Raw genomic sequence first — 47,003 nt, 5'->3', positions numbered from 1 at the left:
AGAACTGCACAAAGGCACGGCATGTCGCGACGAACGCAGCTTTGTTGTTCTTGCGGAAGTCGGCGATGGTTTTGAAGTCGGGTTTGAGCCGGTTGATCAGCCACATCACTTCGATGTTGCGCTGGCATTCGGCTTCCAGGCGCCGGGACGAGCGAATGCGCTGGAAATAACCATAAAGGTAGAGCTTTAGCTGATCGGCGGGGTCGTACGCGGGGCGCCCGGTGGCCTTGGGCTGAGTTTTCTCAAAGCCGAGCTGACCCAGATCAAGCTTGGCGACATACAGGTCGATGACCCGTACGAGGTGATCTTCCGGGATCAATTCCTCCAGCGAGACCGGGAACAAGCTGGTCTGGCTGCGGGACTCTCCTTGTATGTAGGCCATAACGAAGAATGCTCCGTATCTTTCGATACGGAGCATTCTCTTAAAGGGCGGGGCAGATTGCTAGGTTTTCACACAGTCTGTTATAGGGCTCTGGCAATCCTGGCTGCCAGCAGCGCCCAGCCCATCAGCAGCACGCAGACGATTGCCAATGGCCACGAGCGCCACTGCAGGTAAGGCGTGAGCTGCTGCATCGGCACCACATCACCATACAGAATCGCCTTCTGGAACTGCGGAATCTGGGTGGTGATCCTGCCGAACGGGTCGATCAGGGCCGTTACACCATTGTTGGTGGCGCGGATCATCCAGCGGCCCGCCTCGAGTGCGCGCATCTGTGCCATCTGCAGGTGCTGTAACGGGCCGATCGAGGTGCCGAACCAGGTGTCGTTGCTGATGGTCAGCAGCAGATCGCTCTGCGCTGCCAGCTCTGCGGCGAATTCCGGGTAGACCACTTCGTAGCAGATGTACGGCGCTATCTGATAGCCCTTGGCCTGCAGCAGAGGCTGGTCTTCCGGCCCGCGGGCGAAGTCGGACATCGGCAGGTTGAAGAACTCGATCAGCCCGCGCAGCACGTCCTGCAGCGGAACGTACTCGCCAAATGGCACCAGCTTCTGCTTGAGGTAGGTGCCGTCGCCTTCGCCGGTCACGGTGATGCCGTTGTAGTAGCGGCGCTGGTGGTGCACCACTTCGCGGATCGGCACCCCGGTGATCAGCGCCGAATGACGGTCAGAGGCGAAGCTGCCCATCATGTCGATGTAGCCCTGGGCCTGGTCCTTGAGCACCGGTACCGCGGTCTCGGGCCAGATCAACAGGTCGACCGGCTTGGAGCTCAGGCTCATGTCGCGGTACAGCGCCAGTTGGGCGTTGACGTGGGCCGGGTCCCATTTCAGATCCTGCTCGACGTTACCCTGCACCGCAGCCACTTTCAGTGGCTCGCCGGCCGGTCGGGTCCAGGCGTGGTCCTTGAGCGCCAGGCCGATGCCCCACGGGGCGACCAGCAGCAGTGCGCCCACGGCGAGGAAGGCCGGGCGTGCCCGCAAACGGTGCAGGTTGCACAGCAGCGCGGCAGACAGTGCCAGGGCGAAGGAAATCAGCCAGACACCCCCCAGTGGCGCAAGCCCCGCCAGCGGACCGTCAAGCTGGCTGTAGCCGGCGTAGAGCCAGGGGAAACCGGTCAGGAACCAGCCGCGGAACGCCTCCTGCAACAGCCACAGGGCGGCGAAGCACAGGGCGTCAGCCAGTGGTGCCTCGTTGCGCCGCAGCCAGCGCGCCCAGAGCCAGGCGGGCAGGGCGAAGAACCAGGCGATGGCGGCGAAGAATGCCAGCAGCAGCAGGGTCGCCAGCAAGGGCGACGCCCCGCCGTAGGTATTGATGCTGACGTAGATCCAGCTGGTGCCAGCGCCATACAGGCCGAACCCATAGCACCAGCCGCGACCCAAAGCCTGGCGCGGGCTGAGCTCGCGCAGTCCGAGGTAGAACAGCATGATCGCCAGCAAGGCGATCGGCCAGATGTCGAAGGGCGCCAGGGCCAGGGAGGTGGAAGCGCCGGCCACCATGGCCAGCAGGTTACCGGGCCAGCCGGGGCGGGTGATCCAGCGCATGTTCGTCCTTAGCGGGTGATCGGGGTCAGGCGCAGCAAGTGTATCCGGCGGCTGTCGGCATTGAGGATGCGGAAGCGATAGGCGCCGATTTCGGTGGTTTCGTTGCGCTTGGGCAGGTGACCAAAGGCGCTCATGACCAGGCCGCCGACAGTGTCGAACTCATCGTCGGAGAACTCGCTGTCGAAGAACTCGTTGAAGTTCTCGATCGGCGTGAGCGCTTTAACCAGGAAGTCGCCACTGGGCAGTGGCTTGATGTAGCTGTCTTCCTCGACGTCGTGCTCGTCCTCGATGTCGCCGACGATCTGCTCCAGCACGTCCTCGATGGTTACCAGGCCCGCGACGCCGCCGTATTCGTCGATGACGATGGCCATGTGATTGTGGTTGGCGCGGAACTCGCGCAGCAGCACGTTCAGGCGCTTGGACTCCGGCACGAAGGTGGCCGGGCGCAGCAGGTCCTTGATGTTGAAGCTGTCGCCGTTCTCCTTGAGGATCAGCGGCAGCAGGTCCTTGGCCAGCAGGATCCCGAGCACATCGTCATGGCTTTCACCAATCACCGGGTAGCGCGAGTGCGCGGCGTCGATCACCGCTGGCAGGAATTCGCGTGGGGACTGGCTGGCCTTGATGCTGATCATCTGCGAGCGCGGGACCATGATGTCGCGTACCTGCAGGTCAGCGACCTGGATGGCACCTTCGACGATGGTCAACGCTTCGCTGTCGAGCAGCTTGTTCTGATGGGCTTCGCGCAGCAGCTCGAGGAGCTCCTGGCGGTTTTTCGGCTCATGGGCAAAAGCCTGGGTCAGTTTACCCAGCCAGGACTTCTGCCCGTTGCTCGATCGATCTTCGCTCATGGCGGTTTACTCGTGTTCCTTTGCAGTGATCAAGGGTTGATTGAATCGGTGTCGTCATCGGCGTACGGGTCAGGATGACCCAGTTCGGCCAGCAATTCGCGTTCCAGGGCTTCCATTTCCTCGGCCTCATCGTCGTCGATGTGGTCGTAGCCGAGTAGGTGCAGGCAGCCGTGAATGACCAGGTGCGCCCAGTGTGCCTCCAGCGCCTTGCCTTGTTCGCTGGCTTCTCGCTCGACCACCGGCACGCAGATGACCAGGTCGCCCAGCAGCGGAATATCCAGCAGTTCGTCGGGCACGTCAGCAGGGAAGGACAATACGTTGGTCGCGTAGTCCTTGTGCCGGTAGGTGTTGTTCAGTTCGCGGCCCTCGGCCTCGTCGACCAGGCGGATGGTCATTTCCGAGTCGGCGCTGCGCTGGCGCAATGCCAGCTCGCACCAGCGGCGGAATGCCGCGTCGTCCGGGGCGGGGGTATCGGTGGCCCGTTGCAGATCGAGTTCAAGCATCTTTGGCGGGCGCCTCGGGCTTGGCCTGACGGGCTTCGAAGCGATCGTAGGCTTCGACGATGCGCTGCACCAGCGGATGGCGTACCACGTCCTTGGGCTGGAAATGGGTGAAACTGATGCCCGGGACGTCCCTGAGCACTTCGATCACGTGGGCCAGCCCCGACTTGGTGCCACGCGGCAGGTCGACCTGAGTGATGTCGCCGGTGATCACAGCAGTCGAGCCGAAGCCGATGCGGGTAAGGAACATCTTCATCTGCTCGAGGGTGGTGTTCTGGCTTTCGTCGAGGATGATGAAACTGTTGTTCAGCGTGCGGCCGCGCATGTAGGCCAGCGGGGCGATCTCGATCACCTGGCGCTCGATCAGCTTGGCCACGTGCTCGAAGCCGAGCATCTCGTAGAGGGCGTCGTACAGCGGGCGCAGGTAAGGGTCGATCTTCTGGGCCAGGTCGCCGGGCAGGAAGCCGAGCTTTTCGCCGGCTTCGACCGCCGGGCGTACCAGCAGGATGCGGCGTACCTGCTCGCGCTCCAGCGCATCGACGGCGCAGGCCACGGCCAGGTATGTCTTGCCGGTGCCGGCCGGGCCGATGCCGAAGTTGATGTCGTTGGCCAGGATTTCCTTGACGTAGCGCTGCTGGTTGACCCCGCGCGGGCGAATGTTGCCCTTGCGCGTGCGCAGCGAGACGCTGACTTCGTTGACGGCGGGGTTGTCGATGTTCTCGACCGCGGACTCCTGGAGATAGAGGTGGACCGTTTCCGGCGACAGGTCGGTGGCCTTGGTCTCGCGATAGAGACGGCGCAGCAGCTGTTCGGCGGCGGAGGTGGTCTTGGGCTCGCCGATCAGTTCGAACTGATTGCCGCGGTTGCGGATCTCGATGGCCAGGCGTTGTTCGATCAGGCGCAGGTGCTCGTCGAACTGGCCACACAAGTTGGCGAAACGGTGGGCCTCGAAGGGCTCGAGGGTGAAGCGATGGGGTTGTATGGGTGCGTTCAAGGTCGGTTCAAGGCGCTCGACGAGGGATATGAACTCAAGAATAACCCTTGAGCGACAGTGGCGAAAGATCTGAAACGATCAAGGGCAAGGCTGACAGTCTGCCAGCACCATTTGACGATTGGATGATCGGATCAGGGCAGCGGCGAGAACGGCGTGCGCCCTTCGGCGCTTTGCAGCTCCAGAAGGTACTTGCGGAAGATCTGCCCGAGCACTTGCGTGGCATGCTCGAGTTCGTCGCGGGGCATCTGCTCGGTGACTTCGTCGGCCATGTCCAGCGCGTCTTCGGCGCCGTTGACCGCAGCGATCTTCAGCAGGATATAGGCCTGGACGTTGTTGGCCTTGACCCCCTCGCCATGGAAGAACATGCCGCCCAGACGATATTGGGCCTGGGCATGACCCTGCAGCGAGGCTTTCTCGAACCAGTTCAGTGCCTTGTTCAGGTCCTTGGGGGCCTGGTTGCCGGTGTAGTAGAACTCGCCCAGTTCATACTGCGCCTGGGCATCGCCGGATTCCGCACTTTGCGCGCAGGCTTTCAGCGCATTCTCCAGGTCTTGCGGCTGGGCATTGAGAGTGCAGCGGCCCGTCGCTGGAATCAGCAACGAGTTACCGCCCTCTGCCAGGGCCAGCAGGGGCTGAAGAAGCAACAGGCAGCCCAGGGTGAGGGCGCGGCCGGTGCGGTTCATGGGGATCGACTTACCTCTGCAAAACTGCGGCCAATGTCTCTGGTGGCACATTATGGGATAAGCAGCGCCAACCTTACAAAGTTTTACTCGAAATTCTGCATCGAGGTGTATTTGTGCGACTTGTGATGGGGCTCACGTTTTGCTCTGAAGCAGCCTCATCGGGGTACAACCCTGCCCCACAGACGATAGCTGTGGGGTGGGCTTCCCCGCGATGAGGCCGTCAGGTGGGTCACTTCAGCTTGGCAAATGCCCGCTCGGCCGCATCCAGGGTGATCTGCAGCTCTTTCTCGCCATGGGCGATGGAGGTGAAGCCCGCCTCGAACGCACTCGGTGCCAGGTACACGCCGCCCTCGAGCATCAGGTGGAAGAAGCGCTTGAAGCGCTCTGCGTCGCTGGCCATCACGTCGTCGAAGGTGACGATATCGTCGGCACCGGTGAAGTACAGGCCGAACATCGCACCTGCCTGGGTGGTGACGAACGGTACGCCTGCAGCATCGGCGCGTTGCTGCAGGCCATCGAGCATGCGGCTGGTGAAGGCGCTCAGCTCGTCGTGGAAGCCCGGGCGGCTGATCAGCTTGAGGGTGGTCAGGCCGGCGGCCATGGCCAGCGGGTTGCCCGACAGGGTGCCTGCCTGGTAGACCGGGCCGAGCGGGGCGATGCAACCCATGATCTCGCGCTTGCCGCCGAAGCAGCCTACCGGCATGCCGCCACCGACGATCTTGCCGAAGGTCGACAGGTCCGGGGTAATGCCGTAGTGGCCCTGGGCGCCACCCAGCGATACGCGGAAACCGGTCATCACTTCATCGAAAATCAGCACCACACCGTGCTTGTCGCACAGCGCGCGCAGGCCTTCGAGGAAGCCTGGCGCCGGCGGTACACAGTTCATGTTGCCGGCTACCGGCTCGACGATGATGCAGGCCACTGTCTGGCCAACGTCGGCGAGGGTCTTCTCGACGGCTGCGATGTCGTTGAACGGCAGGGTCAGTGTGTGCTTGGCGAAGTCGGCCGGCACGCCCGCCGAGCTCGGCACGCCCTGGGTGAGCAGGCCGGAACCGGCTTTGACCAGCAGGCTGTCGGAGTGGCCGTGGTAGCAGCCTTCGAACTTGATGATCGCATCGCGACCGGTGTAGCCACGGGCCAGGCGAATGGCGCTCATGGTGGCTTCGGTGCCTGAGCTGACCATGCGCACCATCTCCATGGACGGCACGATCGAGCAGACCAGGTCGGCCATCTCGGTTTCCATGGCGGTCGGCGCACCGTACGACAGGCCGTGCTCCAGCTGACGGCGTACCGCGTCCAGTACGTCCGGGTGACCGTGGCCGAGGATCATCGGGCCCCAGGAACCGACGTAATCGACGTAGCGCTTGTCGTCTTCATCGACCACATAGGCGCCTTCGGCATGTTTGAAGAACAGCGGGGTGCCGCCGACGCTCTTGAAGGCGCGCACCGGCGAGTTGACGCCGCCGGGAATGTGCTTCTGGGCTTGGGCGAACAGGGTTTCGGAACGGGACATGGGATCTTCTCTCGAAATCAGGAAGCGAACAGGGCGTTGAAGGCGCGGGCGCGGCGGGTGACTTCCTGCGCGCTGTCGGCACCGAACAGGCCGTGGATCACCGCCAGCAGGTCGGCGCCATGGGCGACCAGCGGGGCGGCGTTGTCGAGGGTGATGCCACCGATCACTGCGATCGGCAGCTTGACCTGGGCGCGGGCCTGCTCGATCAGCTCGAGGCTAGCAGCCGGGGCGCCGGGCTTGGTCAGGGAATTGAAGAAGCGGCCGAAGGCCACGTAGCTTGCGCCTTCGCTGGCGGCCTTTGCGGCCAGGTCGAGGCTGGCATGGCAGGTCGAGCCAATGATGGCGTTGCGCCCAAGCAAGGCACGGGCGGGTGTGAGCGGGCCGTCGGTCTGCCCCAGATGCACGCCGACGCCCAGGCGCGCGGCCAGCTCGGCGTCATCGTTGATGATCAGTTGGGTGCCGTAGCGTTCGCAGAGTTGCATCAGCGCTTCGGCCTCGCGCAGGCGTCGCGCCGCATCGTCACCCTTGTCGCGGTACTGCAGCAGGCAGACACCGCCTTCGAGCGCTGCCTCGACATGCGAAAGGAAACGGCCGGCGAGCAGCTGGCTGTCGGTGATCGCGTACAGGCCGCGTAGCTTCATGTGATGGCCTCGTATCAGGAGCAGAAGTCCAGGGGCAGGCGGCGGGGCACGTACTGGCCCTTGCCCAGTTGCTCGGCGTCGCGCAGCGTGCGCCAGGTGTAGTCCAGGGCGCTGCGCACCGCACTTTCGAGCTGCTCGCCCAACGCCAGGCGACCGGCCAGGGCGCTGGCCAGCGTGCAGCCTGAACCATGGTAGCTGCCGGGCAGGCGCTGGCAGGTCCAAGTGTGTTGCTGGCCGCTGCGGCTGTACAGACGGTTGTGAATTTCCACCTCGTCGCCATGGCCGCCGGTAATCAGAAGATGCTCGCAAAACGGCAGAAGTTTCTCTGCGCATTCGTCTGCGCTGCCGTTCGGCAGTTCGGCAAGGATGCGTGCCTCGGGCAGGTTGGGCGTGGCGATGGTGGCCCGCGGCAGCAGACGCTCGCGCAGGGCGTAGCCGACCTCGTCCTTGCCCAGGCGGCCGCCACCACCGGCACGCAGCACCGGATCGCAGACCAGCGGCAGGTGCGGATGCGCGGCGAGGAGCTCGGCGACGGTATCGACCATCTCGGTCGAGCCGAGCATGCCCAGCTTGACCGCTGCCACGCTGGAGTCGGTCAGCACGGCGTTGGCCTGGGCCAGCACCCACTCGCGGTCGAGCACGCGGAAGTCGGAAACGTTGACGGTATCCTGGACGGTCAGTGCGGTCACGGCAGGGGCGGCGTGACAGCCTTGGGCGATCAGGGCTTCGATATCTGCCTGCAGGCCGGCGCCGCCACTGGGGTCGTGGCCGGAGAGACAGAGGACAACGGGGCGGGAGCTGTAGGTATTCATGGTCGGCGAGCTTACCATCAAACCCCTTTGCGCGAATCGGCGAGTGCGGCAATTTAGTTGACCATTTGGTCAACTTGAATCTGTGGTAATGCCTGAAATTACCGTTCTAGAGCGCTTTCTGGCAAATTGACAGTGGCTGCTGGACGGCTCCCAAGGCTATGCTAGAGTGCTCGGATAACTCTATTAACGGCGCTGCCGGGTTTCGTCGTCTCAAAGGGATGGGAGGCAATCACGACGCAACCGCGCAGACCATGCTGGGGCTGTATGCGCTATTTGCTGATTGTGCTCTTGGGCTGCCTGCCCCTGCTCGCCGGAGCGGTCGATTTCGACGATGCTACCCGGCAACTCCCCTTGGGCAAGCTGATGCAGGTCTACGAAGACGTGGATGGCAGCGCCAGCATCGACCAGGTCAGCGCGCCAGCGTTCGCCTCGCGCTTTCGCACGCACACCCAGGACGTACTCAATGCCGGCTACTCGACGTCGGTGTTCTGGCTGAAACTCGACCTGCGTCCTGTCGGTCTGCCAGCAGCCGCGCCCCGCCAATGGTTGCTGGAACTGGCCTACCCTCCGTTGGATCACCTGGAACTCTACCTGCCTGACGGGGAGGGCAAATGGCGCCTGGCGCAACGCACCGGCGATGCCTTGCCCTACGCCAGTCGGCAGATCCGGCAGAACAACTACCTGTTCGAGCTGCCTTTGCCCCGTGAGCAGACCACCACGGTCTACCTGCGCCTGCACAGCCAGGGATCGGTGCAGGCGCCGCTGACCCTCTGGTCGGCCGAGGCCTACATCGAGTCGCAGCCGGGGCGCTTCTACGTACTGGGCATGATCTACGGCGTACTGCTGGTGATGCTGGTCTACAACCTGTTCATCTATCTGAGCGTGCGCGATGTCAGCTATCTCTACTACATCCTTTATATAGGTGCGTTCGGCCTGTATCAGATCTCGGTGAACGGTGCCGGGGTCGCTTACTTCTGGTCTGACAGCCCCTGGTGGACCAACGCCGCCACGCCATTGTTCATCGGTGCGGCCGGTCTGTTCGGCTGCCAGTTCACCCGCCACTTCCTGCAGGTGCGTCGCCTCAGCCCGGGGTTCGACCGTCTGTTGTTGCTGTTGATGGCCTGGGGTGTGCTGGTGATGCTGCTGGCCGTCAGCCTGTCCTATGGCGTGGCGCTGCGCATGGCCACGGCGTTGGCGCTGACCTTCACGGTGAGTGTGTTTGCTGTCGGTGTGATGGCCTGGCGGCGTGGCGTGCGCGTTGCGCGCTGGTTCGTCATCGCCTGGACGGCGTTTCTGCTCGGCGGGCTGGTCAATACGTTGATGGTGCTGGGTTACCTGCCCAACGTGTTCCTGACCATGTACGCCAGCCAGATCGGCGCGGCACTGGAAGTAGCGTTGCTGTCGCTGGCCCTCGCCGATCGCATCAACCGCCTGCGCGAGGAACAGTCGCGGGCGTTGCGTGACAGCGGCCGAAAACTCGAGCAGCTCAATCAGCAACTGGCGCGCAGCAATCGACTCAAGGATGAATTCCTTGCCACCGTCACCCATGAGCTTCGCACACCGATGAACGGCGTGATCGGTTCGCTGGAACTGATGCAGACCCTGCCCATGGGCGCCGAGCAGGCGCAATATCACCGCACGGCCGTGGGTTCGGCACAGGACATGATGGCTATGGTCGACGACATCCTGATCCTCACCGAACTCCAGGCGGGCCGTCTGCGCGCTCACGGCGCACCGTTCAGCCTTCGGCGACTGTTGCAGGAGCTGCGGGCAGGGTATGCCGGGCAGGCCCTGGGCAAGGGGTTGTACCTGAGCCTGGACGTGCCTGCGGACCTGCCCGACAGCCTGGTGTGCGATGCGCAAAAGCTTGCCCGCTGCCTCGCCTGCCTGGTGGACAACGGGTTGAAATTCACCCATCAGGGCGGTGTGATGATCCAGGCCCGCGGTCGCCGGATCGGCCCCGACAGCCTGGCGCTGAGTGTGACGGTCAGCGACAGCGGCATCGGTTTCGACGATCTGGACCAGGCCATCCTGTACCAGCGCTTTTTCCAGGTCGATGGTTCCATGACCCGGCGCTATGGCGGCCTGGGTATCGGCTTGTCTATCTGTCGCCAGTTGGGCGAGCTCATCGGCGCGCGCCTGTCCCATGAGTCGACGCGTGGCCTGGGCAGCCGCTTCGAACTGGCGATGACGGTGGCCGTGGCCCAGGTGCAGTCTCCTGCCGGGCGAATGGCTTCCGGGCCTGGGGCTTAGTAGGTCGGGTCGCCAGAATCGGCGCTTTTGCCACTTTGACTCATGGGGAATGAGTGCTTCACTGGACTTTCCAGGCCAGTTCGGATCCAGGAGCCGCCCATGAACCTGCACCAGTACGCCGAAACCCACGAAGTCACCAACCAGCCGCCGCCGCTCGACGGCGCCAATCTGTACCGCCTCGATGTCCCGTTGCAGGAATGGTCGAGGCGTTTCGGGGCGGGATGGGCCGAGGCGCGGATCGATGCCTATGGTGCCTTGGCGGGCGGGCCGCTGATGGCTGCAGGGTTCCTGGCCAATGCCCACAAACCCGAATTCAGCAGCCACGACCGTTATGGGCACCGCATCGACCTGGTGACCTTCCATCCGGCCTACCACGAGCTGATGCGCACTGCGGTCGAGCATGGCCTGCCCTCGCTGCCGTGGGCCGAGCCGCGTGCTGGCGCCCATGTGGCCCGGGCCTCGATGACCTACCTGCACAGCCAGGCCGAAGCCGGCACCGGCTGCCCCTTGACCATGACCTTTGCCGCCGTGCCGGCGCTGCGCCTGCAGCCGGAGCTGGCCGAATACTGGCTACCCAAGGTACTGGCGCGTGAGTACGATCCGCGCAACATCGGTGACCGGCACAAGGCCGGGGTGACCATCGGCATGGCCATGACCGAGAAGCAGGGCGGCACCGACGTGCGTGCCAACACCACCCGAGCTTATCCGGTCGGCACGCCCGGGCCGGGGCAGGCCTACGAACTGGTGGGGCACAAATGGTTCTGTTCGGCGCCGATGTGCGATGCCTTCCTGACCTTGGCGCAGACCGAAAAAGGCCTGAGTTGCTTCCTGCTGCCGCGCCATCGACCGGACGATCAGCGCAACCAGTTCTACATCCAGCGCTTGAAGAACAAGCTGGGCAACGTCTCGAACGCCTCCAGCGAAGTCGAATTTCGGGGTGCCCTGGCCTGGATGATCGGTGAGGAGGGGCGCGGCGTGCCGACCATCATCGAGATGGTGGCCATGACCCGCTTCGACTGCATGGTCGGCTCCAGTGCCTTGATGCGCCAGGCCCTGACCCAGGCCATCCATCACTGCGCGCACCGCAAGGTTGGCGGCAAGCTGCTCAGCGAGCAGCCCCTGATGCAGAACGTGCTCGCTGATCTGGCGCTGGAAAGCGAAGCAGCGTTGGCCTTGAGCCTGCGCATGGGCCAGGCGCTGGATCAGCTCGACGATCCGCAGCAAGCGCATTTCGCCCGTCTGGTCACGGCGGTGGGCAAGTACTGGATCTGCAAGCGTGCCCCGGCGATGATCAACGAAGCGGCCGAATGCCTGGGCGGCGCCGGTTATGTCGAGGACAGCATCCTGCCACGGCTGTACCGCGAGGCGCCGGTCAACTCCACCTGGGAGGGCTCGGGCAATGTGCAGTGCCTGGATGTGCTGCGTGCGCTGTCCAAGGAGCCGGGCGTGCTCGAGGCCCTGTTCGTCGAGCTGGGGGATGGCCATGGCGATCCGCGGCTGGCTGCGCACATCGGCAACCTCAAGGGGGCCTTCGCCGACACCAGCGACATCCAGTACCGGGCACGCCAGTTGACCGAGGACATCGCCGTGGCGATTCAGGCCAAGCTGCTGCTCGAGGCGGGCAATGCCACGGTGAGCGATGCATTTATCGGCAGTCGGCTGGGCACGGGCGGCCGGGTGTATGGCGCGTTGCCACGTGGCGTCGATGCCCAGGCCCTGATGGAGCGGGCCACTCCGCTTTGATCGCGTTGGCCCCTTCGCGGGCAAGCCCGCTCCCACACGTTCACCGCAGGTTTCAAATACAGCGCAGCACCTGTGGGAGCGGGTGTACCCGCGAAGGGGTCGCCATTTACCAGCGGGGGTGTTTTTAGCGCCGAAGGCAGGCAAGATGGAAACCCTGCATGCACTCCAAGACAGGAAGCCCAGCGTGAGCCAAGCCTTTGTAGTCGTTGATACCCCCGAACAGGCCGTCGATCGTCTGGCGGCCCTGCATGAACAGGCCACCGGGGCCCTCAGCCAGGCCCTCAAGCGTTACCTCAAGGACCGCACCGAGCCGGACGAAGACCAGCGCGCCCAGTTCCGCTATCCGGCCCTGCGCCTCACCTACTACAGCCAGGGCGAAGTTGCCGCCACCACGCGCGCCTATGCCAAGGTGCAGGTCGCCGGGACCTACAGCGTCACCGTCACCCAGCCGGCCGCCTTCCGCGGTTATCTGCTGGAGCAGCTACGCCCGTTGATGAACGACTACACCGTGACGGTGGAAGTGGGTGTCAGCGAGCAGAACATCCCGTATCCCTATGTGGTCGACCAGGGCGACGAACTGGCCGGCAGCGGCATCACCGCCGCGCAGTTGGCGCGGGTGTTCCCCAGCACCGACCTGTCTGCCGCCACCGACAACATCGCCGATGGCCTGTACGACTGGGAAAGCGCCGAGACGCTGCCACTGGCGCTGTTCGACGCCGCCCGTGTGGACTTTTCGCTGCGTCGCCTGGTGCACTACACCGGCAGTGACTGGCGCCACATGCAGCCGTGGATCCTGCTGACCAACTACCACCGTTATGTCGACCAGTTCATCGCCCATGGCCTCGAGCAGTTGCGCCAGGATCCGCGTTTCGTGCGCATGGTGCTGCCGGGCAATGTCGTGATCGAGAAGGGCATGGACAACGGCGAGGCCCAGGCTCTGGTGGCGGGCGTGGTCTGGCATCGCTACCAGATGCCGGCCTACCACCTGATCGCCGCCGACGGTGATGGCATCACCCTGGTCAACATCGGTGTCGGCCCGTCCAACGCCAAGAACATCACCGACCACCTGGCCGTTCTGCGTCCACACTGCTGGCTGATGATCGGCCACTGTGGCGGCCTGCGTCAGTCGCAGACCATCGGCGACTACGTGCTGGCCCACGCCTACATGCGTCGCGACGGCATCCTCGATCGCGTGGTGCCGCCGAACATTCCGATCCCGGCCCTGGCCGAGGTGCAGCTGGCGCTGCAGGAAGCGGCGGCGCAGGTGACCGGGGAGCGCGGCGAGCAACTGAAAAAGCGTCTGCGGACCGGCACCGTGCTTACCTACGATGACCGCAACTGGGAGCTGCGCTGGGCCCAGGAGCGCCCGCTGATCAACCTGTCGCGCGCCGTGGCGGTGGACATGGAGAGCGGCACCATCGCGGCACAGGGTTATCGCCTGCGTGTGCCCTACGGCACCTTGCTGTGCGTTTCCGACAAGCCACTGCACAGCGAGATCAAGCTGCCGGGCTCGGCGAACGCCTTCTACAACCGTGCGGTCAGCCAGCATCTGAAGATCGGCATCGCTGCCCTCGACCTGCTGCGCACCGAGCTCAACTCGCTGCACTCGCGTAAACTGCGCAGCTTCGATGAGCCGCCGTTCCGCTGAGGATCCATGCCCCTGCCACCCCGCTCCAAACCGCGCCGCCCGGCGGCGCGTCCTTCCGGCCCGCGTCGCCCGCCCAAGGCGCCGCCGGCCGAGCCTCGCCTGATCCTGTTCAACAAGCCCTTCGATGTGCTGACCCAGTTCAGCGACGACCAGGGGCGCGCCACGCTCAAGGACTTCATCGATATCCCGGGTATCTACCCCGCGGGGCGTCTGGACCGTGACAGCGAGGGGCTGCTGCTGCTGACCAATGATGGCGGTTTGCAGGCGCGCATTGCCGACCCGAAGCACAAATTGCCCAAGACCTATTGGGTGCAGGTCGAAGGTGAGCCGAGCGAAGAGCAGTTGCAGCGTTTGCGCGATGGAGTCGAACTCAACGACGGCAAGACGCTGCCGGCCGAGGCACGTCTTCTGGAGGAGCCAGCGCTTTGGCCGCGCAACCCGCCGGTACGCTTTCGCAAGAGCATTCCCACCCATTGGCTGGAACTGGTGATCCGCGAAGGGCGCAACCGCCAGGTGCGACGGATGACGGCGGCGGTGGGGCTACCGACCTTGCGTCTGGTGCGGGTCCGGATCGGTGACTGGAGCCTCGATGGGCTGGAGCAGGGCTGCTGGCGCGAGGTGCCGGCACGGCTATAGGGCTGCTCTGGCGCAATCGCGGGCTTGTCCCGCGATTGGGTCTGGCCTGCGCTACACCCCTTCGAGAAACCCCACCACCACGCTCTTGATGATGAAGGCCAGCACCCCCAACCCCAGCACGAAGAATAGGATCAGCGTGCCGAAGCGCCCGGCCTTGGACTTTTTCGCCAGGTCCCAGACGATGAAGCCCATGAACCCGATCAGCACGGTGACCAGGATGATCATCATCCATTCTTCGAAAACGGCGGGATCCATCTTTAAAGCTCCAGGCAGTCTGAAGACCCGATCATACGCCGGGTATCGCAGGTTTTAACGGAGGTGGGTCAATGGCATCTCGGTACTGGCCAGTACCTGGTTGAGCACGAAGCTCGAACGCACGCTGGTGACGCCTTCGATACGGGTCAGGCTGCCGAGCAATAATTTCTGATAGTGGTCCATGTCCGGTACCACCACCTTGAGCTGGTAGTCGGCGTCCATCCCGGTCACCAGGCTGCACTCGAGCACCTGGGGCAGGTTGCGAATGGCGGCTTCGAAGGTTTCGAAACGCTCGGGGGTGTGGCGGTCCATGCCGATCAGCACGTAGGCGGTGAGGCTCAGGCCGAGCTTCTTGCGGTCCAGCAGGGCCACCTGGCGCGAGATATAGCCGTCGTCTTCGAGCTGCTTGACCCGCCGGGAGCAGGGCGAGGGGGACAGGCCGATACGCTCGGCCAGTTCCTGGTTGGAAATGCGTGCATCGCGCTGCAATTCGGCAAGAATGCTCAGGTCGTAGCGGTCGAGCTTGCTCATCAAGAATGCCTTTTCTGTTCAGATTGCGGCGAATTATCAATCCTGAGTGAAAAATTGCGCAAGTGCTATTTATCAGAGCAATCTTCGCAATCCTCTGCCGCACCCATTCCTCTATCTTTATCAACAGAATCACTGCCCGGACTCAAGTCCACGGCGACGCGCCCTAGGCGGGCGGTCGCGGCCAGCCATCCAACCGGATCGCCCTGGCCCCCGGGCTGCACAGCGTCCAGAAGACACTGTGAGGTGAGCCGACGTCACAAGCGTCGAGCACGGACGACAATTCCTGAAGGGAGGCCAATGGCCTCCCTTTTTTATTGCTCGTGTGCCTGGGGGGATTTCATCTGCCTGCCCCTGCCTCAGGTTAGACTGCTGCCATCAAGCGCTGTGGTTATCGAGAGGACGAGCATGAGGTCACGCATCTGGCAGTGGGCGGGTGTTGGTTTGCTGGGCATGGGCATCAGCCTCGGGGCGCTGGCCCAGGGGCCGGGCGACGGGCGTGGCTGGGGTGGCCAGCAGGAGCCCAACGGTCCAGCCCAAGGTAGCTCGCCACTCAACTCCCGTGACGAAGTGCGCCAGACCCAGCCACCGCGCCAGGGCTACTATCAGGATATTCCGCGCCGTAACGGCGATATCCGCCACTGGGAGGCGGGCGGCCCTGGCCAGCGCCCGGGCGGTGATTGGCAGGGCCGACCCGACGGCCATGGCAATGGCTGGGGGCCGGGGCCGCAATACCGCCCTGGCTACACCACGGACCGTTTTCCGGACCGTTACTGGAAAGTGCCTTACCGCGGTCAGGACTACTTCTATTCAGGCGGCTACTGGTATCGCCCGCATAGCGGCGGCTACATCGTGGTGCGCCCGCCTTATGGCGTGCGGGTGAACTACCTGCCTCCCTACGCCCAGGAAGTGTGGTTGAGCGGATTGCTCTACTTCCTGGTAGCCGATACCTACTACCAGTATCAGCCTGACAGCCAGGAGTACGTGGTGGTCAATCCGTCCGCCCCGGCGTATGCACCGCAACCCCAGCCTCAGGCGGACAATGGCTATGACGTCGTCGCCTATCCGGCGAACGGACAGGGCCCGGAGCAGCAGGAGCAGGATCGTTACCAATGCCATCGCTGGGCCGTCAGCCAGTCCGGGTTCGATCCGGCCACGGCCACCTATGCGCCACCGGCGAATGTAGCCAACGGCTATCGCCGCTCGCTGGCAGCGTGCCTGAGCGGTCGGGGGTACAGCGTCAACTGAGGGGCGAGGCTTAGGGGAGGCAGCGCAAATGTGCTCTGGCCGCTAGACAGGGTCGGCGTGCACCATGACATCTGCGCGCGGATAACGCTCGCGGATCGCCTCCGATGCCTTCACGCACAGGGCATGGGCGTCATGCAGCGGCAGTGCGCCGGGCAGTTCCAGGTGCAACTGGACGAACCAATGGCTGCCTGACACCCGGGTACGCAGGTCGTGCACGCCCTTGACGCCGGGAATGGCCAGGGCCAGTTCCTGCATGCGTTCTCCGATGTCGGCGGGGAGCTCCTGGTCCATGAGGATCGAGGTACTCTCGCGGGCAATCTGCAGGGCGCTCCAGAGGATGTACAGCGCGATCCCCAGGCCGAACAGCGCATCCAGTTGTGGCCAGCCAAAGCCGGCCAGCAGCAGGGCGAGCAGGATGCTTCCGTTGAGCAGCAGGTCGGAGCGGTAATGCAGCGAGTCGGCACGTACCGCAGTGGAGCCGGTGATGCGGATGACCTTGCGCTGGAATGCCAGCAGCGCCACGGTCAACGCCAGCGACAGCAGCATCACCGCAATGCCCGCGCCCGTGTCGCCCAGCTGCTGTGGCGTCTGCAGGCGCTCCACCGCCTGGAATCCGATCAATACCGCACTGACCGCAATGAACAATGCCTGGGCCATACCGGCCAGGGCCTCGGCCTTGCCGTGGCCGAAGCGGTGATCGTCGTCGGCCGGGCGCAGGGCGTAATGCACCGCCAGCAGGTTGAGGAAGGAGGCGACGGCATCGAGCGCCGAATCGGTCAGGCCCGCGAGCAGGCTCACCGAGCCGCTCAGCCACCAGGCAATGGCCTTGGCCAGGACGAGAATGCTGGCTACCGTCAGCGAAGCACGGGTGGCCAGGCGCAGCAGGCGTTGATGTTCGGCGGTGGCAGTCATGCGTGGCGTGTCATTCCGGTGTCGCTCAGGCGGCCGGGACCAGGCCGAAGACGGCCAGCTGTTCAACGCTGCCGCGGTGCTGGATCAGCCGCGGATCGTTCAGGGGCAGGCGCTGGCCCAGTTCGCTTTCGAGAATAGCCTGCAGCTTGAGGTTGTCGATCTTGCCATCGGCATCGACCGCAGGCTTGAGCTTGGCCGGGTCGACCTGGGCGGTCTTGCCGCCTGGGTAGTAGATGGCGCCCGTGGCGAAGTCGACACCGAAGGCGATCAGGCCAGGGATGACATAGAAGAGGATGCCGATCGCGTCCATGACGGCGACTACCGGATCGATCTTGCCTTCGATCTGGCCGCGACGGTCGGGATAGAGGATGGTGCCGCAGGCCGTCAGCTGGGTCAGCAGGGCGGCGATGAGGGCGCCACCGATGACACGGGAATGGATGCGCATGTGAATCTCCGGAAAGGTGACTGCAGGAGGTCGGGCAAAAGCGTCCGCACCTGATGCTCAGACCATGACGAAGCGGTCTCGGTTCGCCGTTATACTCGCTCGCCAGCTTGAGGACCACCATGAATTCTTTACCGATCGATGCTGTCTTGCCCGCCCTGCGCAAAGCCTTGGGCCAACGTCACGAAGCCGTGCTCGAGGCGCCGCCCGGTGCCGGCAAGACCACCCGCGTACCCCTGGCCCTGCTCGACGAGCCCTGGCTGGCCGGGCAACGCATCGTCATGCTCGAGCCGCGTCGTCTCGCGGCCCGCGCTGCCGCCGAGCGCATGGCCAGCGAGCTTGGGGAAAAGGTTGGCGAGACGGTCGGCTATCGCATCCGCCTGGACAGCAAGGTCGGGCCGGGCACCCGTATCGAGGTCGTCACCGAAGGTATCCTCACCCGTCGACTGCAGGCCGATCCGGCGCTCGAGGGGGTTGGGTTGCTGATTTTCGATGAATTCCACGTTTTGCCGATTGCACGAAAATCATCATATTCTTGTCAAAAACTTCCGTCCTTCCCTTCACAGCCTCTGAGCTGAACCACCTCTCCACAGAGCCCGTCGTATACTGCCTCCCTGATTTGGGAGCCTCGATGATTTCTCTACCTATTGACCTCGTATTGCCAGACGTACGAGAGGCCTTGGCCAACCGCAACGAAGTGATCCTTGAAGCGCCACCTGGTGCGGGCAAGACCACTCGGGTGCCCCTGGCGCTGCTGAACCAACCTTGGCTTGGTGACCAGAAGATCCTGATGCTCGAACCTCGCCGGCTGGCTGCTCGGGCGGCGGCTGAGCGTTTGGCGAGTGAGCTGGGTGAGAAGGTTGGTGAGACCGTCGGCTACCGCATTCGTCTCGAGAGCAAAGTAGGCCCGCGAACCCAGATCGAGGTGGTCACCGAAGGTATCCTGGCGCGCCGGCTCCAAGATGATCCTGCGCTGGACGGGGTGGGCGTGGTCATCTTCGATGAGTATCACCTTCGAAACCTTGACTCTGACCTTGCACTGGCTCTGTGCCTGAGTGCCCGTGAACTGCTGCGTGATGAGCCACCGCTGAAGCTGCTACTGATGTCTGCAACCCTGGAAGGTGCTCGCCTTTCAAAGGTGCTGAATGATGCGCCTGTGGTCACCAGTGAAGGGCGGATGTATCCGGTCTCGACGGTTTGGGGTAGCCGTTATCAGCCGGGTGAGCGAATCGATGCGCGAGTCACAGACACCTGCTTGGCCGCCATCAATGAACAGTCGGGAAGCGTTCTGGTTTTCCTTCCTGGGCAGGCAGAGATTCGGCGGGTGGCAGAAGACCTCAAGGAGCAGCTGAGCAACCGTCCAGACGTGATTGTGTGCCCCCTGTACGGTGACCTCGATCTGAACGCCCAGCGTGCTGCTATTGACCCGGCACCCAAGGGCTCCCGAAAGATCGTACTGGCCACGAACATCGCCGAGACCAGCTTGACTATCGAAGGCGTCAGGGTCGTGGTGGACAGTGGTCTCGAGCGAGTGCCGAAGTTCGATCCTCGCAGTGGCATGACCCGACTCGACACTCAGCGTATCTCGAAGGCCAGTGCTACCCAGCGTGCGGGTCGGGCAGGGCGCCTGGAGCCAGGCGTCTGCTATCGCCTATGGTCGGAGTCGCAGCACGAGCAAATGGCCGGCTACAGCACTCCAGAGATCCTGCAGGCGGATCTCGCAGCTCTGGCACTCCAGCTGGCTCGGTGGGGAATGAAACCGGAAGAGATGACCTGGCTCGACCAACCTCCATCAGCTCCTTTCGGCCAAGCCAGAGACCTGCTGAAGCGCCTGGGCGCACTCGATGATGCAGGACAGCTCACACCGCACGGCTCGGCCATGAGCGAGCTTCCAGCGCATCCACGGATCGCCCACATGCTCATCAAGGGCAATGCGATGGGCATGGATGATCTGGCGTGCAACATCGCGGCGCTGCTCGGTGAGAAGGACATCCTCCGTGGAGCCGGTGCTGACCTTCACACCAGGCTGAGTGCTTTGTCAGGCGAGCAACATTCACGTCGTAGTGGTGGTTCCCTCCAGCGGGTGAAGCAGTCTGCTCGGCAGTACCGATCCCTGCTGCGCGGGAAGGCCTCCAGCCCTGTCAGCGAGCCCGATCACCCACGGTGGGTAGGGTGCCTCCTGGCGTTTGCCTACCCTGACCGAATCGGCCTGCAGAGGCGTGCAAGTGCATCCGAATACCGTCTCTCCAATGGTCGTGCTGCGGTGTTCTCAGAGCCCGATGCCCTCACCAAGCACGAGTGGCTGGTGGTGGCCGACCTGGGTAGCCGGCAAGGGCAGCGTGAGGAGCGGATCTACCTGGCGAGTGACCTCGATCCGGCCTTATTCGATGACGAACTGGCTGACCTTGTGAGGTCGGTGGATGAGGTCGACTGGGACGAAAGGGAAGGAGTGCTGAAGGCTGAGCGGCAGTTGAAGGTTGGGCAGCTCATCTTGTCGACGAAAGCTCTGCCGAGTCTTGATGAGCAAACCCGTTCGCTTGCCTTGGTCAACCTGGTGAGGCGCAAGGGCATCGAGCTCCTACCGTGGAGCCCCGAGCTACGGCAGTGGCAGGCGCGGGTCGATCTGCTGCGTCAGCTGGATATCCAGAATGGTCAGACAGAGAGCAAATGGCCTGATCTCAGCGATGCCAATCTTCTCGACACCCTCGAAGAGTGGCTCACGCCGTACCTGGGCAAAGTCACGAGGCTCGGCCACTTCAGCCAGCTGGATCTGTCTTCGATAGTCAGAAACCTCCTGCCTTGGCCGCTTCCACAGGAGCTGGAAACCCAGGCGCCTCAAGCGATCCAGGTGCCGTCCGGATCGAATATCCGTATCGACTACTCGCAACATCCGCCAATCCTCGCTGTGAGGCTGCAAGAACTGTTTGGCTTGGCGGAAACTCCACGCATAGCCCAGGGCAAGCAGCCGCTGATTCTGCATCTTCTGTCGCCGGCTCGTAGGCCTGTGCAGGTTACCCAGGATCTCGCCAGCTTCTGGCGCAGCACCTATGTCGAGGTAAAGAAAGATCTCAAAGGTAGATACCCCAAGCATTATTGGCCTGAAGATCCATTAGTTGCTGAAGCGACGGCCAGGGCGAAGCCTAGGAAACCTTGAGGTTTGGGCGTGCCCTGCGGGAGCGGCTGTCGTGAATCGAGCCACTGCGTGTCTCGACCCTTACGGGCTTCCATCCTCACGCCTGGCGCGCTCCGCTTGCTCTTCAGTATGGTGCTTAACACCAGGCCGCTAGCCGTTACGACCTAGCTGCCTGTTTTTCTGCGGTTTCAGGCTAGTTATTCAACTGGCCCGAGATCACGCTCAAGCAGCTTCAGGAAATTTTCGATGAGGCCTGACGCATAACGTGCCTCTGATACAAGCTCCTCTTCATCCGCCCCTTTTCCGAGCATAAACTGAGCATATGATTTAGGCCCGATCAGCTCGTGCCCCTCTGTCTTCAAGGTGCTGCAGAATCTCTCTTTCAGTGCGATCCGACATGCCTTGACGGCCTCTGCATGCAAGCCAGACTTCGCACGCGCAACAAACTGGCCCACTACATCTTCGAGAGTACCGGCATAGCGCATCACATGAATCAGGTCGCCAGAGTCTTTCTTCTCTGCGCGACTGTGAAATGCCAAGGCTTTGAGGATGATGAATGCCGGGACGTCAGCGTAATGTACGGTCTCGATGGTAACGCCTCGATCACCGAGCATTTCCGCCTCAATTTTTCTCGACTCGTACCAGTCATGCACAATTTCCATGTGCTGTACTGAGAGTGCTGAAACATCCTCACCGTCGAGTGCAGCAATCTTGCTTGGTGGGCAGTCATCGGTTGAGCCTCTAAGGAATTCAACCAAAACGACTTGCTTGGCAGAAATCTGATATTCCCACCGCCATGCTGTGTCCCAGCCATTTTTTGGATCAACCCATCGTTTGAATCCGCGAGCCAGCAGTTGCTTGGACAGAGAAGTATAGTTTCCGGATGCGAGCACGGAGAGATTAAGCGCAACGTCGACATCAGATGTACCAAAGTGGGCCGGTACATCTGGGTACTGTTCAGGCGTCAAATACCTCGGCACCAAGCCGCCTACCAGGCGGATAGTATCCTTCAGTGAACCGAAGGCGCTGAGGAGGGTGACGAGGACTTGCTCACAGGTATGTGTATGTGCAGCACTGTATCCATCAGCCGACTGTGGTTTAGCTTCTACTGCCACGTTACACCTTTAAAATATCTTCACGAAATTGGGCCGCAAGCTCTGCGTTTCGTCCACGGCCATTTAGGAGGTCAAGGTATTGTATGAAAGGACTCGCGAACCAAGCTCGTTCAGTGTCTGAATACTCCTGGAAGAGTTCGCTGGCACCTGAGCGCTCGATCAAAACAACGTTCGCACCTTTTTCGGCTGGTTTAAGACCAAGTTTTTCAGCAACTCGCTCAGCTTTTGTCGGTACTATGATTTCTGCAATATCGACATGAGTGAGTAGGGGGGACAGACGATTGGCAGCGATAGCGCCTGTGAATGCTACCGACAAACCATGTCGTTGGTCACGACCATTCCAGCTCATGTTTGAGGACAATTCCTCGACAAGCCTTTTAGGGTTTTGGCAGAAAAAGTACCAGCGTGAAATTTGTTGCCTGCGTTGTGCCCATGCTTCGGCCCAGGCATCCAGTAGCTCTTTAGGTCTGATGAGCCGACGAACTCGATGTCGCCCTTCTCCTTGGGATTCTACCCAACCAAGACGCTCAAGCTCTTGGAGCAAATTAGACACGGTAGCGCCAGAGGTTTGGGAAAGCTCAACTACCTGCTGACCATGAAACCAATCCCTATCCATATGAAGCAGGGTATGGATGATTTTCTCACGTGAACCTTTGAACACATCAACTTCTCGGAGGGTGCCCTTGGTCGCAGACTTACCTTTTTCGATGTTGACTAGCCAGTTTCGGTGTTTGAAGAACAGTGTGCCACTCGAATCAAAGAAGCTCACGCCACGGTTTCTGAGTTCGTCCCGCGCTCCTTTGCTGATGTGTTCGGCAAGGAAAATGGGCACCATGTCAGAGGCATTCCTAGTCCGGCTCTGATGCCCATGCAGATCCCACAGTGCATCCTTGATGTCCCGTGGATACGCTTCTTTCTTGATGGAGAATACTAGACGCCAGTCGCCCTCGGGGGTATTCAGGTGACCCATGGCATCCGGCTCCCAGGGCTCGCCCTCAGGATTGATCTTGATCGCTGACAACGCTGATCCTGTGGCCTCTTCAAATGCCTCAGCGAAGGCGCTCATCAGCGGTTCATGCTTTTCGAAATCGTAATTCATTGCTACCCCTGCACCGAAAGCTTGGACGAGCCTCCGTCCGTTTCTTAGCTCAAAGCTACTCTAGATTTTAAAAAAATCAATGCTTGGTTCGGTGTTTAGCCTATTTTTCCTGATCAGGAAATCAAGCAAAATGAAGCTTTGATTCGGCGTTTGGCCTATTTTTCCTGTGCAGGAAATCAAGCGAAATGAGCCCTAGATTCGGCGTTTTGCCTATTTTTCCTGCTCAGGAAATCAAGAAAACCTAGAACACGACACAGTTAAGCTATGTGCCATGGTTTGGGAGACTGACTGGACGTCTAGAATGGTTGCCAATGGGATTTTGGCGCCATAAGACGAACGTTGAGGGCAACGGCCATTGGTGGCATCATCTAGCCATCAGTACGGAGAGGGATTTCCACATGACATTCGGACGAGCCGAGTGCTGCGCCTTGAGCGATGGGCGCGTTGATGAGTGAGCCAACGCTGAAGTGCCGTCACACGGGGCAGGACGTGCCGTACCAGATCCACCAGGGTCTGGCACCCATGTACGTGTTCCAGCTGAACGAGCAGTGGGACGCCGAGAAGCGCCAGATCCTGAGGCAACTGATGGCGGATGTCCCTGCAGCCGCTGACGACCCCAACGTGCTTTTCGATCAATTGCCGGCGTATGGCCTGACCGATTTCCATTGGAGCTGGCTCGATAAGGCGTTCGCCTTCCGTAGCGATGACTACCACTGGTTCTTCCTGAGTGCCCAGGGTCGGATCCAGGCGACCTGCGTCATCTACCATCCCAAGGAAAGCCGCCTGGATGGGGAGCGCATTTTCTACATCGACTACGTCGCGTCCGCCTACTGGAACCGAGATCGACCGAACTACGTGAAGCAGTTCGGCAATGTAAGCCGAATCCTGATCGCTCATGCCTCCCACTTCGCCATCAACCAGCTGGGCTACCGTCCAGGGTTCTGCTTGCACTCGCTGCCGACTGCGGAGGGGTACTACCGCTACCTCGGCATGATTGAGTACGACGCTGATGCCGACAAAGAGAACCTGCGCTACTTCGAAGCGCCTCCTGACATAGCTGGGAAGCTGGCAGGGGAGGCTCAGCATGTCTGACTCTCCCGAAGGGCTTCCAGGCGACTTCGAGGTTTATCCGTCCTCGCGGGATGCTGCGGTTGAGTTTACGGCGGCGCTGTCCAGCTTGAAGAAAGCGCTGAAGCCGGCAGATGCCAAGGCGCATGCGCGGCCTGGTGAGGCGTATGACGACTTCATCATTCGGCTCGCCCTCAACGCGACCAACAACAAGGCCGTGCTCTATCGCAAGAATGACTCGGCGGAAGAGACCAAGATTCAGGCCTGGTTGTCCCTGATCAACGAGAAGTCCAAGTTCGCCGTGCTGACCCGGAGGATGCCTGATTTCCAGGGGCTGAGCGCTCAACACCTCCGGCAGATCGCGCTCCTGAGCCTCAAGCCTGAAAACATCACCACCCTGGTGGATGTTCTGGCTGAGTCCTATGGCGTGCTTCTGGTGGTGGAGCCGGGCTTCAAGTCGATGAAAATGGATGGGTGCACCTTCAAGTTGTCGCAGGGTACGCCCGTTGTTGGCATAGCGCTTCGATACAACCGCTACGATAACTTCTGGTTCACGCTTATGCATGAGCTTGCCCATATCCACATGCATTACGACTATCTCGATAATCCGATCCTGGATGACCTTGAGGAAGACAACGACTCTGATCGCGAAGTCGAGGCGAACATCATTGCCAAAGATAGCCTGGTCTCTCGGCAATACTGGCGGACGGCTTGGAATGTCAGGGCCAACAAGAAACAACTTTTGGATATTTGCGCTAAGGCTGAAGTGCATCCGTCCATCATGGCGGGGATGATTCGTCACCAAGCCAAGAACTACAAGCTTTACCCTGAATTGCATCACTCTATGGACGTTAAAAGCGCTTTCGGGTTTGCCAATGATTAAATATGTTCCTTTTCTGAAGCTTAAGCAGAATGAGATCCAAAGCGTAGGGGTGTTGGACGGAGGCATTCGCGATCAAATCGCTCCGATGTACGACATTCCCCGAACGCAGAAAGTGATGGATGAAGCTGAGGTCATTGACCGCTTGAGGATTGCAGATAAAGAACTAGGCAATGCTCGTGGGAAGGACATAGATTACAAATTTTTCGTCGACAATTTCGACGTCGATGACAGTGTTGATCTGGGTGGTGTCCCGCAGTACCGGGCTGTGCTGACAATGCTGTCGAATTATCGAGTTATGCCCGTTCTGGCCTTTGATCGGCACCCGGATCATAACGTTGCGGCGCTTGATTTCGTGAAGTCGCGGCCTGGCACTGATGTCGGCATTCGCCTCCAGATGATCGACATCGAAAGCTACAACCTCACGAAGAGCAATCTTCAGGCGCTTTGGGCGGACTTGGCGGTCGCCAAACCTGACAATGTCATCCTTCTGATCGACCTGCGTATCATCGAAGACCCAGCCGATTCCAAGAAGAAAGTGGAAAGGTTCGTAGCCAGCTTCCAGGGTGACTTCCCAGGTGCCAAGGTGGTTGTCTCGGGGTCAGTAGTGCCTGCATCTATCGCAGGGCTAGTCGCGACAAACTCCAAAGTCCATATCCCTCGGGAGGAGTACAGGCTGTGGCGTGCTCTGAACGCAACCCCTGCCTTCAAGGATGTATTGTTTGGAGACTATGGGGTGGTCAGCCCGGAGTATTCGGACTTCGAGATGGAGCCCGAATATATTAGCAGTCGAGCGGCGCCGAAGGTTTTCTACACCTATGGCGATAGCTTCTTCATTGCGCGTGGGCGACGGTTCAAAACGCACAAGTTTACACAGTATTTCGATATTTCTGATGTGCTTGTGGATGAGCCATTTTTTAGACTAAGTACGCCGCACTATTCATTTGGCGAGCAGTATATTCATGACCGGAGCTACAAGGCTCCGGTAAGATCGAAAAAGACAGGTCACCCAGGAACTTGGATTAAAAGCTCAACCGCCGCTCACATCACTTTCGTGGTTAACAACATTTGAGCGCCTTTCGATGAGGGCGCCTTGGATTCCTGCCAGGGCGTCGTCACGGCTCAACTGATAACTGATTTGCTCAGCAATATCGTCACGGTTGAAAGATTTTTTGAAGATCACTTCAGGATGTGCGGTCGCAATGGCCGTCAACTCTGCTTTCCAGAGCATGAGAAGGGCATCTTTCTTGGAGAACATTGGATTGGTGCCGGCCTTGCGGACGTAACGCAACATTGTCCGATCTTTACCAGGTGTGGCGAGCATGATTCCCCAATAGGCAGGGATCTTTTCCATTGCCCAGCGCACATGGTTCTCGGTGGTCACCAAGGTCAGTTTCGGGAATGATCTGGAGTAGAACTCCGACTGCGACAGAATCCTTCGAACGTTATCTGTTTCGCCTTTGATTTCGTAGCAATGCATCTCTCGGTAGCAGGCAACTACGTCGGCAATGGCGTTGCCATTATCGATGGTGAGCTCTTCGAGCACGCGAGCAGGTTTAGGCGACCGCTTCATTAAGTGGTCAACTAAAGCGGTTCGGATTTCTTTATCTCTGAGCACTCAGAGCTCCAGGCGGGCACAAACGCAACATTTTAGCCTATGACGCTCCCCGTTGTGGAGTGCGCTCGCCTCTTCCTGAGCACGTCCCGACCGGCAGCGCCATGGTGCCAGGTCGATTCTGGCTTAGAGCGTTCGGGTGGTAGGCTAGCGGCGCATCTTCGCGACCACCTGCATCACCGGAGCAGTACATGATCATCGACCGCCTTGCCGCTTGGCTGTTCCCCGACCGCCGTCCTGAGTGGGAAAAGCAACGTGAGCGTGAATTCATCGAAGCGGTGAACAGCCTCAAGACACTCAGGGTTACGCCGGAGGGTGGCATGGCCATCGATCCTGAGGAAATTCGCGAGCAGGTCATCGAGTCGCGGGAGCGGCTGAAGCACTTCGTCCGCAAGCCATGACCGGCAGCTCAGTCGGGGTCGGCCAGGTCAGGCACGCCTGTTGTACTTTCCTCTGCCTCCAAAGCGAGCTCCACCTGTTTGCGCACGAAGACGGAGACGGCGCCGCTCAGGTGACTCATGAGTTGGGCCAGATCCTCGGAGGGCGCCACGTAGCCTTCGACTTTCCCGTGAACACTCGCAACCTTGTTTCGTGTGGTGCCGATAGAACTGCACATTTTGACGGCGCCTGCGAGTAATTGTCCTGAATAAGATTTTATGAGGTCTTTCTCATAAAATATTTTATTCAAAACGCCTATTGAATCGGCCATCGAAAAGTCTTCGTGTCCCGTGTGCCCAAGTTTTGTAAGGCACCTTTTGAATGTTGACTCGAGCAGTACGGCACCATGTCCAATTGAGTTTTCTGGCTTTGTTTTGACAGTGTTATGGCACTGCGTCCATAGATCCAATAACACGAGGTCATCAGTCAGCTCGGACTGAATGTCTTCGTCAGTTCTGGCTTTCTGTTCGCTAAGATATCTTGAAAGTCCTTCTGCAACTCTCTTCGTATCCTCTAGGTCATTGAGTACGGAACTTGCCAGATTGGCCGCGATAGAGTGGAGGGTTTCCGGGGTACTGATACGCTTGAGCCAACGTGTAGAGATGTCTTTGAGGAAATGCTTTACAGGCTCTGGATTGTTGTAATCTTCAGGAAAAGTCTGTGAATATAAAACTAGACGCTTGCCGTTGAAGAACAGCGTTCCCTCGATGTGCCCTACTTGCTCATCTTCCTGATCAAGGAGTTCTTCCAGGATGATCATGTCACTTTGGGCGGCGAAGCCAAGCTCACCGGCCTGCTCGATGAGGATTTTCTCGAAAGCCTTCAGGCCGTCCCAAACGCGTGCTCGTTCGATGCGCAGCTGTTCGCTGGCGAGTGCCAGATCCTTCAACGCCTTATTCATGCATTTTCCCTGACTAAAACTGAGCAGCCCTGAGGTTGGGCGTCTGTCTGCGCACTGGAAGGGTTCGCTGAGCAGTACCGCCTATTGGTTGTCCATAGCATGCCACATGCGCCCAACCGTGCTACTCGGCAACCCCAGTTTCTTGCAGACCTCGGCCTGACTTAGGCCGGCTTCCTTCAACTCTCGTATCGCCCTGAGTTTCTCAGCCGCAGCTGCCTGGCGTGGGGGAGGGAGCTTCTGCGGTTCGGCGGGCAGCCTCTCATCCAGAAGGCCCTGGATCTGCAACTCGGCAAGGGTCTCAATCAAGGCGGTGCGCGGCGTTTTGCCTTCATTCGCAGCAGCGAGCAGCGTGAAGAACGACAGCGGCGTGACGCCCAGCGCATCTGCCAGGTCGGAGGTGAGGTCGACGCTGGCCGAGGTCGTGGACGCCTCCAGGCGGCTGATGTGAGCCTGATCAGCCTGTTTCTGAAGGTCGGACTGCGATAGGCCCCTCCGAATTCTGAGCCACTGCAACGTTGCTGCGTATGCCCGACTCGATTGCTTCGAGCTCTTCCTTGCTCAGCCCTTTAGCTTCGCCATTGTCAAACCGCAGAAATGGGCCGCCGTCGGTGCGCTGCTGCATGGCGTACTGTGAGGGCCGCATAGAAGGCATGGTGTTGTCATCCCTGATCAAAAAGTGGTCGCCGAAGGCGTTAGGTCGAGTCTAACGAGCCTCTTGAGCTCCGGAAAGGCGGGCACCAAAATGCTAATTCGCCGGGGCCATCGGCGAGCGCCTGCCAAGGTGTTTACTAAACCAGCAAGGCCGTGATTCAAGGAGAAAGGGATGAGGCCCAATGATGCGATACGAGGCAAGGAAGGGGACATCCGGTGCCTAATCGAGGTCTACGGCTTCGTTCAGCCCAAGCTCTTCGGCTCTGCCGCTCGAGGCGATGATCACGAAGGGAGTGATCTCGATCTGCTCGCCACCATTCCTCCAGCAATGGCCGGCAAGATATCCTTGTTCGACATCGCCGAGCTCGAAGACGAGCTTCAGGCTTTGGTGGGCGTACCGGTCGACTTCCACGTCCGTAACAACATGCCTGAGCACCTCAGGCAATCCATCGAGCGTGAGATGGTTACGCTCTAGCGGTGAACATGCTTGCGATGATCCTGGCGTCCAGCAGGGCGTGATGAGGCAGTTCTTCCCCATCACTCGTCGCGGTCAGGGTCGTGGCATCGGTGGGGAAATTCCTGACGTTCTGGGGCCATTTCCCATCGTCATAGGCGAGCTCGCAGAACAGCTCCCAGTCGTAGGCAGGTGCGTTAGTGGCAATCTCGAGCTCTTCGTCGTAGGTAGCCAAGAACCGGAGGAGCGCCGACCTTGCCTCGAGGATCGGCATGGCGTACTCACCTCCCCAGAGTTGCGGCAGTACGATCTCCTTCACGAAATCACTGCAGCCTTCTTCTCGCCACGCGTCGATCACTTCCACGTAGAATTCCCGGCCATCCTCGGCGACTAACGCCAGGGAGATCAGCTTTGCCTGCGCGGTGAGCTGAGTGAACTCACAATCGAGAAAGAGCCTCATCTGTTGGAACCTCTGCAATGACTAGGGCCCGCCTGAAGTTGTCCCAGGAAGGCTGTCTGTGGGAAATCGCCTTGGCGTATTTCGGCCCCGAAAAGCTGTTGGAAACGATTGTAGATCTGTGGGATGGTGCGAGCCCTCCCGCCAGGCCGACCGTCGAGCACCTGTCGACCGACACGCTACCCGCAGATGTCGTGAATATACTGAAAATTGCCCAGGTGCGAGTCGGGGCCCTCGTTCCAGGTCGCGTGCCTGTACCAGGTGTTGTCACGTTGTGCGCCCGGCATGCCAATGACCTCGCCGATGGGATCCTGGCAAGACTGCCGAGATGCCTCCCATGGCGAAGAAGGTATGTGCCGATAGTCGATTGGGCATGGAAACTTCAGAAGTCGATCTACAATGCTGACGCGTATCCCAGCTTCATCAAGTGTGCGTTGAGGTCGCGGCAATGCTTGCTGTACTCTTCAAATGACCCTGCTAGAACGCTGAGGTCTGTATTGTTTATTCTATGGTTCAGCATGGCCGGAAGCATTGAAAAAAAAGTGCAGTCATCAATTAATGTGATCAAGCTTACCATTCTCGCGTCTAGGAAAGGCAATTGGTCTAGTAGCTTTCTAATACTTGTAGCTGACCTTTCTCTGTAGTTGTTGAAGTATTGAAGCCAATTTGCGTATCGATCTGGAAGTGCGATCAATAGCGGGGCGTTGGAGTAAGGAGAGATCTTGGATAGTGCAGCAGTTAGGTCGGAATTTTCCATGGTTCCGAGTGATAGTGATACTCCTGATGCTTTTGCTATGGCGCCAACTTGACTTGCGCATTCTTTGATTATGCGAGCTGCGTGCTTTTCCACGTAGGGTTGAAGTATGGCTCGATCAGATTGCTCTTTAATATGAACCACCACAATGTAGAATAGGTAGCTGGCTATTATTGACGCCAATATAGCCTCGGCAATCAGCCCAAGCTCATACGCACCGTTGAACAGAGCCGGAAAGCGATTCATTACTAGGATTTTGATAAGTAATGTAAGAGTGGAGCCAATTGCTAGCAGATTTGCTTCGGGAGATGCTGTTTTAAACAGTTTTATAAGTTGCATGGCCAGTCAACGATAGGATTTTGGTGGGGATCCGTCCAACTTGTCAATCTCGATCCAATTCGAGCGACTAAAGGTGGGGTTAATTTCTGGAGCTGCCTGGTCATCTTACCAACACCCGTCAGTGCTTCATATAGTGTTAGGGAGCGTCAGAAGCCTAAGGCCAAATGGGCCGCACGCTAACGAGTGTCGACTGTCAGCGCACCCAGTCAGGTTTACGGGTCACTAGCAACTGGGTGCTTTTCCGCCAGGACATGATATCGGCGATCTCAAATCCCAAAGCACTGATGCTCCATGCAGCCTTCATCCCACCATTCTTGAATGCAACAAATAATAATGTGTATGTGCAGACGGCTGTGATCGCTCTGATTTCTGCGGTAGTTGAGTTCATCGTTGAGTTCCTGGTAGCAAGCGCGGCGCAAAGTGTGCGGCCATGGTTCGCTGGTGTGAGCTAACGCTTCAACGGTTTCTGCGGCGGTCTATTCGTTGCCTTCGGTGTGGTGCTGCCAATCCACTTGTGATTGTTCGCGCCATGGCATACGGGGGTGTTGTCGATCTTCGCGACAAAACCAAGCTGGAAGGCGTGGAGCATGTTTACCTTGATCGCTCTCTATACAGTAAAGCGGAAGTGCTGCTGCTCGCCCTGAGCCATCGAGGGGAGATCACGGGCGATCTGTTCGCGGCCTCAGAGCCGGTGGCGAGTGAAAAACTCATGGGTGCGGAGGTGCTCTGAAAACCCTCGCTGGCTTTATTGGCTTTCCATGCGCATAAGGAAAGGTGTCAATGTTCTGCCGGGAGCAGGAGGGGAGATTGAATTTCGGGGTGTCAATGGTGATGGCTGGCAATGGTGATTTCAGTCAATCAATGGTGCGAGAATTGACAGTCAACCATTGTCACGCTTAGCTGTAGCTAGGCCCTGATTTTCCTCGGGTTGGAGTGTGTCAATCCTCAGAGCGGTCAGTTGATATTGGATATTACTGGCCGGACGATCCGCTGGTGGCCGAAGCCACGGCGCGGACCAAGCCGCGCAGATAAAAGCTCATCCCACGCTGGCCAGCAGTTCGACGCCGCAGGTATCACTGCGCGACGCGTTCAATCAGGAAGGTCAGGGGATTGCCCATCTGGACATTCATGTAACTGAACCGCGCCGAAGCTTCCGGGGCTTCGCTGCGGGCTTTGACCTGATGGCCAAGATGATCTCGCCAGCGGCACAACAGACTGTCCTGGCCCCACTGCAGGGGCTCAAGCTTGAAATAGTCCACGACCGAGGCATAGCGGTAGAACCCCAGGTAGCCATTGCGGCTGACGCCGAGCTTCTTGTCCTGATGCTCGGCGTTGCCCATGATCATGAAGTTCAGGCGGTTGGGCGTTGTGGAATGAAGCAGGAAACGCATTACGCAGGCGGGCTGCTCGTTCCCCGCAACCAGCCAATCGCTTTGTCCGCCGATGTTTGCTCCCTCGGCGTCGGTAAACAGGCTGGGATAGAGGGCTCTACGGCGCCCGGAAGGGTCAATCGCATGAATCCTGCCGAGAAATACCTGTGCGTTCAGGGCCCAGTTGGAGGTTTCGGGGGTGTCTGTCATTGACGTGCTCCGCAATAAGATGGCGCCAGCCTGCGCGTGGTCGGGTCATGGCGCGTTCGAGTCAGATTCGTTGCGGGCATCAGTCTGGATAGCTGGAGCCAAGGGCGGGAGAGCGAAGGCTTTCCCGACCTTGCACGGCTCCAGCCCAGTGGGTGTCACCGACGGCGGGCCGAGGTGTCCGGCCCGCCCATCGTTCAGCGGGTGCTGGCGACCTTGTCGACGGCCTTGATGATCACCTTTGCCACCTCTGCAGGCTGCGATTGCTGGGGTACGTGGCTGGTGCCCAGCTCGGTGGTCTGCGCGCCCAGCTTCTTGGCGAAGGCGCGTTGCAGGCCTGGGTCGATCATGCGGTCCTGACCTGCAACCACGTACCAAGACGGTTTGCTGCTCCAGGCAGCAGCGCTGGTGCGATCCTCGAAGGCCGAGGCGCGGATCGGGCCTTGGGTGGCAGTCATGATGTCAGTCTGGGCCTTGGGCAGGTCCTGGGCGAAATCGGTGGCCATGCCTTGAGGCGTCAGGTACAGGTAGCCGTTGCTGTCGGCCGCGATCTGGCTGATGCCGGGTGGGGTCGGGTAGCCCTGACCCAGGTCCTTGCTGGCCTGGCCGGCATCGGGTGCGAATGCCGCCACATAGACCAGCCCGCGGACGTGGGCGTCGGTACCTGCCTGGCTGATCACCGTGCCGCCCCAGGAGTGGCCGACCAGGACCACGTCCCCTTGCTGGTTGTTCAGCACGCGCCGGGTCGCGGCGACGTCCTCGGCCAGTGAGGTCAGCGGGTTCTGCACCACCGTGACCTTGATGCCCTGGGCCTGCAGCAGCGGCACGACCTTGGCCCAGTCCGAGCCGTCGGCGAAGGCACCGTGGACGATGACCACCGAAGGCTTGGCGGTGTCGGCGAAGCTGCTGCCGAGGGTGAAGATCGAGGCAGTCATTGCTATTGCGGTGGCAAGCGTTTTGAATCGGAACATGGCGCGGTCTCCTGTGAGTGATGGCTGTATTCTCGGTAGGATCTGCCTGTACGGGTATCGGTCGAATGACCGAGCCTCCAACTCACTGAACTGTGGACCGCTCATGCCTGTTGCCGACTACATCCCCCTGGAAGACGCCATCCTCGCCTTGTCGATGGTGGGTGACCTGAGCATGGGCCAGCCTATCGATCAGTCGCGCCGCACGGCGCAGCTGGCGCGCAGGCTCGCGCACGCCTGTATGGGCGAGGGCGACCACCTGCAGGTGGCCGCTGATGTCGCACTGTTGCGCTGGTCGGGGTGCACTGCCAATGCCGAAGATTTCACCCGCCTGCTCGGGGACGACGTGGGTGGCCGTCAAGCCATGCTCGCGCAGACCCTCGACGCCGCCGGGCAGCGGGCGATGCTGCAGACCGGGCCGCTGGCGCGCGTGCACTGCGAGGTGGCTGGCGAGGTTGCAGTTGCTCTTGGACTGGGCGCGCCAGTGGAGCAGGGGCTGCGGCACGTGTTCGAGCATTTCGACGGTAGTGGTCGCCCATCCGGCCTGCGTCATCCACAGGTGCCTGAGGTGGTGTATCAGGTGGTGCTGGCAGGTGACCTGGAGATCCTTTCGCGAGCGCGGGGTCTTGAGGCTGCGCTGGCCTGGATCGATGGGCAGGCCGATCAGCGCTACCCGCGCAGCCTGGTGAGGGAGCTGCAGTGTCAGGCGGCTGACTGGTTGCATGACTTGCAGGAGGCTGAACAAGCGACGGCCTCGAATACAGCTTGCTCCGATGTGCCTTTGACCCTGGTTGCCGATGTCATCGACCTCAAGTTGACCTGGCTTGCGGGCTATTCGCGTGGTGTGGCTGCGCTGGTGCATGACGCCGCCGGGCTGATGGGCATGCCGGAGGCGCTGCAGGGCGTGCTAAGACAGGCGGCGCTGGTGCATGGCATCGGCCGCGCCGCGGTGCCGAACCGGGTATGGAACCTGCCGGGTGCATTGCTTGAGGGCGACCGCGAGCAGATTCGCCTGGTGCCCTACTGGACTCAGCGCGCTTGCGCGCAAGTACCGACATTGCAGCGTGCGGGCAGGCTTGCCGCACACGCCTACGAGCGTCTCGATGGCAGTGGTTATTTTCGTGGCGTGGAGGGTGATGCCCTCGCGCCGGAGCAGCGCTTGCTGGCCGTGGCGCTCGCCTGGCAGGCGCTGCGGGCCGAGCGTCCATGGCGAGCGGCGCTTGGCCAGCAGGAGGCCGAGCAGTTGCTCAGGCAGGAGGCGCAACAGGGGCGCTTCGACCTGCAGTGTTGTGAAGCCGTGTTCGCCGCCGCGCGCGGGGAACGCAAGCTGCCGGCAGCCAAGGGGGGCGGTGGCCTGTTGAGTGAACGCGAAAGCGAGGTGCTGCGCCAGATCAGCCTGGGTCACAGCAACAAGGAGGTCGCGCGGTTGCTGGGCATCAGTCCCAGTACTGTGCGCACCCATGTCGAGAGTACCTTCCGCAAGCTCGAATGCACCACGCGCGCTGCAGCCACCTTGAAAGCCCTGACGCTTGGCTTGATCTGACGCAAGGCAAAACGTGTCTGCTGGAAGCCTTACAGCCTTATGGGCGCGACCGGTTTATCAAGAAAGTGACAGCGCTGAAGACTTCAGCCATCTGTCATTCATGCTTGGGAGAAACCCGGTGAAAAATATCGAAAAAGTGACCAACGACGACCTAATGTCGTTCAGCAATCTGACACTCGTGAACTGTACCCTGGATGTGATCCAAAACGGCGTCACCTACCCTGTCGTGCTGAGTCAGCGGGACGACTATGCCAACCAGAGCGATTCCACGCTGTGGGATTGGCTGGTGCTGGGAAATCGCGGGGCTGTAGTCGATGATGCCCGCAGGATCTTCAAGTTCAAGTTTCACAAACAGGAGCCCAACCGGATTTACTACCACATCTGGGGCACCTCGGACCGAAGCGCGAAGAAGATCGCACGCAGTGACAACGGTTACCTGGGGATGTACGTCAGCGCCGATGCCAAGAACCCCTGGAAGGTGCAACCGCTGGAGTGGGATGGGAAGCGGCTGCGTTGCTTCCTGCGTGACCACGATGGTAACAGGGTCACCGTCGGCGAGTACCCTGAGTCGGCGGGGCGATACATCGGTGCTGCGGGCGGATACGTCGAGCACCTGAACACGTTCGCTGAAGGGGTGAGTGAGTTTTTCGTGACGCCTGTCGGATAAGCATCAGGGCAATCGTGCCGTGGTACGGTGATCAGTGGAGTCGCTGAGGTATGACTCCACGTATCACGGCTGCAGTACCCGCGCCGCCGCAACGCTCAAGGCACTGAACCTCGGGTTGCTGTGAGCGCTGGGGTTCAGGTTGTGGGAACCACGAGGAACTCGGCGTCGTCTCCTTCGTAGGTGTTCAGGAAGTGGTAGGTGAAATTATCGAAATGGGGGGCGTCCTGCCAGGTCTTCACGCCATGCCCTTCGTGATCACGCAAACGGCAGACCCAGCCATTGGGCGCGTGCCGCAACGGTTCGAGTTTCCAGTAGTCGGTCACCTCGCTGACCTGATAGAGCCCGAGATAGCCGTTGACGCTTCGCCCAAGCCTGATCAATCCGCGCGACCTGCTGATCATGTAGTGCAGGCGGTCTTTGGTCTTGGAATGAAGCTCGAAGTCCAGAATCAGAGAGCGTCGGTCACCTCCCGCCTGCAGCCAGTCGTCCTCCGGGACTACTCCCCAGGTGAATTTATCCGTCGTTTTGCTCCGCCTGATCGGGACGAGCACGTCCCCCTTCATCCAGTAGATCCTGGCTTTGAAGTCACGCTGTAGCTCAGTTGCGGAGTCTGTTGTCATACCCATTGCATGTATCTCCTGAGGGTGGCCCGAGACTGTGGGGAGTCATTCAGGAGTGTCGATGCAATACGGCGGGCAGGGCACCGCGAACGCTTTCCAGAGCGTTGCCCATCCCGTGCCGCTTTCAGTTTCCCGCTGAGGCGCCGGCTTCGCTCTCCAGCAGCATGAACAAGCGGTACAGCACCACGCTGCTGAACAGCTGCAGGAAGCCGCTCAGGCTGTCCAGCGCCAGTTGCGCGCCTGGCTGCGGCTCTGGGAGGGCCATCAGCAGCAGGCCATCGAGCAGCCATAGTGGCGCGAGCACCGACAGCACGCAGATCAGGATGCGCATGAAGTGCCCGGTGGTCATGCGTGCGCTCTCGCGCATCGACTGCATGACGGGAAGGCCGCGCAGGACCAGCAGGTACTCGGCGAACACCAGCTTGATCATGATCCATACGCCCGGGAAGATGAACAGCGCCAGGCCCGCCATGATCAGCAGCGAGCTGATCAGGATCAGCAGGGCCAGCGCCGGCCACAACTGCACGGCGCGAGCGAACAGGTTGCGCTTGCTGATCTGCTGGCCGTTGCTGCGGGTATCCAGGTAGAGGATCAGCGCGGCGCTGTACAGCGGGTAGAACAGCAGGCTGACAAGCATGCCGTAGGCCGGCGAGGCGTCGTCACCCAACTGGCGGTACAGCAATTGGCTGAACAGGGCTTCCAGCACCACCAGCGGCAGGCACAACTGCAGGATGCTGGTGAAGTGGCGGCGGAAGAAGTAGAGGGAGTCGCGCAGGATCGTCAGCGGGTTCATCGGTCTATATCGCAGGAAAAAGCAGTGCGTCACTTTAGCCCAGGAGCGGGCGATGCTGAAAAAAGTTTCATCGGCCCTGTAATTGAATCCTGCCCTGGCACCCCCCATCTTTGACCTTGTCCGATGTTCCGCATGGCCCAAGAGGTAGCCCATGAACACTGAAGAGCAAACCCTGATCGACGGTCTGTTCGGCCGCATCAAGCAGGCCGAGGATCCGCAGCAGCCACGCGATGCCCAGGCCCAGGCGCGGATCGAGGAGCACCTGCGCCAGCAGCCGGCGGCGCCGTACTACATGGCCCAGGCGATCTTGGTCCAGGAGGCCGCGATCAAGAAGCTCGACGAGCAGAACAAGCAACTCGAGGCCGAGCTCAGACAAGCCCGCGCCCAGGCCCAGCAAGAGGCGCCAAAGGCCAGTGGTGGCTTCCTGTCGAGCATCTTTGGCAGCAGCGCGCGTAGCCCGGAGCCTCAGCGTCCGGTCGCGCCGCCCCCTGCCTCCGGTTCTGGTGGTTGGCGCGAGCCTGCGCCCCAGGCCTATGCCCCACAGCCCCAGGCGCAGCCGCAAGGTTTCGCTGCGGCCCCGGCGCGCAGTGGTGCGAGCAGCTTCCTCGGGGGTGCCATGCAGACCGCAGCGGGCGTGGCGGGCGGAGTACTGCTGGCGCAAGGTATCAGCAGCTTGTTCAGCCATAACTCGCAACCCAACGAGGTGGTCGAGGTGATCCGTGAAGAGCCGGCGCCGGCGAGCGACAATGGCGGCTGGAATGATCAGGACAACCAGCGCCAGGTTGCCGACAACGACGGTTGGGGCAATGATCAGGGCGGCTTCGTGGACAGCGACTACGACAGCGGCGGCGGTGGTTTCTTCTCGGACGATGACGACACCTTCGTCTGACGCGTCTGGCATAATCGCGGGATTCCCGGGGGCGCACTGCGCCCCTTTCGCCTTTATCCCGGGGCCACCAGGTGAAAAAGATCGCGCTGTTCGCGGATGTGCAGAACCTCTACTACACCGTGCGCCAGGCCCATGGTTGTCACTTCAATTACAGTGCCCTCTGGTCCCAGGTCAGCCGCGATGGCGCCATCGTCGAGGCCGTGGCCTATGCCATCGACCGGGGTGACAGCAAGCAGCAGCAATTTCAGCAGATCCTGCGCAACCTCGGTTTCGAGGTGCGCCTCAAACCCTACATCCAGCGCAGCGACGGCTCGGCCAAGGGAGATTGGGATGTGGGCATCACCCTGGACGTGTATGAGGCCGCCAGCCGGGTCGATCAGGTCGTACTGGCCTCCGGCGATGGCGACTTCGACCAGTTGCTCGAGCGGGTGATGCTGCGCCATGGCGTCGAGACGGTGGTCTACGGCGCGCCAGGGCTCACGGCGCTGTCGTTGATTCGCGCAGCCACGCGCTATGTACCGATCGAGGGTGATTTGCTGCTGCGTCACTGAACGGGCGCACTCACCCCTTCCTGCCATTGCCCTGCAAGTGATCCAGCGGCACCCGGCGCTCCACTGCGCTGGACAGGATGATCGACGTCTTGCTGAACCCCAGTTGCGACACCTGGTTGATCAGCGCCTCCAGTTCATGCATCGAACCCACTGCCGCCTGCATGATCACGCACGGGTCGCCCGTGACCCGGTGGCATTCGGTGAGCTGGGGGATGCGCGCCAGGGCGTCATAGGCCTGCTGGTTGCCATGGCTGGCCAGGCGCAGTTCGATGATGCACTGGATCGGCAGGCCGATCTTTTCCAGGTCGACCTTGGCGGCGTAGCCGGTGATCACTCCGCTGGCCTCGAGTTTGGCGACTCGCTCGGCCACCGCAGGCGCCGACAGGTTGACCTGACGGGCGAGCTGGGCATAGGTGGCGCGACCGTCTTCGAGCAGGGCGGCGAGCAGCATGCGATCGTACTTGTCCATGGGTCTCTCGTTGCGAATGTGCAATCAACGGGAAAACAGGCGAATTACCGTTCATTGCAAAGTGTATGGGCCTATTAAACGTGTTTTGTAACTTATGTTTGCGGGAGCGCCTTCCTAAACTAAGTCACCCGTAAACGGATTTCGAGTCTTTTGTCATGCCTGCCTCCCGTCGTTTCCCCTGGCTGCTGATCGGCGCCTTCATTGCCCTCTACCTGGTCTGGGGGTCTACCTACCTGGCCATTCGCATCGGTGTCGAATCCTGGCCGCCGTTGCTGATGGCTGGGGTACGTTTTGTCATTGCCGGCAGCCTGTTGTATGGCTTCCTGCGCTGGCGCGGTGTGCCGGCTCCCACCTGGGCGCAATGGCGGGCGGCGGGGGCGATCGGGTTTCTGTTGCTCAGTTGCGGCAACGGTGGCGTGACCCTGGCCGAGCATGCCGGCGTGGCATCGGGCGTTGCAGCGCTGGCGGTGGCCACGGTGCCGTTGTTCACGTTGCTGTTCGGGCTGTTGTTCGGTCATCGCAATTCGCGTCTGGAATGGGCGGGGATTTTCCTCGGGCTTGCCGGTATCGGCTTGCTCAACCTCGGTTCGAACCTGCAGGCCAGCCCCATGGGGGCAGCGTTGATCCTGTTCGCAGCGGCGGCCTGGGCGTTCGGCTCGGTGTGGAGCAAGAACCTGCCCTTGCCCCAGGGCGCCATGGCCAGTGCTGCCGAGATGCTGGTGGGCGGTGCTGCGTTGTTGATCGGCAGCGCCCTGAGCGGTGAACGCCTGACCCAGATGCCGACGGCGGCGGGTTGGGGGGCACTGGCCTATCTGATCTTCTTCGGCTCGATCGTGGCCTTCAGCTCGTACATGTACCTGCTCAAGCATGTGCGGCCGGCGGCCGCGACCAGCTACGCGTACGTCAACCCGGTGGTGGCGGTATTGCTCGGGATTGCCTTTGCTGGTGAACGGATCGGCGCCGAGGAATGCCTGGCGATGGGCGTGATCGTCGGAGCGGTGGTGTTGATCGGGTTGCCACAGTGGCGGCGCGCGCCACGGCAGGTGGCCTGAGGAGCAGATGCATCCGTTGGGGGGCAGCGGGCGTCAAAGCCAGCGCAACTCCAGGGGGCTTGCGGTAAACTGCCGCCTTCGCTGAACCCCCTGACGGTATCACCATGAATTTCGCCAAACTCGGCCTGATCGAACCCCTGCTGCGCACCTTGCAGCAGCGGGACTATTCCACCCCGACCCCGATTCAGGCCCAGGCCATCCCCGCCGTGCTGGCAGGGCGCGACCTGATGGCCGCAGCCCAGACCGGTACCGGCAAGACCGCCGGTTTCGCCTTGCCGGTGTTGCAACGCCTGGCGCTCGAGGGTGAGAAGGTGGCCAGCAATTCGATCCGCGCGCTGGTGCTGGTGCCAACCCGCGAGCTGGCCGAGCAGGTGCACGCCAATATCCGTGAATACGCCGAGCACCTGCCGTTGAGCACCTACGCGGTGTACGGCGGCGTCAGCCTCAATCCGCAGATGATGCGCCTGCGCCGTGGCGTCGACCTGCTGGTGGCCACGCCGGGCCGCCTGCTCGATCTGTTCCGCCAGAACGCGGTGAAGTTCGGCCAGGTGCAAACCCTGGTGCTCGACGAAGCCGACCGCATGCTCGACCTGGGCTTTGCCGAAGAGCTGCAGGCCGTGTACGCCGCCTTGCCACGCAAGCGCCAGACCTTGCTGTTCTCGGCGACGTTCTCCGACCAGATCCGCATGCTCGCCGGCCTGGCCCTGAACGATCCGCTGAGTATCGAAGTCAGCCCGCGCAACGCCGCCGCCACCACCGTCAAGCAATGGCTGGTGCCGGTAGACAAGAAGCGCAAGGCCGACCTGTTCTGCCACCTGATGCGCAAGCAGCGCTGGAAGCAGGTGCTGGTGTTCGCCAAGACCCGCAACGGCGTCGATCAACTGGTCGAGCGGCTGCTGGCAGAGGGGGTCAATGCCGATGGCATCCATGGCGATCGTCCACAGGCGACCCGTCAGCGGGCGCTGGATACCTTCAAGGCGCGTGAAATCCAGGTGCTGGTGGCGACTGACGTCGCGGCTCGCGGCATCGATATCGACGACCTGCCGCTGGTGGTCAACCTCGACCTGCCGATCGTTGCCGAGGATTACGTGCACCGTATCGGTCGTACTGGGCGAGCGGGTAACAAGGGCGAGGCGATTTCGCTGGTGTGTGCCGATGAGGTGCAACTGCTGTCAGCGATCGAGGTCCTGATCCGCCAGACGTTGCCGCGTCATGAAGAGCCGGACTTCATTCCCGATCACCGGGTGCCGATGACCGATGCCAGCGGCCAGGTGCTGAAAAAGCCGAAAAAGCCCAAGAAACCCAAAGAGAACAGTGCCAAGCGCGGGCTCGGCAAGTGGATGGACAGCTCGGAAGATTCGGCACCGACGGTCAAGCCGGTGCGCAAGGTGCCGAGTTTCAACAGCGGGCCACGCAAGCGCAAACCCTAGTGGAGGGGTCCTTGTAGACGCGGCACGACGCCGCCTACCGGAACCGGGTTGGGTCGCCAGGTGCACCCGGCGATATGAGGGGCACCTTCGGTCTTTGCCCATTGACTGCAATCGGCCCGGTGGGAGCAACTGTCTTATTCAAAATCTAAAGGCCAGCCCAATCCCCTGTGGGAGCGGGCTTGTCCCGCGATCACCGGCGTAGCCGGTGCCATGCATCGCGGTGTTCCTTTCGCGGGCAAGCCCGCTCCTACAAGGAGGTGGGCTGACGCTCGGACAACCATTCCAGCGCTGCCCGTCCGGCCCGCAGCCCGCTGGCAAAGCACGCCGTCAGCAGGTAGCCCCCGGTCGGTGCTTCCCAGTCCAGCATCTCGCCGGCGCAGAATACTCCGGGTAGTTGCTTGATCATCAAGCCCTCGTCCATCGCCTCGAAACGCACGCCACCGGCACTGCTGATCGCCTCATCCAGCGGCCGCGTGCGCACCAGTTCGATCGGCAGCGCCTTGATTGCCTGGGCCAGGCGCACGGGGTCGGCAAAGGTGGCCTGGTCGGTCAGCTCGCGCAGCAGCGCGGCTTTCACCCCGTCGATGCCGAGCTGCCCATGCAGGTGCTTGGCCATCGAGCGGGAGCCACGGGGCTTGGCCAGGGCCTGAGCGATTTTATCCACAGGGCGATCCGGCAGCAGGTCAAGCAGCAAGGTGGCGCGTCCGTTGCGCTCGATACCGGCGCGGACCGCCGCCGACCAGGCGTACACCAGGCTGCCTTCCACGCCTTGGGCGGTGAGGATGAACTCGCCCTTGCGCGGGGCACTGCCAGGTACGCTCAGGGCGATGTTCTTCAGCGGCGCGCCGGCGAACTTGTCCTTGAGCAGGTCGCTCCAGGCCTGGACCTCGAAACCACAGTTGCTCGGGCGCAAGGGCGAGATATCCACAGCGCGCTCGGCCAGCAGTGGCACCCAGCTGCCGTCCGAGCCCAGGCGCGCCCAGCTGCCGCCACCCAGGGCCAGGACCACAGCAGTGGCGTTTACCAGGCGTTCGCCCTGTGGATAAGCGATTCGCAGTGCGCCTTCCGCGTCCCAGCCAAGCCAGCGGTGCCGGGTGTGGATAACCACGCCGGAATCGCGCAGGCGCTTGAGCCAGGCGCGCAGCAGCGGCGCCGCTTTCATGTCGGTGGGGAAGACCCGCCCCGAGGTGCCGACGAAGGTGTCGATGCCCAGGCCGTGGATCCACTGGCGCAGGGCGTCGGCATCGAAATCGCGCAGCAGCGCGTCGATGGTCTCGCGGCGTTCGCCATAGCGACCGATGAAGGCTGGGTAGGGTTCGGAGTGGGTGATGTTCATGCCGCCGACGCCCGCCAGCAGGAACTTGCGCCCCACCGACGGCATCGCATCGAACACCTCGACCGCCACGCCGGCCTGAGCCAGGGCCTCGGCAGCCATCAGACCGGCGGGGCCGCCGCCGATCACGGCGACGAGGGGAGGGGAGGTGGTGTGGGAATCGGTCATGGTGGCGGCAGGCTGTGGAAAAGAGTCGGCATTCTACCCCAGCGGTGCCTGCGCAGATACTGTTCAAAAAATGAACAAATCTTTGCAGGTCAGGCAGTTAAAGGGCTCCAGGGGCTTTCTCGCAGGTTATCCACAAGCGGTTCCACAGTCATTGTGTGTAACCCAGCACCCGCGCCGCGGTGTGATGAAGGATGCCGTGACGCCGAGCCAGCGCCTCCCGGTCCTTGCTGTAACCGCCGCCGATCACCCCGACCACCGGGATATCACGGCCAAGGCAGTGGCGCAGTACCGCTTCGTCGCGGGCGGCGACGCCCGCATCGGTCAGTTGCAGATAACCCAGGGCGTCGTCCTTGTGCACGTCGACACCGGCGTCGTACAGCACAAGGTCGGGCTGGTAGAGCGGCAGCAGGTAGTTCAGCGCATCGTTTACCACCTTCAGGTACGCCGCGTCGTCCATGCCGCGCGGCAAAGGGATGTCCCAATCGCTCTGGGCCTTGCGTGCGGGGAAGTTCTGCTCGCAGTGCAACGACACGGTGATTGCCTCTGGTGTGTCGTGAAGGATGCGTGCGGTGCCGTCGCCCTGGTGCACGTCGCAATCGAAGATCAGCACGCGGTGTACGCGTCCGGCTGCGAGCAGGTAGTGGCTGATTACCGCCAGGTCGTTGAAGATGCAGAACCCCGCCGGGTGGTCGTAATGGGCGTGGTGGGTGCCGCCGGCCAGGTGACAGGCGATACCGTGACGCAGGGCCATCTCGGCGGTCAGCAGCGAACCGCCGACGGCGCGCACGGTCCGCCGTGCCAGTGCCTCGCTCCAGGGCAGCCCCAGACGGCGCTGGTCTTCGCGTGAGAGCTCGCCATTCATGTAGCGCTCGATGTAGGCGCGGTCATGGGCCAGGGCAAGGATGTCGTTGGGGCAGAGTTCGGGGCGCAGCAAGGCCTGGTCGGTGGTCAGCCCGCTGTCGATCAGGTGATCGTGCAGCAGGCGGAACTTGTCCATGGGGAAACGGTGTTCCGGCGGGAACTCGGGGCTGTAGTCTTCGTGGTAGATCAGCGGCAGGGGCATGGGCAGGATCGCGGCTGGAGGCAGCGTTGATCTTGCCAGCGGGCCGGAATGCCACGCAACTCAAACACTCATCAGCGTTGTGCCGACGCCAGCACTCGTCGCCAGTCCGGCTCGTTCATGCGCCCGAGGATGCGCGCCTTGCCGCTGCCATCGACCGACACGAACAGCGCGCTGGCGTAGCCACTTTCGCGTTCGCCCGGGGCAACCTTGAGCGTGCGCTGGAAGTGATCGACGCAGCCGTTGTGGGTCACCAGCACAAGATTATGCCCTGCACGCTTGTGCGCCATGGCCTGGCCTGCGAAGCCGCTTTCGCAGCCTTCGAGCCAGTCCTCGCTGGTCACCGTGTCGCCGACGATGAAGTGCGCGGTCTGTCGGGTGCGCAGCTTCGGGCTGCTGAGCAGGTCGGCGCCGTCCAGCCCAAGGCGTTGCAACCCTTCTCCGACACGCTGCGCCGCCTGGCTGCCGGAGACGGTGATTCCGGTGGGGTCGTCCAGGCAAGGGCCGGGCGCGCTGTCGCAGCGCTCGGCGTGGCGAATCATCACGATCACGCTGCCTTCGGCCCACTTCTGCAACAGGCCGCTGGCGTTCAATTGTCGTTCATTGCCAAGGTTCACGATGTGCGTCCTCGTTGACGACCACAGCATCAATCCGGCCGCGGCCAGCACCAGGGCGAGGCCGGCGGCCCAAGCCTTGCGCGAACGTCGGTGTCGCTTGCGGCGGGTGGGGATGGCCAGGTTTTCCAGGATGTCGCTCGACAGCATGCTCGGGCTCCGGCAGAGAGGGCCGCGCGCAGGGCGGCGGCAGGTGATGGCATTCTGTGAAGCGGCCTGTCTGCGCCGAGTGAAGCCGTTGTGAAAATTGCATTGGGCCTGGTGTGCAGGTGAAAAGCGCCCCCGGCGCCTAATCTGTAGACTGCAGGACTGAAAACCTGGAGCCCGCCCCGATGACCCCGATCCTCAAGCTCGAAAGCGCCCGCCTGGTGTTGCGCCAATGGCATGACGACGATTTGCAGGCGTTCGCCGAGATGTGCGCCGACCCGCAGGTGATGCGCTATTTTCCTGCGCCATTGACGCGTCTGGAGGCCGCCGCGCTGATCGGACGCATCCGTGGTCATTTCAACGAATACGGCTACGGTCTTTGGGCATTGGAGCGCATGGACAGTGGTGCCTTCATTGGCCTGACCGGATTGCTCAACGTCAACTTCGACGCCCCCTTCGCTCCGGCGGTCGAGATCAGTTGGCGTCTGGCCCGTCGTCACTGGGGCCAGGGTTTTGCCAGCGAGGCGGCCTGGACCTGCCTGCGCTGCGCATTCGCCCAGTTGCGCCTGGATGAGGTGGTGTCGTTCACCACTCAGGACAACGTACCCTCGCAGAAGGTGATGCAGGCGATCGGTATGGTTCAGGACGAGGCAGGCAGCTTCGAACACCCTCGGCTGCCCGAGGGGCACCCGCTGCGCCCGCACGTGCTGTATCGCATCGACCGTCCGCGCTGGGAGCGAACCCTGCATGCCTGAATGGGCCGCCATGCACGGAGGCAATGACAAATTCTGTATGATTTGCGCCAATGCCCGAATTGCCGTGACACCTGTTAGGAGAAGCCCCCCAATGAGCCATGTGTTGGACGACCTGGTCGACCTGTTGAGCCTCGAATCCATCGAAGAGAATCTGTTCCGTGGTCGTAGCCAGGACCTGGGCTTTCGTCAGTTGTACGGCGGCCAGGTGCTGGGCCAGTCGTTGTCGGCGGCCAGCCAGACGGTCGAGGACGCGCGTCATGTCCATTCCCTGCACGGCTATTTCCTGCGTCCTGGCGATGCCAGCATGCCGGTCGTCTATTCGGTCGATCGGGTACGCGATGGCGGCAGTTTCAGCACACGCCGGGTCACGGCGATCCAGAAGGGCAACCCGATCTTCACCTGCAGCGCGTCGTTCCAGTACGACGAGGGCGGTTTCGAACACCAGGTGCAGATGCCCGATGTAGTCGGCCCCGAGAACCTGCCCAGCGAAGTCGAACTGGCCCGCGCCATGGCCGACAAGCTGCCCGAGCGAATCCGCGACAAGGTGCTGTGCGCCAAACCCATCGAGATCCGCCCGGTGACCGAGCGCGATCCGTTCGACCCCAAGCCGGGCGATCCGGTGAAGTACGCCTGGTTCCGCGCCGACGGCAGCCTTCCGGACATCCCGGCGCTGCACAAGTACCTGTTGGCCTACGCCTCGGATTTCGGCCTGCTGACCACCTCGCTGCTGCCGCACGGCAAATCGGTGTGGCAGAAGGATATGCAGATCGCCAGCCTCGACCATGCGCTGTGGTTCCACCGTGACCTGCGTGCCGACGACTGGCTGCTGTACGCCACCGACAGCCCGTGGGCCGGCAACGCCCGTGGTTTCACCCGCGGCAGCATCTTCAACCGCGCCGGGCAACTGGTGGCCTCGTCCACCCAGGAAGGCCTGATCCGCCATCGCAAGGACTGGGCATGAGCCTGCACGAAGTACGCAACTGGGTGTTCGACATGGACGGCACCCTCACCGTGGCGGTGCACGACTTTGCCGCGATCCGCGAGGCGCTGGAGATTCCGCCCGAGGACGACATCCTCACCCACCTTGCCGCGCTACCCCACGAAGAGGCCACGGCCAAGCACGCCTGGCTGCTGGAGCACGAGCGCGACCTGGCGATCGCCTCGAAGGCCGCGACCGGCGCGGTCGAGCTGGTACGCGAGCTGTCGGCGCGTGGCTGCCGACTGGCGATCCTCACGCGCAACGCGCGGGAGCTGGCCCATGTCACGCTGGAGGCCATTGGCCTGGCGGACTGTTTCCCGGTCGAGCACATTCTGGGACGCGACGAGGCGGCGCCCAAGCCCGACCCGGATGGCCTGTTGCAGATCGCCCGGGCCTGGGGTGTGGCACCGTCCGAGCTGGTGATGGTGGGCGACTACCGCTTCGACCTGGATTGCGGGCGGGCGGCGGGGGCCAGGACGGTGCTGGTCAACCTGCCCGATAACCCCTGGCCGGAGCTGGCGGACTGGCATGCGGCGGATTGCCGGGCGTTGAGGGCGATGCTTGGCTGAAAGATTGCGCTGGGTTCTTCGCGGGCAAGTCGCAGCGGCGAACCGCCGCTTGTGTCTTGATAGGGGATTAGAATCTGGAGTGAGAGCGGTGAATGGCAAGCTGAATGCCGCGTGTGCCTTGAGCACGAGTGGGAGCACAAGCTGCCATTCACCGTTCCACTTTGGCGAGAGCCCGAACAGTTGGATGCGGCCTTGATCTCGAATCACAAGCGTGGGCCAAGCCAAAGTCCTCTCACTCTGTTGAGTCTAGGAGATTTTGGTGATGGTTTCCTTTGTGGG

General features: G+C 61.5%; 50 protein-coding genes and 1 pseudogene. 22 read left to right on the top strand and 29 right to left on the bottom strand.

From position 1 onward, the window contains the following. From VA602_RS13275 to VA602_RS13235, 9 genes are all read right to left on the bottom strand, one after another. Positions 1-382: transposase (locus tag VA602_RS13275; RefSeq protein ID WP_323453072.1), on the bottom strand; the 382-nt coding region annotated here is incomplete at its 3' end. A gap of 80 nt (positions 383-462) precedes the next feature. Then, a complete protein-coding gene (gene lnt / locus VA602_RS13270; protein WP_323453419.1) occupies positions 463-1,980 on the bottom strand; it encodes an apolipoprotein N-acyltransferase in 1,518 nt (505 codons plus the stop codon). Positions 1,981-1,988: 8 nt separating this feature from the next. Continuing rightward, a complete protein-coding gene (locus VA602_RS13265; RefSeq protein ID WP_054892824.1) occupies positions 1,989-2,828 on the bottom strand; it encodes an HlyC/CorC family transporter in 840 nt (279 codons plus the stop codon). A 29-nt stretch (positions 2,829-2,857) separates the two neighbouring features. Then, positions 2,858-3,331 (bottom strand): rRNA maturation RNase YbeY, encoded by a 474-nt coding sequence (gene ybeY, locus VA602_RS13260; RefSeq protein WP_063542617.1) that lies wholly within the window; start codon positions 3,329-3,331, stop codon positions 2,858-2,860. After that, positions 3,324-4,322 carry a PhoH family protein gene (locus VA602_RS13255; RefSeq protein WP_112897246.1) on the bottom strand — a complete coding sequence of 333 codons (999 nt, stop codon included), beginning with the start codon at positions 4,320-4,322 and terminating at the stop codon, positions 3,324-3,326. Before VA602_RS13255 ends, ybeY begins: the two co-directional genes overlap by 8 nt. Before the next feature lie 131 nt (positions 4,323-4,453). Next, entirely contained in the window at positions 4,454-5,005 is a 552-nt protein-coding gene (locus VA602_RS13250; RefSeq protein ID WP_054892827.1) for a tetratricopeptide repeat protein, read from the bottom strand. Between the two features lie 229 nt (positions 5,006-5,234). Further along, positions 5,235-6,518 (bottom strand): glutamate-1-semialdehyde 2,1-aminomutase, encoded by a 1,284-nt coding sequence (gene hemL / locus VA602_RS13245; RefSeq protein WP_054892828.1) that lies wholly within the window; start codon positions 6,516-6,518, stop codon positions 5,235-5,237. Positions 6,519-6,535: 17 nt separating this feature from the next. Beyond that, positions 6,536-7,159 (bottom strand): thiamine phosphate synthase, encoded by a 624-nt coding sequence (gene thiE / locus VA602_RS13240; protein WP_323453418.1) that lies wholly within the window; start codon positions 7,157-7,159, stop codon positions 6,536-6,538. A gap of 14 nt (positions 7,160-7,173) precedes the next feature. After that, on the bottom strand, positions 7,174-7,971 hold the full coding sequence (locus tag VA602_RS13235; protein WP_063546626.1) for a hydroxymethylpyrimidine/phosphomethylpyrimidine kinase: 798 nt from the start codon (positions 7,969-7,971) through the stop codon (positions 7,174-7,176). 264 nt (positions 7,972-8,235) lie between these two features. On the opposite strand from VA602_RS13235, the gene VA602_RS13230 reads away from it, so the two are divergent. From VA602_RS13230 to VA602_RS13215, 4 genes are all read left to right on the top strand, one after another. After that, positions 8,236-10,224 (top strand): sensor histidine kinase, encoded by a 1,989-nt coding sequence (locus tag VA602_RS13230; protein ID WP_323453417.1) that lies wholly within the window; start codon positions 8,236-8,238, stop codon positions 10,222-10,224. A 99-nt stretch (positions 10,225-10,323) separates the two neighbouring features. After that, entirely contained in the window at positions 10,324-11,967 is a 1,644-nt protein-coding gene (locus VA602_RS13225) for an acyl-CoA dehydrogenase family protein (RefSeq protein ID WP_323453416.1), read from the top strand. 145 nt (positions 11,968-12,112) lie between these two features. Further along, positions 12,113-13,615 (top strand): AMP nucleosidase, encoded by a 1,503-nt coding sequence (gene amn, locus VA602_RS13220; RefSeq protein ID WP_172964794.1) that lies wholly within the window; start codon positions 12,113-12,115, stop codon positions 13,613-13,615. A 6-nt stretch (positions 13,616-13,621) separates the two neighbouring features. Continuing rightward, a complete protein-coding gene (locus VA602_RS13215) occupies positions 13,622-14,251 on the top strand; it encodes a pseudouridine synthase (protein ID WP_054892833.1) in 630 nt (209 codons plus the stop codon). Positions 14,252-14,302: 51 nt separating this feature from the next. Here VA602_RS13215 and VA602_RS13210 read toward each other — a convergent pair whose 3' ends face one another. Further along, positions 14,303-14,506: a DUF2788 domain-containing protein gene (locus tag VA602_RS13210; protein ID WP_013974331.1), complete on the bottom strand. Its 204-nt coding sequence runs from the start codon at positions 14,504-14,506 to the stop codon at positions 14,303-14,305. A 54-nt stretch (positions 14,507-14,560) separates the two neighbouring features. Further along, positions 14,561-15,037, bottom strand: coding sequence for an Lrp/AsnC family transcriptional regulator (locus tag VA602_RS13205; RefSeq protein WP_016712159.1), 477 nt, complete (start codon positions 15,035-15,037; stop codon positions 14,561-14,563). 405 nt (positions 15,038-15,442) lie between these two features. Between VA602_RS13205 and VA602_RS13200 the strand changes: the two genes are divergently transcribed. After that, on the top strand, positions 15,443-16,282 hold the full coding sequence (locus tag VA602_RS13200; RefSeq protein WP_065861527.1) for a DUF6515 family protein: 840 nt from the start codon (positions 15,443-15,445) through the stop codon (positions 16,280-16,282). Between the two features lie 42 nt (positions 16,283-16,324). On the opposite strand, the gene VA602_RS13195 is transcribed toward VA602_RS13200, so the two are convergent. Next, positions 16,325-17,194, bottom strand: coding sequence for a cation diffusion facilitator family transporter (locus VA602_RS13195; protein WP_323453415.1), 870 nt, complete (start codon positions 17,192-17,194; stop codon positions 16,325-16,327). Between the two features lie 25 nt (positions 17,195-17,219). Beyond that, the gene (locus VA602_RS13190; RefSeq protein WP_323453414.1) at positions 17,220-17,639 is read right to left on the bottom strand and encodes a polyribonucleotide nucleotidyltransferase; all 420 of its coding nucleotides are present in this window, start codon (positions 17,637-17,639) and stop codon (positions 17,220-17,222) included. 119 nt (positions 17,640-17,758) lie between these two features. Between VA602_RS13190 and VA602_RS13185 the strand changes: the two are divergent. Beyond that, positions 17,759-18,139: pseudogene (locus VA602_RS13185) on the top strand (DEAD/DEAH box helicase); the annotation flags it as partial. Between the two features lie 128 nt (positions 18,140-18,267). After that, positions 18,268-20,790: an ATP-dependent helicase HrpB gene (gene hrpB / locus VA602_RS13180; protein ID WP_323453413.1), complete on the top strand. Its 2,523-nt coding sequence runs from the start codon at positions 18,268-18,270 to the stop codon at positions 20,788-20,790. Positions 20,791-20,966: 176 nt separating this feature from the next. Here hrpB and VA602_RS13175 read toward each other — a convergent pair whose 3' ends face one another. Beyond that, a complete protein-coding gene (locus VA602_RS13175) occupies positions 20,967-21,884 on the bottom strand; it encodes a hypothetical protein (RefSeq protein ID WP_323453412.1) in 918 nt (305 codons plus the stop codon). Position 21,885: 1 nt separating this feature from the next. Next, the gene (locus VA602_RS13170; protein ID WP_323453411.1) at positions 21,886-22,983 is read right to left on the bottom strand and encodes a type IV toxin-antitoxin system AbiEi family antitoxin; all 1,098 of its coding nucleotides are present in this window, start codon (positions 22,981-22,983) and stop codon (positions 21,886-21,888) included. Positions 22,984-23,430: 447 nt separating this feature from the next. On the opposite strand from VA602_RS13170, the gene VA602_RS13165 reads away from it, so the two are divergent. The 3 genes from VA602_RS13165 to VA602_RS13155 are packed head-to-tail and all read left to right on the top strand — an operon-like array spanning position 23,431 to position 26,003. Further along, on the top strand, positions 23,431-24,075 hold the full coding sequence (locus VA602_RS13165; RefSeq protein ID WP_323453410.1) for a hypothetical protein: 645 nt from the start codon (positions 23,431-23,433) through the stop codon (positions 24,073-24,075). Continuing rightward, positions 24,068-24,934: an ImmA/IrrE family metallo-endopeptidase gene (locus VA602_RS13160; RefSeq protein WP_323453409.1), complete on the top strand. Its 867-nt coding sequence runs from the start codon at positions 24,068-24,070 to the stop codon at positions 24,932-24,934. The genes VA602_RS13165 and VA602_RS13160 overlap by 8 nt, the downstream gene beginning before the upstream one ends. Beyond that, a complete protein-coding gene (locus VA602_RS13155) occupies positions 24,927-26,003 on the top strand; it encodes a beta family protein (RefSeq protein WP_323453408.1) in 1,077 nt (358 codons plus the stop codon). The genes VA602_RS13160 and VA602_RS13155 overlap by 8 nt, the downstream gene beginning before the upstream one ends. Here the strand turns inward: VA602_RS13155 and VA602_RS13150 are convergent. Next, positions 25,962-26,549, bottom strand: coding sequence for a sce7726 family protein (locus VA602_RS13150; RefSeq protein ID WP_071534663.1), 588 nt, complete (start codon positions 26,547-26,549; stop codon positions 25,962-25,964). The two genes, VA602_RS13155 and VA602_RS13150, sit on opposite strands and share 42 nt — an antisense overlap. Before the next feature lie 188 nt (positions 26,550-26,737). On the opposite strand from VA602_RS13150, the gene VA602_RS13145 reads away from it, so the two are divergent. After that, positions 26,738-26,947, top strand: coding sequence for a hypothetical protein (locus VA602_RS13145; RefSeq protein ID WP_323453407.1), 210 nt, complete (start codon positions 26,738-26,740; stop codon positions 26,945-26,947). An 8-nt stretch (positions 26,948-26,955) separates the two neighbouring features. On the opposite strand, the gene VA602_RS13140 is transcribed toward VA602_RS13145, so the two are convergent. Both VA602_RS13140 and VA602_RS13135 read right to left on the bottom strand, forming a co-directional pair. Then, entirely contained in the window at positions 26,956-27,885 is a 930-nt protein-coding gene (locus VA602_RS13140) for a hypothetical protein (protein ID WP_323453406.1), read from the bottom strand. Positions 27,886-27,966: 81 nt separating this feature from the next. Continuing rightward, a complete protein-coding gene (locus VA602_RS13135; protein WP_323453405.1) occupies positions 27,967-28,398 on the bottom strand; it encodes a helix-turn-helix transcriptional regulator in 432 nt (143 codons plus the stop codon). 310 nt (positions 28,399-28,708) lie between these two features. Here VA602_RS13135 and VA602_RS13130 point away from each other — a divergent pair, with 310 nt between their 5' ends. Continuing rightward, a complete protein-coding gene (locus tag VA602_RS13130; RefSeq protein ID WP_323453404.1) occupies positions 28,709-29,011 on the top strand; it encodes a nucleotidyltransferase family protein in 303 nt (100 codons plus the stop codon). Here the strand turns inward: VA602_RS13130 and VA602_RS13125 are convergent. The 3 genes from VA602_RS13125 to VA602_RS26775 form a co-directional block, all read right to left on the bottom strand. Then, positions 29,001-29,450: a 3'-5' exonuclease family protein gene (locus tag VA602_RS13125; protein WP_323453403.1), complete on the bottom strand. Its 450-nt coding sequence runs from the start codon at positions 29,448-29,450 to the stop codon at positions 29,001-29,003. The two genes, VA602_RS13130 and VA602_RS13125, sit on opposite strands and share 11 nt — an antisense overlap. Before the next feature lie 391 nt (positions 29,451-29,841). Beyond that, positions 29,842-30,540 (bottom strand): hypothetical protein, encoded by a 699-nt coding sequence (locus VA602_RS13120; protein WP_323453402.1) that lies wholly within the window; start codon positions 30,538-30,540, stop codon positions 29,842-29,844. Positions 30,541-30,733: 193 nt separating this feature from the next. Continuing rightward, a complete protein-coding gene (locus VA602_RS26775; protein WP_407682507.1) occupies positions 30,734-30,928 on the bottom strand; it encodes a hypothetical protein in 195 nt (64 codons plus the stop codon). 42 nt (positions 30,929-30,970) lie between these two features. Here VA602_RS26775 and VA602_RS13110 point away from each other — a divergent pair, with 42 nt between their 5' ends. Continuing rightward, positions 30,971-31,270 (top strand): hypothetical protein, encoded by a 300-nt coding sequence (locus VA602_RS13110; protein WP_323453420.1) that lies wholly within the window; start codon positions 30,971-30,973, stop codon positions 31,268-31,270. 343 nt (positions 31,271-31,613) lie between these two features. Here the strand turns inward: VA602_RS13110 and VA602_RS13105 are convergent, their stop codons facing one another. Both VA602_RS13105 and VA602_RS13100 read right to left on the bottom strand, forming a co-directional pair. Continuing rightward, positions 31,614-32,120 carry a hypothetical protein gene (locus VA602_RS13105; RefSeq protein WP_323453401.1) on the bottom strand — a complete coding sequence of 169 codons (507 nt, stop codon included), beginning with the start codon at positions 32,118-32,120 and terminating at the stop codon, positions 31,614-31,616. Between the two features lie 194 nt (positions 32,121-32,314). Next, entirely contained in the window at positions 32,315-33,088 is a 774-nt protein-coding gene (locus VA602_RS13100) for an alpha/beta fold hydrolase (RefSeq protein ID WP_125930847.1), read from the bottom strand. Between the two features lie 103 nt (positions 33,089-33,191). Between VA602_RS13100 and VA602_RS13095 the strand changes: the two genes are divergently transcribed. Together VA602_RS13095 and VA602_RS13090 are read left to right on the top strand one after the other, a co-directional pair. Beyond that, entirely contained in the window at positions 33,192-34,628 is a 1,437-nt protein-coding gene (locus VA602_RS13095; protein ID WP_323453400.1) for an HD domain-containing phosphohydrolase, read from the top strand. 118 nt (positions 34,629-34,746) lie between these two features. Further along, positions 34,747-35,295, top strand: coding sequence for a hypothetical protein (locus VA602_RS13090; RefSeq protein ID WP_323453399.1), 549 nt, complete (start codon positions 34,747-34,749; stop codon positions 35,293-35,295). 134 nt (positions 35,296-35,429) lie between these two features. Here VA602_RS13090 and VA602_RS13085 read toward each other — a convergent pair whose 3' ends face one another. Continuing rightward, on the bottom strand, positions 35,430-35,921 hold the full coding sequence (locus VA602_RS13085) for a hypothetical protein (RefSeq protein WP_323453398.1): 492 nt from the start codon (positions 35,919-35,921) through the stop codon (positions 35,430-35,432). 118 nt (positions 35,922-36,039) lie between these two features. Then, entirely contained in the window at positions 36,040-36,708 is a 669-nt protein-coding gene (locus VA602_RS13080; RefSeq protein ID WP_323453397.1) for a YciC family protein, read from the bottom strand. 151 nt (positions 36,709-36,859) lie between these two features. On the opposite strand from VA602_RS13080, the gene VA602_RS13075 reads away from it, so the two are divergent. Both VA602_RS13075 and VA602_RS13070 read left to right on the top strand, forming a co-directional pair. Next, positions 36,860-37,597, top strand: coding sequence for a DUF2076 domain-containing protein (locus tag VA602_RS13075; protein ID WP_054892844.1), 738 nt, complete (start codon positions 36,860-36,862; stop codon positions 37,595-37,597). A 71-nt stretch (positions 37,598-37,668) separates the two neighbouring features. After that, entirely contained in the window at positions 37,669-38,148 is a 480-nt protein-coding gene (locus VA602_RS13070; protein WP_054892845.1) for a LabA-like NYN domain-containing protein, read from the top strand. 10 nt (positions 38,149-38,158) lie between these two features. Here VA602_RS13070 and VA602_RS13065 read toward each other — a convergent pair whose 3' ends face one another. Continuing rightward, the gene (locus tag VA602_RS13065) at positions 38,159-38,617 is read right to left on the bottom strand and encodes an Lrp/AsnC family transcriptional regulator (RefSeq protein ID WP_054892846.1); all 459 of its coding nucleotides are present in this window, start codon (positions 38,615-38,617) and stop codon (positions 38,159-38,161) included. A 155-nt stretch (positions 38,618-38,772) separates the two neighbouring features. Here VA602_RS13065 and yedA point away from each other — a divergent pair, with 155 nt between their 5' ends. Together yedA and VA602_RS13055 are read left to right on the top strand one after the other, a co-directional pair. Beyond that, positions 38,773-39,669 (top strand): drug/metabolite exporter YedA, encoded by an 897-nt coding sequence (gene yedA, locus VA602_RS13060; protein WP_054892847.1) that lies wholly within the window; start codon positions 38,773-38,775, stop codon positions 39,667-39,669. Between the two features lie 104 nt (positions 39,670-39,773). After that, positions 39,774-41,099: a DEAD/DEAH box helicase gene (locus VA602_RS13055; protein ID WP_125930844.1), complete on the top strand. Its 1,326-nt coding sequence runs from the start codon at positions 39,774-39,776 to the stop codon at positions 41,097-41,099. A gap of 247 nt (positions 41,100-41,346) precedes the next feature. Here the strand turns inward: VA602_RS13055 and VA602_RS13050 are convergent, their stop codons facing one another. From VA602_RS13050 to pmrG, 3 genes are all read right to left on the bottom strand, one after another. Next, positions 41,347-42,600 (bottom strand): TIGR03862 family flavoprotein, encoded by a 1,254-nt coding sequence (locus tag VA602_RS13050; RefSeq protein ID WP_323453396.1) that lies wholly within the window; start codon positions 42,598-42,600, stop codon positions 41,347-41,349. Between the two features lie 148 nt (positions 42,601-42,748). Continuing rightward, on the bottom strand, positions 42,749-43,663 hold the full coding sequence (locus VA602_RS13045; RefSeq protein WP_054892850.1) for a histone deacetylase family protein: 915 nt from the start codon (positions 43,661-43,663) through the stop codon (positions 42,749-42,751). Between the two features lie 71 nt (positions 43,664-43,734). Beyond that, positions 43,735-44,424, bottom strand: a complete 690-nt coding sequence (gene pmrG / locus VA602_RS13040; RefSeq protein WP_125930842.1) for a lipopolysaccharide core heptose(II)-phosphate phosphatase PmrG — start codon at positions 44,422-44,424, stop codon at positions 43,735-43,737. Between the two features lie 182 nt (positions 44,425-44,606). Here pmrG and VA602_RS13035 point away from each other — a divergent pair, with 182 nt between their 5' ends. The 3 genes from VA602_RS13035 to VA602_RS13025 all read left to right on the top strand — a co-directional run bounded on the left by VA602_RS13035 (position 44,607) and on the right by VA602_RS13025 (position 46,724). Beyond that, the gene (locus VA602_RS13035; protein WP_054892852.1) at positions 44,607-45,176 is read left to right on the top strand and encodes a GNAT family N-acetyltransferase; all 570 of its coding nucleotides are present in this window, start codon (positions 44,607-44,609) and stop codon (positions 45,174-45,176) included. Between the two features lie 91 nt (positions 45,177-45,267). After that, positions 45,268-46,137, top strand: coding sequence for an acyl-CoA thioesterase II (gene tesB, locus VA602_RS13030; RefSeq protein ID WP_063542654.1), 870 nt, complete (start codon positions 45,268-45,270; stop codon positions 46,135-46,137). Beyond that, complete coding sequence (locus VA602_RS13025) at positions 46,134-46,724, top strand: HAD family hydrolase (protein ID WP_063542656.1); 591 nt, start codon at positions 46,134-46,136, stop codon at positions 46,722-46,724. The genes tesB and VA602_RS13025 overlap by 4 nt, the downstream gene beginning before the upstream one ends. The last annotated feature ends 279 nt before the right edge of the window (positions 46,725-47,003 follow it).

The organism is Pseudomonas machongensis, from assembly GCF_034961125.1.
Lineage (GTDB): Bacteria > Pseudomonadota > Gammaproteobacteria > Pseudomonadales > Pseudomonadaceae > Aquipseudomonas > Aquipseudomonas machongensis.
This window is presented reverse-complemented; position numbering and strand designations above follow the sequence as displayed.

Bases quoted from the DNA above. Each gene is read 5' to 3' on its own strand.
- VA602_RS13055 (WP_125930844.1), top strand. From the start codon at position 39,774: ATGAATTTCGCCAAACTCGGCCTGATCGAACCCCTGCTGCGCACCTTG.
- VA602_RS13110 (WP_323453420.1), top strand. From the start codon at position 30,971: ATGGTTCGCTGGTGTGAGCTAACGCTTCAACGGTTTCTGCGGCGGTCT.
- VA602_RS13155 (WP_323453408.1), top strand. From the start codon at position 24,927: ATGATTAAATATGTTCCTTTTCTGAAGCTTAAGCAGAATGAGATCCAA.
- amn (WP_172964794.1), top strand. From the start codon at position 12,113: ATGGAAACCCTGCATGCACTCCAAGACAGGAAGCCCAGCGTGAGCCAA.
- VA602_RS13205 (WP_016712159.1), bottom strand. From the start codon at position 15,037: ATGAGCAAGCTCGACCGCTACGACCTGAGCATTCTTGCCGAATTGCAG.
- VA602_RS13235 (WP_063546626.1), bottom strand. From the start codon at position 7,971: ATGAATACCTACAGCTCCCGCCCCGTTGTCCTCTGTCTCTCCGGCCAC.
- ybeY (WP_063542617.1), bottom strand. From the start codon at position 3,331: ATGCTTGAACTCGATCTGCAACGGGCCACCGATACCCCCGCCCCGGAC.
- VA602_RS13085 (WP_323453398.1), bottom strand. From the start codon at position 35,921: ATGGGTATGACAACAGACTCCGCAACTGAGCTACAGCGTGACTTCAAA.
- VA602_RS13225 (WP_323453416.1), top strand. From the start codon at position 10,324: ATGAACCTGCACCAGTACGCCGAAACCCACGAAGTCACCAACCAGCCG.
- VA602_RS13230 (WP_323453417.1), top strand. From the start codon at position 8,236: ATGCGCTATTTGCTGATTGTGCTCTTGGGCTGCCTGCCCCTGCTCGCC.
- VA602_RS13200 (WP_065861527.1), top strand. From the start codon at position 15,443: ATGAGGTCACGCATCTGGCAGTGGGCGGGTGTTGGTTTGCTGGGCATG.
- yedA (WP_054892847.1), top strand. From the start codon at position 38,773: ATGCCTGCCTCCCGTCGTTTCCCCTGGCTGCTGATCGGCGCCTTCATT.
- VA602_RS13210 (WP_013974331.1), bottom strand. From the start codon at position 14,506: ATGGATCCCGCCGTTTTCGAAGAATGGATGATGATCATCCTGGTCACC.
- VA602_RS13025 (WP_063542656.1), top strand. From the start codon at position 46,134: ATGAGCCTGCACGAAGTACGCAACTGGGTGTTCGACATGGACGGCACC.
- tesB (WP_063542654.1), top strand. From the start codon at position 45,268: ATGAGCCATGTGTTGGACGACCTGGTCGACCTGTTGAGCCTCGAATCC.
- VA602_RS13145 (WP_323453407.1), top strand. From the start codon at position 26,738: ATGATCATCGACCGCCTTGCCGCTTGGCTGTTCCCCGACCGCCGTCCT.
- VA602_RS13100 (WP_125930847.1), bottom strand. From the start codon at position 33,088: ATGTTCCGATTCAAAACGCTTGCCACCGCAATAGCAATGACTGCCTCG.
- hrpB (WP_323453413.1), top strand. From the start codon at position 18,268: ATGATTTCTCTACCTATTGACCTCGTATTGCCAGACGTACGAGAGGCC.
- VA602_RS13265 (WP_054892824.1), bottom strand. From the start codon at position 2,828: ATGAGCGAAGATCGATCGAGCAACGGGCAGAAGTCCTGGCTGGGTAAA.
- VA602_RS13140 (WP_323453406.1), bottom strand. From the start codon at position 27,885: ATGAATAAGGCGTTGAAGGATCTGGCACTCGCCAGCGAACAGCTGCGC.
- VA602_RS13045 (WP_054892850.1), bottom strand. From the start codon at position 43,663: ATGCCCCTGCCGCTGATCTACCACGAAGACTACAGCCCCGAGTTCCCG.
- VA602_RS13215 (WP_054892833.1), top strand. From the start codon at position 13,622: ATGCCCCTGCCACCCCGCTCCAAACCGCGCCGCCCGGCGGCGCGTCCT.
- VA602_RS13190 (WP_323453414.1), bottom strand. From the start codon at position 17,639: ATGCGCATCCATTCCCGTGTCATCGGTGGCGCCCTCATCGCCGCCCTG.
- VA602_RS13050 (WP_323453396.1), bottom strand. From the start codon at position 42,600: ATGACCGATTCCCACACCACCTCCCCTCCCCTCGTCGCCGTGATCGGC.
- VA602_RS26775 (WP_407682507.1), bottom strand. From the start codon at position 30,928: ATGAACTCAACTACCGCAGAAATCAGAGCGATCACAGCCGTCTGCACA.
- VA602_RS13195 (WP_323453415.1), bottom strand. From the start codon at position 17,194: ATGACTGCCACCGCCGAACATCAACGCCTGCTGCGCCTGGCCACCCGT.
- thiE (WP_323453418.1), bottom strand. From the start codon at position 7,159: ATGAAGCTACGCGGCCTGTACGCGATCACCGACAGCCAGCTGCTCGCC.
- VA602_RS13165 (WP_323453410.1), top strand. From the start codon at position 23,431: ATGAGTGAGCCAACGCTGAAGTGCCGTCACACGGGGCAGGACGTGCCG.
- VA602_RS13080 (WP_323453397.1), bottom strand. From the start codon at position 36,708: ATGAACCCGCTGACGATCCTGCGCGACTCCCTCTACTTCTTCCGCCGC.
- VA602_RS13075 (WP_054892844.1), top strand. From the start codon at position 36,860: ATGAACACTGAAGAGCAAACCCTGATCGACGGTCTGTTCGGCCGCATC.
- VA602_RS13105 (WP_323453401.1), bottom strand. From the start codon at position 32,120: ATGACAGACACCCCCGAAACCTCCAACTGGGCCCTGAACGCACAGGTA.
- VA602_RS13160 (WP_323453409.1), top strand. From the start codon at position 24,068: ATGTCTGACTCTCCCGAAGGGCTTCCAGGCGACTTCGAGGTTTATCCG.
- VA602_RS13125 (WP_323453403.1), bottom strand. From the start codon at position 29,450: ATGAGGCTCTTTCTCGATTGTGAGTTCACTCAGCTCACCGCGCAGGCA.
- hemL (WP_054892828.1), bottom strand. From the start codon at position 6,518: ATGTCCCGTTCCGAAACCCTGTTCGCCCAAGCCCAGAAGCACATTCCC.
- VA602_RS13120 (WP_323453402.1), bottom strand. From the start codon at position 30,540: ATGCAACTTATAAAACTGTTTAAAACAGCATCTCCCGAAGCAAATCTG.
- VA602_RS13250 (WP_054892827.1), bottom strand. From the start codon at position 5,005: ATGAACCGCACCGGCCGCGCCCTCACCCTGGGCTGCCTGTTGCTTCTT.
- VA602_RS13035 (WP_054892852.1), top strand. From the start codon at position 44,607: ATGACCCCGATCCTCAAGCTCGAAAGCGCCCGCCTGGTGTTGCGCCAA.
- VA602_RS13170 (WP_323453411.1), bottom strand. From the start codon at position 22,983: ATGAATTACGATTTCGAAAAGCATGAACCGCTGATGAGCGCCTTCGCT.
- VA602_RS13065 (WP_054892846.1), bottom strand. From the start codon at position 38,617: ATGGACAAGTACGATCGCATGCTGCTCGCCGCCCTGCTCGAAGACGGT.
- VA602_RS13130 (WP_323453404.1), top strand. From the start codon at position 28,709: ATGAGGCCCAATGATGCGATACGAGGCAAGGAAGGGGACATCCGGTGC.
- pmrG (WP_125930842.1), bottom strand. From the start codon at position 44,424: ATGCTGTCGAGCGACATCCTGGAAAACCTGGCCATCCCCACCCGCCGC.
- lnt (WP_323453419.1), bottom strand. From the start codon at position 1,980: ATGCGCTGGATCACCCGCCCCGGCTGGCCCGGTAACCTGCTGGCCATG.
- VA602_RS13095 (WP_323453400.1), top strand. From the start codon at position 33,192: ATGCCTGTTGCCGACTACATCCCCCTGGAAGACGCCATCCTCGCCTTG.